This is a genomic window from Paenibacillus sp. PsM32 (assembly GCF_030433815.1).
In the GTDB taxonomy this organism is placed as follows: Bacteria; Bacillota; Bacilli; order Paenibacillales; family Paenibacillaceae; genus Saccharibacillus; species Saccharibacillus kyungheensis.
Genome location: NZ_JARUWY010000014.1, coordinates 1 through 57,671 on the forward strand (window position 1 = coordinate 1; position 57,671 = coordinate 57,671).

Annotated in this window: 45 protein-coding genes and 1 other RNA gene (1 of these 46 running past the window's edge); all 46 read left to right on the top strand. The window is 40.1% G+C overall.

Translation table 11 applies throughout. From position 1 onward, the window contains the following. Positions 1-298: 298 nt before the first annotated feature. Positions 299-1,489: a radical SAM family heme chaperone HemW gene (hemW, locus tag QCD85_RS20365; RefSeq protein WP_274172225.1), complete on the top strand. Its 1,191-nt coding sequence runs from the start codon at positions 299-301 to the stop codon at positions 1,487-1,489. Between the two features lie 567 nt (positions 1,490-2,056). Beyond that, on the top strand, positions 2,057-2,527 hold the full coding sequence (locus QCD85_RS20370) for an N-acetyltransferase (protein WP_301263716.1): 471 nt from the start codon (positions 2,057-2,059) through the stop codon (positions 2,525-2,527). A gap of 187 nt (positions 2,528-2,714) precedes the next feature. Continuing rightward, positions 2,715-3,746, top strand: coding sequence for a heat-inducible transcriptional repressor HrcA (hrcA, locus tag QCD85_RS20375; RefSeq protein WP_301263717.1), 1,032 nt, complete (start codon positions 2,715-2,717; stop codon positions 3,744-3,746). A 64-nt stretch (positions 3,747-3,810) separates the two neighbouring features. Then, the gene (gene grpE / locus QCD85_RS20380; RefSeq protein WP_273613130.1) at positions 3,811-4,416 is read left to right on the top strand and encodes a nucleotide exchange factor GrpE; all 606 of its coding nucleotides are present in this window, start codon (positions 3,811-3,813) and stop codon (positions 4,414-4,416) included. Between the two features lie 93 nt (positions 4,417-4,509). Beyond that, on the top strand, positions 4,510-6,351 hold the full coding sequence (dnaK, locus tag QCD85_RS20385; protein WP_301263718.1) for a molecular chaperone DnaK: 1,842 nt from the start codon (positions 4,510-4,512) through the stop codon (positions 6,349-6,351). A gap of 183 nt (positions 6,352-6,534) precedes the next feature. After that, a complete protein-coding gene (dnaJ, locus tag QCD85_RS20390; RefSeq protein WP_273613128.1) occupies positions 6,535-7,656 on the top strand; it encodes a molecular chaperone DnaJ in 1,122 nt (373 codons plus the stop codon). A 152-nt stretch (positions 7,657-7,808) separates the two neighbouring features. Next, positions 7,809-8,777 carry a 50S ribosomal protein L11 methyltransferase gene (gene prmA, locus QCD85_RS20395; RefSeq protein WP_301263719.1) on the top strand — a complete coding sequence of 323 codons (969 nt, stop codon included), beginning with the start codon at positions 7,809-7,811 and terminating at the stop codon, positions 8,775-8,777. 3 nt (positions 8,778-8,780) lie between these two features. Beyond that, positions 8,781-9,464: a site-2 protease family protein gene (locus QCD85_RS20400; protein WP_301263720.1), complete on the top strand. Its 684-nt coding sequence runs from the start codon at positions 8,781-8,783 to the stop codon at positions 9,462-9,464. A gap of 148 nt (positions 9,465-9,612) precedes the next feature. Next, entirely contained in the window at positions 9,613-10,401 is a 789-nt protein-coding gene (locus QCD85_RS20405) for a 16S rRNA (uracil(1498)-N(3))-methyltransferase (protein WP_301263721.1), read from the top strand. Positions 10,402-10,447: 46 nt separating this feature from the next. Beyond that, on the top strand, positions 10,448-11,818 hold the full coding sequence (locus tag QCD85_RS20410; RefSeq protein ID WP_301263722.1) for a class I SAM-dependent rRNA methyltransferase: 1,371 nt from the start codon (positions 10,448-10,450) through the stop codon (positions 11,816-11,818). 269 nt (positions 11,819-12,087) lie between these two features. Continuing rightward, the gene (locus QCD85_RS20415) at positions 12,088-12,492 is read left to right on the top strand and encodes a hypothetical protein (protein ID WP_301263723.1); all 405 of its coding nucleotides are present in this window, start codon (positions 12,088-12,090) and stop codon (positions 12,490-12,492) included. A 192-nt stretch (positions 12,493-12,684) separates the two neighbouring features. After that, entirely contained in the window at positions 12,685-16,236 is a 3,552-nt protein-coding gene (gene addB / locus QCD85_RS20420; protein ID WP_301263724.1) for a helicase-exonuclease AddAB subunit AddB, read from the top strand. Then, a complete protein-coding gene (gene addA / locus QCD85_RS20425) occupies positions 16,233-20,396 on the top strand; it encodes a helicase-exonuclease AddAB subunit AddA (RefSeq protein WP_301263725.1) in 4,164 nt (1,387 codons plus the stop codon). Before addB ends, addA begins: the two co-directional genes overlap by 4 nt. A 120-nt stretch (positions 20,397-20,516) precedes the next feature. Beyond that, positions 20,517-21,692: an exonuclease SbcCD subunit D gene (locus tag QCD85_RS20430; protein ID WP_301263726.1), complete on the top strand. Its 1,176-nt coding sequence runs from the start codon at positions 20,517-20,519 to the stop codon at positions 21,690-21,692. Next, the gene (locus QCD85_RS20435) at positions 21,689-25,117 is read left to right on the top strand and encodes an AAA family ATPase (RefSeq protein WP_301263727.1); all 3,429 of its coding nucleotides are present in this window, start codon (positions 21,689-21,691) and stop codon (positions 25,115-25,117) included. Before QCD85_RS20430 ends, QCD85_RS20435 begins: the two co-directional genes overlap by 4 nt. 70 nt (positions 25,118-25,187) lie before the next feature. Next, positions 25,188-25,559 carry a histidine triad nucleotide-binding protein gene (locus QCD85_RS20440; RefSeq protein WP_301263728.1) on the top strand — a complete coding sequence of 124 codons (372 nt, stop codon included), beginning with the start codon at positions 25,188-25,190 and terminating at the stop codon, positions 25,557-25,559. A 195-nt stretch (positions 25,560-25,754) separates the two neighbouring features. Continuing rightward, the gene (rpsU, locus tag QCD85_RS20445; protein ID WP_005547957.1) at positions 25,755-25,928 is read left to right on the top strand and encodes a 30S ribosomal protein S21; all 174 of its coding nucleotides are present in this window, start codon (positions 25,755-25,757) and stop codon (positions 25,926-25,928) included. Between the two features lie 15 nt (positions 25,929-25,943). Beyond that, the gene (locus QCD85_RS20450; RefSeq protein WP_274172236.1) at positions 25,944-26,387 is read left to right on the top strand and encodes a GatB/YqeY domain-containing protein; all 444 of its coding nucleotides are present in this window, start codon (positions 25,944-25,946) and stop codon (positions 26,385-26,387) included. Between the two features lie 203 nt (positions 26,388-26,590). Further along, a complete protein-coding gene (locus tag QCD85_RS20455) occupies positions 26,591-28,018 on the top strand; it encodes an NfeD family protein (RefSeq protein ID WP_301263729.1) in 1,428 nt (475 codons plus the stop codon). A 245-nt stretch (positions 28,019-28,263) separates the two neighbouring features. Beyond that, positions 28,264-29,265 carry a flotillin-like protein FloA gene (gene floA, locus QCD85_RS20460; protein WP_204823233.1) on the top strand — a complete coding sequence of 334 codons (1,002 nt, stop codon included), beginning with the start codon at positions 28,264-28,266 and terminating at the stop codon, positions 29,263-29,265. Between the two features lie 16 nt (positions 29,266-29,281). Continuing rightward, the gene (locus tag QCD85_RS20465; protein ID WP_301263730.1) at positions 29,282-29,860 is read left to right on the top strand and encodes a hypothetical protein; all 579 of its coding nucleotides are present in this window, start codon (positions 29,282-29,284) and stop codon (positions 29,858-29,860) included. Positions 29,861-30,087: 227 nt separating this feature from the next. Next, positions 30,088-31,059 (top strand): PhoH family protein, encoded by a 972-nt coding sequence (locus QCD85_RS20470; protein ID WP_301263731.1) that lies wholly within the window; start codon positions 30,088-30,090, stop codon positions 31,057-31,059. A gap of 66 nt (positions 31,060-31,125) precedes the next feature. Then, positions 31,126-33,372, top strand: a complete 2,247-nt coding sequence (locus QCD85_RS20475; RefSeq protein ID WP_273613113.1) for an HD family phosphohydrolase — start codon at positions 31,126-31,128, stop codon at positions 33,370-33,372. After that, a complete protein-coding gene (gene ybeY, locus QCD85_RS20480) occupies positions 33,369-33,869 on the top strand; it encodes an rRNA maturation RNase YbeY (protein WP_204823237.1) in 501 nt (166 codons plus the stop codon). Before QCD85_RS20475 ends, ybeY begins: the two co-directional genes overlap by 4 nt. Next, on the top strand, positions 33,869-34,237 hold the full coding sequence (locus tag QCD85_RS20485) for a diacylglycerol kinase family protein (RefSeq protein ID WP_301263732.1): 369 nt from the start codon (positions 33,869-33,871) through the stop codon (positions 34,235-34,237). Before ybeY ends, QCD85_RS20485 begins: the two co-directional genes overlap by 1 nt. A gap of 193 nt (positions 34,238-34,430) precedes the next feature. Then, the gene (gene cdd / locus QCD85_RS20490) at positions 34,431-34,832 is read left to right on the top strand and encodes a cytidine deaminase (protein WP_273613111.1); all 402 of its coding nucleotides are present in this window, start codon (positions 34,431-34,433) and stop codon (positions 34,830-34,832) included. 108 nt (positions 34,833-34,940) lie between these two features. Next, positions 34,941-35,843: a GTPase Era gene (gene era / locus QCD85_RS20495; protein ID WP_204823240.1), complete on the top strand. Its 903-nt coding sequence runs from the start codon at positions 34,941-34,943 to the stop codon at positions 35,841-35,843. A gap of 133 nt (positions 35,844-35,976) precedes the next feature. After that, on the top strand, positions 35,977-36,750 hold the full coding sequence (gene recO / locus QCD85_RS20500) for a DNA repair protein RecO (protein WP_273613110.1): 774 nt from the start codon (positions 35,977-35,979) through the stop codon (positions 36,748-36,750). A gap of 340 nt (positions 36,751-37,090) precedes the next feature. Further along, positions 37,091-37,969, top strand: coding sequence for a glycine--tRNA ligase subunit alpha (glyQ, locus tag QCD85_RS20505; RefSeq protein WP_069329826.1), 879 nt, complete (start codon positions 37,091-37,093; stop codon positions 37,967-37,969). Between the two features lie 2 nt (positions 37,970-37,971). Beyond that, a complete protein-coding gene (gene glyS / locus QCD85_RS20510) occupies positions 37,972-40,047 on the top strand; it encodes a glycine--tRNA ligase subunit beta (protein ID WP_301263733.1) in 2,076 nt (691 codons plus the stop codon). Between the two features lie 155 nt (positions 40,048-40,202). Continuing rightward, positions 40,203-40,682 carry a YaiI/YqxD family protein gene (locus tag QCD85_RS20515; RefSeq protein ID WP_273613108.1) on the top strand — a complete coding sequence of 160 codons (480 nt, stop codon included), beginning with the start codon at positions 40,203-40,205 and terminating at the stop codon, positions 40,680-40,682. A gap of 46 nt (positions 40,683-40,728) precedes the next feature. Next, on the top strand, positions 40,729-42,549 hold the full coding sequence (gene dnaG / locus QCD85_RS20520) for a DNA primase (protein ID WP_273613107.1): 1,821 nt from the start codon (positions 40,729-40,731) through the stop codon (positions 42,547-42,549). Positions 42,550-42,590: 41 nt separating this feature from the next. After that, complete coding sequence (gene rpoD / locus QCD85_RS20525; RefSeq protein WP_204823245.1) at positions 42,591-43,718, top strand: RNA polymerase sigma factor RpoD; 1,128 nt, start codon at positions 42,591-42,593, stop codon at positions 43,716-43,718. A 274-nt stretch (positions 43,719-43,992) separates the two neighbouring features. After that, positions 43,993-44,817 carry a hypothetical protein gene (locus QCD85_RS20530; protein ID WP_273613106.1) on the top strand — a complete coding sequence of 275 codons (825 nt, stop codon included), beginning with the start codon at positions 43,993-43,995 and terminating at the stop codon, positions 44,815-44,817. Continuing rightward, complete coding sequence (locus tag QCD85_RS20535; protein WP_301263734.1) at positions 44,814-45,596, top strand: tRNA (adenine(22)-N(1))-methyltransferase; 783 nt, start codon at positions 44,814-44,816, stop codon at positions 45,594-45,596. Before QCD85_RS20530 ends, QCD85_RS20535 begins: the two co-directional genes overlap by 4 nt. Continuing rightward, entirely contained in the window at positions 45,572-46,687 is a 1,116-nt protein-coding gene (locus tag QCD85_RS20540) for a Nif3-like dinuclear metal center hexameric protein (protein ID WP_301263735.1), read from the top strand. The genes QCD85_RS20535 and QCD85_RS20540 overlap by 25 nt, the downstream gene beginning before the upstream one ends. 229 nt (positions 46,688-46,916) lie before the next feature. Beyond that, positions 46,917-47,330: RNase P RNA component class A (gene rnpB / locus QCD85_RS20545), an RNA gene on the top strand. A 446-nt stretch (positions 47,331-47,776) separates the two neighbouring features. Then, a complete protein-coding gene (locus QCD85_RS20550; RefSeq protein WP_204823249.1) occupies positions 47,777-48,277 on the top strand; it encodes a YpuI family protein in 501 nt (166 codons plus the stop codon). Between the two features lie 117 nt (positions 48,278-48,394). Then, on the top strand, positions 48,395-49,213 hold the full coding sequence (locus tag QCD85_RS20555) for a GNAT family N-acetyltransferase (RefSeq protein ID WP_301263736.1): 819 nt from the start codon (positions 48,395-48,397) through the stop codon (positions 49,211-49,213). 162 nt (positions 49,214-49,375) lie between these two features. Then, positions 49,376-50,233: a lytic transglycosylase domain-containing protein gene (locus tag QCD85_RS20560; protein ID WP_301263737.1), complete on the top strand. Its 858-nt coding sequence runs from the start codon at positions 49,376-49,378 to the stop codon at positions 50,231-50,233. Positions 50,234-50,449: 216 nt separating this feature from the next. After that, complete coding sequence (locus tag QCD85_RS20565; RefSeq protein ID WP_301263738.1) at positions 50,450-51,601, top strand: cysteine desulfurase family protein; 1,152 nt, start codon at positions 50,450-50,452, stop codon at positions 51,599-51,601. Positions 51,602-51,603: 2 nt separating this feature from the next. Further along, on the top strand, positions 51,604-52,827 hold the full coding sequence (gene thiI, locus QCD85_RS20570) for a tRNA uracil 4-sulfurtransferase ThiI (RefSeq protein WP_301263739.1): 1,224 nt from the start codon (positions 51,604-51,606) through the stop codon (positions 52,825-52,827). Positions 52,828-52,914: 87 nt separating this feature from the next. Next, on the top strand, positions 52,915-53,412 hold the full coding sequence (locus QCD85_RS20575; protein WP_301263740.1) for a hypothetical protein: 498 nt from the start codon (positions 52,915-52,917) through the stop codon (positions 53,410-53,412). Between the two features lie 155 nt (positions 53,413-53,567). After that, a complete protein-coding gene (typA, locus tag QCD85_RS20580; RefSeq protein WP_273613099.1) occupies positions 53,568-55,406 on the top strand; it encodes a translational GTPase TypA in 1,839 nt (612 codons plus the stop codon). A gap of 209 nt (positions 55,407-55,615) precedes the next feature. Continuing rightward, positions 55,616-56,746, top strand: a complete 1,131-nt coding sequence (locus QCD85_RS20585) for an LCP family protein (RefSeq protein WP_301263741.1) — start codon at positions 55,616-55,618, stop codon at positions 56,744-56,746. Between the two features lie 458 nt (positions 56,747-57,204). Then, positions 57,205-57,671, top strand: partial view of a PhoH family protein gene (locus tag QCD85_RS20590; protein WP_273613097.1) — the 5' portion only. It continues 877 nt past the right edge of the window; the window shows 467 of its 1,344 coding nt (coding positions 1-467); it begins with the start codon at positions 57,205-57,207; the stop codon falls past the right edge of the window.

The window sequence follows — 57,671 nt, forward strand, 5'->3', positions numbered from 1 at the left end:
CCAATCCAACAATGATTTTTGCAAAGCAAAATATCTTACGATTAGCGCTTGGCACCATAAGCGCGACTTCTTCTAATCCAATCCAACAATGATTTTTGCAAAGCAAAATATCTTACGATTAGCGCTTGGCACTATAAGTACTTCTTCTAATGTTGTACTACGATAATCGCAATACTAGGATCATTCGGGGAGAGCCGCAAGGCTTTCCCTTTTGTCCTAGCACTTGGCAGTATAAGTGCTTGTCACTATGAAACGCATTAGCAACACTACTATCCACAAACGGGGAGGAAAAAGAGTCATGAATAGCAATGTACACAGCGACGCGCCCCGTGCGATCTATATGCACATTCCTTTTTGCACGAATAAGTGCTTTTACTGCGACTTTAATTCTTATGTTCTCAAAGATCAGCCAGTAATGGATTATTTACGGGCGTTGGAACGTGAGATGGAATATACAGTACAACAGACTCCACCAGGGGTTATTGATACGATTTTTGTTGGTGGAGGTACACCAACCGTTCTCAAAAACGACGAAATGGAATACTTTTTACAAAGTATTCGCAAACATTTTCCAAATTGGTCTGAAAATATCGAATTTACAATGGAAGCGAATCCGGGTACAACCGATCTGGAAAAAATGGCGATTATGAAAGCTGGCGGAGTCAATCGTGTAAGTTTTGGCGTACAAGCATTTCAAAATGAGCTATTAACAGGGATTGGGCGTATCCATAATATTGATGACGTATATCGTAGTCTGGAAAATGCACGTAAAGTAGGTTTAAATAACTTATCGATCGATTTGATGTTTGGATTACCGAATCAGACTTTAGATATGCTGTCATACAGTATTGATCGTGCGTTAGAGTTAGATTTGCCTCATTATTCGATTTATAGTTTGAAAGTTGAAGAAAATACACTATTTCATACGATGTTCCAAAAAAATCAACTTCCGTTACCAGATGAAGATGATGAATTGAATATGTATCTTCTTCTGATGGAACGCATGAAAAAAGCAGGTTACGAGCAGTACGAGATCAGTAACTTTGCCAAACCGGGCTATAGCAGTCGTCATAATACTACCTACTGGCATAATGAAGATTATTATGGGCTTGGCGCAGGAGCGCACGGGTATGTTGGTGGGAAGCGTCATATGAATATCAAAGGTGTAAATCCTTACAATGAAGCCGCAATGAAAGGCTTACCGCGATTAGAACAGTTTGAAGTAGATCGCGAAGAAGCAATGGAAGACTTTATGATGGTAGGGTTGCGCTTGTTAGATGGCGTATCCAAAGAACGCTTTGTACGTCAATTTGATGGAGCACAGTTAGATGATATTTTCCGCCCGCAAATTGAAAAATTATTACGGTTAGCTTTAATTGAACCGACAACAGCAGGTTATAAATTAAGCGAAAAAGGGCTGTTATTCGGTAATGATGTTTTTGGAGAATTTGTAGGCAGTCTAGTGCACGAAGCAGAAACTGCTCAATAATATAACGATATAGTAAAAACCTGAAGAGTAATTCTTCAGGTTTTTGTTTGTATTTTACATAAAAATCGATAATAAACAGCTGAATAAAACTGAAATTATGCAATTACATGAATAATTAATGTGGATTTGGTTAAATGGTAACTAATATATCGCGCAATCTAAAGTGTATAACATAAAAGTGATCTATATATAAACAACCATTAACAGAAAATACCGATAGATCAGCTCATTAATATAGAGAATATGAATGTAAAGCTAAAATTTTTATGGTAAATCAAAAAAACTATAATCAAAAGCAATGTCATTATCCGATAAAAATAATATAAATTTCTTCTAAAAATCTATTGAAATATCATTCATCTTAATGTATATTTATACGTATTCACTTATAAGATTCAATATTGAAGTATATGAGGACAGTTTACAATTCCAATGATCTATTAAATAAAAAGCGAATTTTAAATAAACATTTCAAATTAAAAATACAAACATAAATGGTATACGGATTAGATCAAATGATTAAATAGTCTCAATAGATCCGCATCACCTTATGAGGAGGAAAGCAAAATGCCTGCCGTAGTGACTTGTAGAGCAGCAGTACTGGAAGATGTCGAACCACTGTATCAAATGATTTCAGGTTATGCCGAGCAAGGGATTATGCTTCCGCGTTCTCGTGAGGCGTTGCAACGTCAATTGAAACATTTTGTTGTCGCTGAGATTGATAACGAGTTGGTCGGTTGTGGATCACTTTGTCAATTAGGCAAAGACCTTGTTGAAATCCGTTCTTTGGGCATTTCAGATGGTCATAAAGGTCAGGGCATAGGTTCTAAGTTAGTAGATACACTACTTGAACATGCTGCTGCTAGAAAACTTCCTAAAGTCATGGCTTTGACGTATGAAGTTTCTTTTTTCAAAAAGAATGGATTTGAAGTCGTCGATACTAGCATTTTTCCTGAAAAAGTATGGACAGATTGCGTTCACTGCCCCAAACAACATTGTTGTGATGAAATCGCTGTTTTGAAAGTTATTGCTGTATAAATCAAAAAGTATAGCCATATAATCAAATATATATTAAAAAACAGCCAAACTAACTTGACAATAATCGAGTCAGTTTGGTATTTTTGTATTAGTCGTTAGCACTCATGTTGATTGAGTGCTAACGATAAGCAAAAGTGTTACATCAAATTCAAGATCAAACTGGATATGATTAGAAGGAGGGAACTACATGTTAACCGAGCGTCAAAAGATGATTCTAAATGCGATCGTGGATGATTATATTCGTTCGGCAGAGCCTGTCGGGTCCCGCAGTATATCCAAACGTGGCGATGTGCAATACAGCCCGGCTACGATTCGGAATGAAATGGCGGATCTAGAAGAGTTAGGTTTTCTAGAACAGCCGCATACTTCAGCTGGACGTATTCCTTCTCATAAAGGATATCGTTATTATGTGGATCATCTGACTCCTTTTCAACCGATCGGCGCTTCAGATGTAAAAGAACTCAAACAATTTTTTACAGAGAAATTAACAGCCGCAGAGCAGGTTATACAGCATGCTGCTATGGTTTTGTCGCATATGACAAACTATACTTCGATTCTATTAGGGCCTGAAGTGTTTAATACATCATTACGTCATTTTCAGTTAATCTCACTGGATGACCAGACAGCGCTAGCGATTATAGTGACGAATACCGGACAAGTAGAAAACCGTAAAATTCGTATTCCAGAAGGTGTCGCTGTTTCTGAATTGGAACAGGTAGTCAATTTACTGAATAGCAAATTGATTGGCGTTCCTCTGTATAAATTAAAATCACGTATCTTTTCAGAAATTGGAGAAGAGATGCAGCGCCATATGAATCATTATGAAGAAGTGATGAGTACACTCAATGCTGCTTTTGATCAGGATAAAGAACAGAAGATTTTTTTGAGCGGTGCTACCAATATGCTGATTCAACCGGAATTTAAAGATATGGATAAAGTGAAAAGTATTCTCGATCTACTTGAAGAAACTCCAACACTATCCAAAATAATTACCGAAGCTTCGGCACCAAATGGTATTCAAGTACGTATAGGTACAGAGAATAGACATGAGGCTTTTGAAAATTGTAGTCTAATTACAGCCACTTATGAAGTGAACGGCGAATCGTTAGGAACGATTGGTATACTGGGACCTACACGAATGGAATATGCTAAAGTAATCGGTATTCTAAATGTATTGTCTCGTGATATGACTAAAATTTTGAATCATTGGTATCGCTAGTAGATACTATTTCAATATAAATATAACAATCTGTTATTAACGTATTTTAAGGAGGTGAACAATCTTGAATAAAGAGCAATCCTTTCAAGAAAATAATCAATCGGAGCAAGAAATCCCGGTTAATCATACAGAAACTGAAGCTGTAGAGAGCGAAGTACCTGCTCCTGAAGCAACAGAAGGTTCTACAACAGCCGATACTGGATCTGATGAAATGGTATCCAAAGCTGAATTAGAACGTGTACAGGCACAACTAGAAGAGCAGACACAACGTGTTCTACGTGCTCAAGCGGATTTTGATAATTTCCGTCGTCGTACACAAAAGGAAAAAGAAAACTTGGCGAAATATGCTTCCGAGCAATTGATTACCGAGTTGATTCCGGTTGTTGATAACTTTGGACGCGCTATGGCGACTAAGCCGGAAAGCCCTGAACTAGAATCATTTAACAAAGGTATTGATATGATCTTCCGTCAGTTGGACGAAGTGCTTAAAGGAGCAGGCTTGACACAAATGGACGCTGTAGGGCAACCATTCAACCCTGAACTTCACCAGGCTGTGATGCAAGTCGAGTCTGATGAGCATGAAGAAGGTATCGTTGTTGAAGAATTGCAAAAAGGTTATGTACTGAAAGATAAAGTACTTCGCCCGGCAATGGTTAAAGTAAGTAGCTAATACAACTTTTTCTTTAAGATGTATTATTGCTGAATGTAGGATTACAACAACTTTTAAAAATATATTAAATAGATGCTAGGAGGAAGTTTTGCGATGAGTAAAGTAATTGGTATTGACTTAGGTACAACAAATTCATGTGTAGCAGTAATGGAAGGCGGCGAAGCTGTCGTTATCCCAAATCCAGAGGGTGCACGTACAACTCCTTCTGTTGTAGGTTTCAAAAAAGACGGTGAGCGTATTGTTGGTGAAACAGCAAAACGTCAATCGATCACTAACCCTGACCGTACAATTAGCTCAATCAAACGTCATATGGGTACAGATCACAAAGAATCTATCGATGATAAGAGCTACAGCCCACAAGAAATTTCAGCTATGATTTTGCAAAAATTAAAATCAGATGCAGAAGCTTACTTGGGTCAAACGGTAACTCAAGCAGTTATCACTGTTCCTGCTTACTTCAACGATAGCCAACGTCAAGCAACAAAAGATGCTGGTAAAATTGCAGGTCTTGAAGTACTACGTATTGTCAACGAACCTACAGCAGCAGCGCTTGCATATGGTTTGGAAAAATCAGAAGATCAAACGATCCTTGTATATGACCTTGGTGGTGGTACGTTTGACGTATCGATCCTTGAACTAGGCGACGGATTCTTTGAAGTAAAAGCAACCAGTGGTGACAATCACCTTGGTGGTGATGACTTTGACCAAGTGGTTATCGATTACTTGGTAAGTGAATTCAAAAAAGATCAAGGCTTGGACTTGAGTAAAGATAAAGCAGCAGTACAACGTCTTAAAGATGCAGCTGAAAAAGCGAAAAAAGAATTGTCCGGTGTATTAACAACGACGATTTCTCTTCCGTTTATCACTGTTGTAGATGGCGTACCTCAGCATTTAGAAGTAAACTTAACTCGTGCTAAATTCGAAGAATTGGCTGCTCCATTGGTTGAGCGTACACTTGGACCTACTCGTCAAGCGATCAAAGACTCCGGTTTAAGCGCTAGCGAAATCGACAAAATTGTATTGGTTGGTGGATCTACACGTATTCCAGCAGTACAAGAAGCAATCAAAAAATTAACAGGTAAAGACCCTCACAAAGGTGTTAACCCTGATGAAGTTGTAGCATTGGGTGCTGCTGTACAAGCAGGTGTCTTGACTGGTGATGTTAAAGACGTTGTCTTGCTTGACGTAACTCCATTGTCTCTTGGTATTGAAACAGCAGGTGGCGTATTTACTAAAATGATCGAGCGTAATACAACGATCCCTACAAGTAAATCACAAGTATATTCCACATATGCTGATAACCAAACAAGCGTAGAAATCCATGTACTTCAAGGTGAACGCGAAATGGCAGCAGGTAACAAAACATTAGGCCGTTTCATGTTGGGTGATATTCCTGTTGCTCCTCGTGGCGTACCACAAATCGAAGTTACTTTTGATATCGATGCGAACGGTATTGTTAATGTATCTGCTACAGATAAAGGTACAGGTAAGAGCCAAAAAATCACAATCACATCTTCTAGCGGTTTGAGTGATGATGAAGTTGAACGTATGATGAAAGATGCTGAGCTTCATGCTGACGAAGATCGTCAACGTAAAGAATTGGTTGAAGTTAAAAACAGTGGTGACCAATTGATCTACTCTGTTGAAAAAACAATCAAAGATCTTGGCGAAAAAGCAGATGCAGCTGAAGTAGAAAAAGCAAATGCAGCTAAAGAAACATTGAAAACGGCTTTGGAAGGCGACGATGTAGAAGCAATCAAATCTGCTACAGAAGTGCTAAGTGAAGTGGCTCAAGCTCTTGCTGTCAAATTGTATGAGCAAGCTGCACAAGAAGGTCAAGCAGCAGAAGGTGCTGAGGGCACAACAACTCAAAAAGATAACGTTGTTGACGCTGAGTACGAAGTGGTTGACGAAGACGAGAAAAAAGATAAATAATTAGCACCACATAAATAACATTTATGAAGTGGGAAGGTCAAAGCCGGGGCATCCCGTGCTTTGACTTTCGTTTGTTTATAAGGATACACTTGGATATTGTGTAGCTAATGTGCGACAGATTATAAAGTGTATAGGGATTTGGCGAAATAAGATATCTATATTACAAGGAGTCGAGGTGGAACGATGGCAGATAAGCGCGATTATTATGAAGTGCTGGGTGTAGGTAAAAGTGCTTCCGATGATGAAATTAAAAAAGCATATCGTGGACTAGCCCGTAAATATCATCCAGACGTAAACAAAGAAGCAGATGCAGAAACGAAATTTAAAGAAGTAAAAGAAGCATATGACGTATTAAGCGATTCTTCTAAACGTTCTCAATATGATCAATTTGGTCATATCGATCCTAATCAGGGCATGGGCGGAGGCGGATTCTCTTCAGGTGGAGGAGGATTTGGCGATATTTTCGATATGTTCTTTGGTGGTGGGGGCAGACAGCGTGATCCTAATGCTCCACAACGTGGTAATGACCTTCAATATACGATGACGATTGAATTTAAAGAAGCGGTATTCGGTAAAGAAACCGATATTACGATTAACCGTACTGAAAATTGTGATACATGTAACGGAACAGGTGCCAAAAAAGGAACTCAACCTAAAACATGTTCTGTTTGTCATGGTAGCGGTCAAGAAGAAGTGGTACAAAATACACCATTCGGTCGTATGGTTAACCGTCGCAGTTGTTCTAACTGTGGTGGATCAGGTACGATTATTGAAGAAAAATGCGGTACTTGTGGCGGTACAGGTCGTGTACAAAAACAACGCAAAATCAATGTTCGTATTCCAGCCGGGGTAGATGACGGCGCACAAATGCGAGTTAACGGTGAAGGCGAAGGTGGTTCACGTGGAGGTCCTCCAGGTGATCTATATATCGTATTCCGCGTTAAACCGCATGATTTCTTCGAGCGTGAAGATGATGATATCTATTGTGAGATTCCAATCACATTTGCTCAAGCAGCTTTGGGTGATGAGATTGAAGTCCCTACATTGAATGAAAAAGTGAAAATTAAAGTACCTGCTGGTACACAGACAGGAACGTATTTCCGTCTTAAAGGAAAAGGAGTTCCTCGTCTACGTGGCGTAGGTCAAGGGGATCAACATATCAAAGTGGTTGTTGTAACTCCAAGCAATCTAAGTGATGAGCAAAAAGATTTGCTTCGTCAATTTGGAGCCTTAAACGGTGAGCACACTCATGAAAATGAGCAATCTTTTTTTGATCGTGTAAAACGTGCTTTCCGCGGTGATTAAATCATAAAATCTCTGAGTAGAAAGCCCGGTTCTTTATGAGCCGGGCTTTTCATTCGGTTGTTAATGATGTGTGAAAGAGAATTTTGAATTTGGGCGTACAGATGTAGTACAATAAATCGTACGTATGTTTTACTATTAGGGGGAAATTAATAATGTTATGGCATGAGTTAACTATACATACAACAGAGCAAGCGGTAGAAATGATTTCTAACTTTCTGCATGAAGCTGGAGCTGGTGGTGTAGCGATTGAAGAATCAGGTACATTGAACAAACCACGCGATACTTCATATGGACAATGGTATGAACTTCCGCTTAATGATATTCCTGAAGGATTAGCAGTTGTACAAGGTTATTTTGCAGAAGAAACTGATATGAATATTCTGATGGAAGAAGTACGTGCACGTATAGCACAACTTCATGAATTCGATATTGAAGTCGGTACAGCAGAGATGTCGTTCAAAACGGTTGACGAAGAAGATTGGGCGAATGCGTGGAAACAATATTTCAAACCAATTCGTGTCTCTGAGCGTCTAACGATCAAGCCGACATGGGAAGATTACACACCTGAGAGTGATATCGAAAAGATTATTGAATTAGATCCGGGAATGGCATTTGGTACAGGGACACATCCTACAACATCTCTTTGCTTACGCACACTCGAAACGGTGATTAAAGGCGGAGAAGAAGTCATTGATGTAGGTACAGGATCGGGTATCTTGGCGATTGGAGCGATTAAATTAGGAGCTAAAAGCGTACTTGCGCTTGATCTTGATCCGGTAGCTGTATCCAGTGCCAAAGAAAACACGCATCTGAATGGATTGGAAAAAGAGATCACTGTCTTTGAAAGTGATCTGTTATCTGTGCTCAAAGCAGATGCAACAACCAAGCTGAATGTAACGTTACCGGTACAAGTGGTAGTTGCTAATATTTTAGCAGAAATTATTTTGTTATTTATTGAAGATGTATATGAAGCACTAACACCGGACGGTGTATATATCGCATCAGGCATTTATAAAAATAAAGAAGATGTTGTTCGTGAAGCTTTAGAAGCTGCCGGATTTATTATCGAAGGCGCACATCGGGATGAAGATTGGATTGCCTTTGTTGCGAGAAAGAGGTAAGTAATGGATTTTTTGAATAACTTATTATTTGTACGACTTGATGTACTGCCTTTTTACGTATTAGCATTAGTAATTGGGTTTACAGTACATGAATTTTCACATGCTTACTTTGCCAATAAGTTCGGCGATCCGACAGCTCGCTTGTTAGGGCGAGTTAGCTTGAATCCTGCGGTGCATATTGACCTGTTAGGGATTATTTTGTTACTGATTGCTGGTTTTGGATGGGCGAAGCCTGTCCCTGTAACCCGTGAAAATTTCAAAAATCCACGTCTAATGGGGATTATCGTGTCTGCGGCAGGGCCGGTTAGTAATTTATTGCTAGCCTTAATTACAGTCATTATTTATTATGGGCTTAATTATTTTGGGATTGTAGGTTCTTTTGCTAATACTCGTATTGATGAAGCAATCTTTATGTTTGTACAGTATATGGCTTTGATGAACTGTTTCTTGTTTGTATTTAATTTAATTCCTTTGCCTCCTTTAGATGGTTATCGTATATTAAGTGATTGGTTGCCGAGACGTGCTAGTGCAAAGTTACAACGTATGGAACAATGGGCAATGTTAATCTTTTTACTTATTTTATTTTTACCACCATTACGTGCGGTTACGATTACACCGCTATATACATTGGCACAGGACTTAGCATCTAGCTTTTACACATTCGCTGGCGTGATTTTCGGTGGATAAATGAAATAAAGTTTGAAATCTCAAATAAATAATCTAAGGGACAGAAGCAGGTGAACGATACATTACACCTAGCCCTGTCCCTTTAAAAGTTGTATGATATTAACTTGAGTTAGCACGTTATCAAATGCACATAGAAAGTGGATGAAGTATGCAGCGATATTTTGTACCCGCAGACCAGTTTGACGAGCAAGAAGTGCGTATTACTGGTGAAGATGCGCGTCATATTAGTCGAGTGATGCGATCCCGTATAGGCGATCAAGTGATTGCTTGTAACGGTCAATCTTTAGATGTATTGGTTGAAATTACAGAACTTGCTGAAGGCGTAGTGACTGCGTCGATCGTAGAACGATTAGAACAACATGGAGAACCGGTCGTATTTGTGACAGTTGCTCAAAGTCTGCCCAAAGCCGATAAAATGGAAAGTGTTATTCAGAAATGTACAGAAATCGGTGCATCTTCTTTTCTGCCATTTTTATCTGAGCGTACTGTTGTCCAATATGATGAGCGTAAAGAAGTGAAACGGATTCAACGCTGGAGCAAAATAGCTAAAGAAGCCGCAGAACAAAGTCATCGCAGTCGTGTACCGCAGGTCGATTCACCTGTATCGTGGAAACAATTATTGAAGCAGTTTGCAGATTATGATTTGATCTGTTTTTGTTATGAAAAAGAAAATGGGCATCAGCTTCGAGATGTTGTTCAACCTTTTGCTGAATCGTTATTGCTGACCAAAGATACGACTGCATCCAAAGCGATACGTGTGATGATTGTCGTAGGGCCTGAAGGTGGATTTAGTGAACAAGAAGTAGAAGCGGCTGAGGCGAGTGGCGCTATCGTTACAGGACTAGGACGACGTATCTTGCGTACCGAGACAGCGGCAATGACAGCATTGGCATGTATTATGTATGAAACTGGCGAAATGAACGCTAACAAAGGGTAACGATTATAAATGATTAGCAGGAACACAAAAAAGGAGTGGAACACTATTGACAAGCGTGATATTGCAGCCCAAACGTAAAAAAAGATTAGAACAAGCTCATCCATGGGTTTTTCAAAATGAGATTGCTTCGGTTGAAGGAGATCCTATTCCAGGGCAATTGGTTAGTGTACTGACTCATCAGAAGCGCTTTTTAGCTACAGGATATTATAATCCTGCTTCTCAGATTACTGTACGGGTTGTATCGTACCAACCTTTAGAAGAAATGGATACTGCTTTTTTCGTAGAGCGATTTACACGTTGTCTTAAACATCGTAATCGTTTTTTGCCTACTGAAAATGCGTATCGTTTGGTCTATGGAGAAGCTGATTTTCTACCGGGATTGATTGTTGATCGGTTTGGCGAAGTATTGGTTGTACAATTATTGACGTTAGGTATGGATGCTTGTCGTCAACATATTATTGATGCATTGGTACAGGTGATGCAGCCGCTTGGTATTTATGAGCGTAGCGATGTGTCTGTACGTAAATTAGAAGGATTAGAAGAAGTAACAGGTGTATTGTACGGAGAATGTCCTCGTCATGTGACTGTTACCGAAAATGGTCTATTGATCGAAGTGGATATTGTGGAAGGTCAGAAAACAGGATATTTCTTTGATCAGCGTGAAAATCGTGCTTCGATTGCTCCTTTGATGCTTGGCTGGGGTGATCGTAGCGGAATCGAATTGGCTGAAGTAGAAATAGATGGACATGTAACGCATAAGCCTGTGAATCGCAATGGTAAAATTGTAGATTTCCCTTACTGGGATGGAGCAAATGTGCTAGAGTGCTTTTCACATACCGGAAGCTTTACGCTACATGCGTGTCATTATGGAGCTAAAAAAGTAACTTGTCTTGATATTTCTGCACATGCGATTGAAAGTGCAAAAGAAAATGTACGCTTAAATGGATTTGAAGATCGTGTTGAATTTGTAGTGGATGATGCTTTTGATTATTTGCGCCGTAATGCCAAAGGCTTAGATGAGCGCCAATTACGTAGTAGCGCAGAGAGCAAACAAGATACATCCAAACCGATGACTGCTGCGGGTGGACGTTCTTGGGATGTAGTTATTTTGGATCCACCTGCTTTTGCCAAAACGAAAAGTGCTGTAGCAGGTGCTGTTCGTGGTTACAAAGATATCAATCTGCATGGCATGAAGTTAGTCAATGAAGGTGGATATCTAGTGACAGCCAGTTGTTCTTATCATATGCGTCCTGATCTGTTTTTGGAAACGATTCAAGATGCAGCTAAAGATGCTGGCAAAGTATTACGTCTAATTGAATGGCGTGCAGCAGGTAAAGATCACCCGCAAATTTTGGGCGTGGACGAAGGACATTATTTGAAATTCGCTATCTTTGAAGTACGTAGTAAAACGTTTTAAATCGTAATTTTAATAGAGTGTTTATAAAATTGCTAGATGACTTGAATAATCTATTCGTGATTCTGGAATGTTAAAGCTACCTCTTACATGTTAGCTGTTGATCTAGGGTCTCTGTAGTACAATAAACAGTAGACTGTATATGCTTTGAAATATATAATTAATCATTTATTTTAAGTACAACATCCACATTCACAAAAATCATGTATAAATATAAAATCGATCATGAAAGAGGAATTGCATTGTCAGAGCAAAAAAGTGAAATTGAAGCGGTGATCACGCCACTCGGTTATCTGTATGGACGTGATGCGATCTATGTGGATAAGCTTTACTATGGGCTGGGTCGCAGAATGACGTTAGCAGGTGAGTTTAATGGTGCGCTAGCAAGTAAAAGCGAGTCAGACGATTTTGTCATGTACACGCTTCGCTTTGAAGGGGTGTTCTACTTTAATATGGTAGAACTCGATTTGTATAGTGATCAGCTACCGCCAGGGCAATCGGACATTAAGTCGAACTGGTTGGAATATCGTCAGTCTCCACTTTTGGAACGAGCGCAGCAGAAGCAAGAGCTAAAGGAACTGCGTCATTTTATACTGTTTACGTATGATGATGTGTTTGAAATTGCCTGTCAGCGTTATGAGTTAGAACTACATCCGAACAAGAGCAACGCCGAATAGTCATTGTCAGATGGCTATTCTTTTTTTATAATAAAATAGAACACATATTCGCTACTTATCGGGTTAGCAGTTTCCAGGTGCGGCGTTCTACAAAAAGGAGTTTTTGCGACGTCAACATCGATTGCACCGCTCTAATAGAACAATTTTTATGCATCGTGAAGACTATACTATAATAAATAAGGGTGAACTCATATGCCATTGCATTTTTTATTAGGTCGCTCTGGAAGTGGCAAAACGACCACAATTACTAAGCGAATTATTGATCAAATTACACAACAACCTGATGGACCGCCTATATTGCTACTGGTTCCTGAACAGGGTTCTTTTCAAGCCCAATATGCACTTGTTCGTTCTCATCAATCCAAAGGAAATGTACGTGTACAAACGTATGGTTTTCGCCGTCTAGCGAATTGGGTGCTACAAGATGTTGGAGGAAGTGCCAAAACACCGATTGGTGAAGAAGGTAAAAAAATGCTTCTTTATCGACTCATTCAGCGACACCAATCGCAATTACGGATGTTTGGTACGTCTAGTGATCAGTTCGGATTTATCGGTAAATTAAGCGAATTATATAACGAGTTTAAGCGTCATACGATTACATTAGAGCAGTTAAATGAATATAGTGAACGGTTGTCGACTTCAGCTCGTTCTCCTTTATTAATTGATAAATTGCATGATTTACAACGGATTTATCAAGACTTTGAACAGGATTTGCAAGGATTATATGTCGATGGAGAAAATACACTAACTGATCTTGCTTTAGCGATTCCAGAATCACAGGTGCTTCATAATATTGATATTTGGATCGATGGATTTCATAGCTTTACCCCACAAGAATATGGTGTGATTGCAGCATTATTGCAAAAAGCCAATTCAGTGACGATTGCTTTAACATTAGATCGTCCTTATGATGGTGAACCTCCTCATGAATTGGAGCTTTTTCACCAAACAGCTACTACCTATATCAAATTAAAGCAGTATGCTAACGCTATTGATGAGTCTTTTACGATAGATGTTGAGAATCTTTCAGAGAATCCTACGGATATTCCAGTTCGGTTTCAATCTAGTCCGCAGTTAGCTCATTTAGAAAATGCGTATCGTTCTTCTCATCGCTGGCAACAAGCCCCTTATATCAAGCAAGCTGGTGAACGTCAGGATATTTATACGTATGCTGCACCTGATCGTCGTTCAGAAGTAGAAAGTGCTATTCGGGAAATGATCCGGCTTGCTCGTGAAGAAGGTGCACGCTGGCAAGAGATGGGTGTATTTGTCCGTCAGTTGTCTGATTATGAGCATATTATTGCACCGTTACTGCAAGATTATGAGATTCCTTATTTTCTAGATCAGAAGCGTAGTATATTGCAACATCCATTAGCAGAGTTTATACGTTCAGCGTTGGATATTGTGCAATATTTCTGGCGATATGAAGATGTGTTCCGTTGTATCAAAACAGGGTTATTGCTTCCAGATGATGGACGTGTAACAACAGAAGATATAGACCGTCTGGAAAATGTAGTACTGGCTTCTGGGATTCATGGATCACGCTGGACAGATGGACACCCGTGGAAAGGCATCCCTAGTCTTTCACTAGAAGCTGGTGATGATGTCAAAGAGATCAGTGAACGTGAATTAGTAGAAGGACAGCGTATGCAACAAGCCCGTCAGCTTGTAATCGATCCGTTGTACCGTTTTGAGAAAAGAATCAAAAAAGCGAAGCACGCCAAAGAAATGTGTGTCGCTCTTTATCAGTTATTAGAAGATTGCAATATTGCATTGCATTTGGAAAAAATGAGTACACATGCTACGGCACAAGGTAATCCTTTACGTGCTCGCGAACATATTCAGATCTATGGCGAAATTATTGATTTGCTGGATCAAATGGTTGATATTATGGTAGAAGATCAGATCGATCTGGGAACTTTTGCAGGTTTACTGGAAACAGGACTCAGCGGTATTCGATTAGGGATTGTACCACCAGCGATCGATCAGGTGTTAATCGGTTCTATGGATCGTACCCGCCCTATGGATATTAAATATGGATTTGTATTAGGTATGAACGAAGGCATCGTGCCTTCCCTTTTTCCAGACAGTGGTATTCTAAGTGAACCGGAACGAACCAATATGTTAGAAGGCGGATTAGAATTATCTCCGGGTAGTAAACGATTGTTGTTAAATGAGCAATTTTTGATTTATCATGCGCTAACAGTGGCAAGTTCTAAGTTATGGCTTAGTTATGCGTTAACAGATGATGAAGATAAAGGGCTTTTGCCTTCTGAAGTGATTACGAATGTGCACAAGTTATTTCCTTTTTTACAACATCAATCGGTGGTGTCTCCATTATCGGCTCAGTCTGACCATATAGCATCTTTGCAATATGTAAGCACTGCTACAACAACGTTACCGCATTTGATAGCTCAGCTACGAGAGTGGAGTCGCGGAACAACGATTGCAAACACATGGTGGCATGTATTGAATTGGTACACTACACATGAAGCATGGAGACCGCAGGTCAGTATGTTAGTACAGTCTTTATTTTATAGAAATACAGGTGATTTGTTAGATAGTGATACCAGTCGACATTTATACGGACAGACGTTACGTACCAGTGTATCTGGAATGGAACAATTTGTATCTTGTCCTTTTGCTCACTTTGCTTCACGTGGCTTGAGATTGCGAGAGCGTCAAGAATATCGCCTGAAAGCACCCGATATCGGTCAATTATTTCATGCTTCATTAACCGATCTTGCTACGATGCTCAAAGAGCAAGGACGCGCATGGGGGCAATTGACTCGTGAAGAATGTGTAGAGATTGCGTATGAAGCCGTCGATAAGCATATCCCGCGTTTGCAAGGACAGATTCTTTCTAGCTCTAAGCGCTACAATTATATTTCACGTAAATTGCGTGAGATTGTAAGTCGTGCTTCTGTGATGTTAGGAGAGCAAGCACGTCGTGGAGATTTTGAGCCGCTCTATTTAGAACTTGCATTTGGACCTAATGGAGAATGGCCACCACTTCGTTTTACACTAGAAAATGGATGTACGATGGAAATTGTAGGACGAATTGATCGGGTAGATGTAGCGGAAGGTGATAATACTTTATTGCTACGGATTATCGATTACAAGTCTAGCCAGACTGATCTCAAATTGCATGAAGTATATTACGGACTCGCTTTGCAGATGCTGACGTATCTAGATGTGCTGTTAACGCATGCAGAAGAACAATTAGGTCAATCAGCGCAACCTGCCGGCGCACTGTATTTCCATGTGCATAATCCTATGCTACAAGCAGGTAATGGACTGAGTATGCAACAATCGGAGCAAGAAATGCTGAAGCGTTTCAAAATGAAAGGATTATTGCTAGCTGATCGTGATGTAATTGGCAAAATGGACAATGAACTGGATAAAGGATATTCTGCTATTTTACCTGTAGCGGTCAAAGCAGATGGAGGATTCTATAGCAGTTCTGCGGTTGCAACAGTAGATCAATGGCAAGAATTACTGCGTAATGTACGCCAGACCGCACAGGAAATCGGCACCCAAATCACAGATGGAACTACACAGATTACTCCTTATCGTATAGAACAGGAAAAAGCATGTGATTACTGTGATTACAAATCAGTCTGTCAATTTGATGAATCTTTAAAAGAAAATCAATATAAATTACTGCAAAAACCGGGCAAAAATGAAACATGGGAACTGTTGCAAAACCGCCATGACTATCAGAAAGGAGACTCACCTTCATGATCGACAACGATAATCATAAAGATAACAATCAATATATGGATGATCTATTGGCAGACAATGATCAAGTATTGTCCGATAGACAAGAGATACCGAAGCCAGAACATAGTACGTGGACAGATGATCAATGGAAAGCAATCTCTTTAGATGGTGGCAATATGCTAGTAGCAGCAGCGGCAGGTTCTGGTAAAACAGCAGTTCTGGTTGAACGTATTATTCGTCAAGTGACTGATCCTATTCAGCCAATGGATGTAGATCGGATGTTAGTAGCTACATTTACCAAAGCAGCGGCTACCGAGATGAGACAACGGATACGGGCTGCTCTCGATAAAGAAGTATTGCGTCGTCCAGAAGATGATCATTTGCGTCAACAATTGGCTTTGTTGAGCCAAGCATCGATTACGACATTGCATTCTTTTTGCTTAGAAATTATTCAGCGTTATTATTCGATGATTCCGCTTGATCCTGGATTTCGTATTGCTACTGCGAATGAATGTGATATTTTGCGTGAAGAATTGTTGGAAGAATTATTTGAAGAGAAATATACCGAGGAAGAAGAGCGGGATAATAAGCAATTTTATCGCTTAATGAATTGGTTCGGCGGTGAGCGTAGCGATGATGCTGCTTTAGTTTTGGTGGAGCGCCTTTATCATTTTGCACGTAGTCATCCATGGCCTGAATACTGGTTAGAACGTACAGCAGCAGAATTTAATGTGACAGATGGTTCTTCGTTGCAGAATACGTCATGGGTTCAGAATATTATGACAGATATCGCTTTGACGTTACAGGGCATTGAAGCTGTACTGCATCAGGCGATAGATACAGCATTATTGCCGGGCGGCCCTTTAGCTTACGCAGATAGTTTGCGAGACGATTTAGAAGTGATTCATCATTTGCAGTCTGCGATGAGTATTCAGCCATGGGAACAGTTATATACCGTTTTCCAAAGTGCTGCTTTTGGTAAATTAAAAGCGGTACGCAAAGACGGAATCGATCCGCAATTACAAGAAACAGTAAAACAATTGCGTGAAAATGCGAAAAAATCGTTAGCTGAGATCAAAAGTTTATTTTTTGGCAGAACGCCGGATGAATTTGCACAAGAACTACGTGAAACTTTTCCACTAATGAAAGAATTAACAGAACTTGTGATTCGTTTTAGTCAAAAATATCAACAGGAAAAACAGCGTAAAGGCTGGGTCGATTTTGCGGATCTAGAACATTATGCTCTTCATATATTGCGTCATCCCAATTCTACACCTGAACATGTGATTCCTTCGCAAGTGGCTCTGGAATATCGGGAACGATTTGATCAAGTAATGTTAGATGAATATCAAGATACCAACTCTGTGCAGGAAGAATTAGTGCAATTGATTTCACGGGATACGGTCGGTAATCGCTTTATGGTTGGTGATGTGAAACAAAGTATTTATCGTTTCCGCTTGGCAGAACCAGGTCTATTCTTAGATAAATATGAAAAGTATCAAGATGATTGGCAAGGAGAAGGACGACGGATCGATCTATCTCGTAATTTCCGTAGTCGTCATCAAGTGGTCGATGCTGTTAATATGATTTTTAGACAGATTATGAATAAAACAGTTGCCGAAATTGAATATGATGAACGAGCAGAATTAGTAGCAGGTGCAAATTATCCACCTGGCGATGAATCTGCGTATGCACCGGAATGCTGGATTATTGATCGTGCAGGCAGTGGGGCAAGTTCTGATTATAATAATGCAGATGATAGCAGTGATATCGATGGATATGTAAATAAAGCTTCCGAAATGGAATCTGCTCGCTTAGAAGCCCAAGCGATTGCTGTAAGAGTACGCGAGATGGTAGAGCCAGACGGCAAGCCATTGCTTATTTATGATAAATCAGTCGATGGATTACGTCCGGCAGAATATCGAGATATGGTGATTTTGCTACGCTCTACAGCAGCGTGGGCACCACTGATACTAGAAGAGCTACAACGTGAAGGTATACCTGCTTATAGTGAACTCAATCAAGGATTTTTTGAAGCGGTTGAAGTGAAAATTATATTATCATTATTAGCTGTAATTGATAATCCGCAACAAGATATTCCACTGGCTTCTGTACTGCGTTCACCGATGGTTGGTTTAAATGAAGATCAACTGGCAACGATTCGACTATTTGGCAAAGACACTTCGTATTATCAAGCGATGATGTTAGCAGCTGAACATATGCGAGAACAACCAGAGGAATGGAGTTACAAATTACTTCATTTTCTTCAACAATTGGAGCAATGGCGATTGGCAGCACGTGAAGGTGAATTAGGCGATCTAATCTGGCGTATTTACCGTGATACTGGTTATCTAGACTGGTTAGCTGGATTGCCGGGAGGGTTACAACGTCAACATCATTTACGAATCTTATATGATCGTGCTCGTAAATTTGAAGTATCTACTTCTTCACGAGGATTGTTTCGCTTTATGCGCTTTATTCGTCGTTTGCAAGATACAGATGGTGATCTAGGGGCTACAGCTTCTGTCGATGGACAAGAAAATGCGATTCGGATTATGACGATTCATAAAAGTAAAGGTTTGGAATTTCCAGTTGTTTTCCTAGCAGGTATGTCAAAAATGTTCAATATGCAAGATTTGAATACTTCTTTTTTAATGCACAAAGAATTAGGATTTGGGCCTAAATTTGTCGATGAAGATACACGTGTCAGCTATCCAACATTGCCGAACTTAGCGATTCGTCGTCGTACTGCAACTGAATTGTTAGCAGAGGAAATGCGTGTATTGTATGTAGCGTTAACTCGTCCGCGGGATAAGCTGATTATGATTGGAACGGTCAAAGACATCGACAAAAAAATCTCGGCATGGAGTCAGGTTCAGAACTCCGATTATATGCAATTACCTGATTATGTACTAGCCAAAAGTCGTACCTATCTTGATTGGGTAGGGCCAGCATTAATGCGTCATCGTGCGGCTTCTATATTCCGTGAGCGCAATGAGATTGCCGCAGGGCCTTACTCTGCTTGCTTAGCAGATGATCCTACTCCATGGAGTATTACGATTCTAGATAGTCGTCAATTGCAATCCAAAACAGAAGATACCGAGCAATCTATTACTGCTTTGCGTGAGCATGATCCCAAGTGGATAGCTTTGCAACAAATAGCAGATGGTGAGCAGGTACAACCTGTAACAGTTGTTGAAAATGATCAAACGATTGAAGATAGTCATGCGCAGGGACAAGCTGATGATGTGGAACAAAGACTGAGCTGGCAATATCCTTATGAATTGTCTACTCATATTGCTGCCAAAACAACAATCAGTGAAATCAAGCGTCAATTGGTGTCAGAAGAATCTCCATCGGTTGATGGAATACATGAATCTCTGGATCAACGTGTTACTATTGGACGGTATACAGATCAACCACATGATCCATCGTCCATAGAGACAACTGAAACGTCAGGTGCTAATCCATTTTTGATGAGTACTATTTTACAGCGCGCAGGTATTCTTCTGGAAAATCAAGCAGAGTATCAGACACAATCAGTAGAGCAAATATCTCCTGCTGTAGAATCTGATCTTTCTTCTGATTATTCAGCTACCGCATCGACTGATATGAGCGAGTCAGTAGGTGGAAGCACACTTCAATTGCAACGTCCTAAATTTATGGAACAGCGTGGATTGAGCGGAGCAGAGCGAGGAACAGCGTATCATACAGTGATGCAACGAGTTCCTTTAGATCAAGGGCATATCGATCTTACAATCGTAGAGCAGACCAAATCTGATCTAGTTCAGCGGCAAATTTTGCGTCAGGATCAAGCTGATAGTGTACATGCAGACGAGATTGTTGCTTTTTTTGCTACACCTTTAGGTCAACAAATGTTACAAGCCACCGAGATTAGACGAGAACTGGCATTTAGTTATGGTATTCCAATCAATGATGCAGGTGACAAGATTCTATCGCAAGGGATTGTTGATTGTATTTTCCGTATAGATGATCAATGGATTATTGTTGATTACAAAACCGATCGTATATTGGATAGCCATGGAGGAGTAGAAGCGCTCAAAGAGCGTTATCGTATTCAACTTCAATTGTATGCTCAAGCTATTCAAGATTCATTGAATTGGAAAGTAGACCAATTATGGCTTTATTTTTTTGATCGTAACGAAGCGGTAGAGATTTAATTTATAAGGTGGTTTGTTACCAGAAGGTCTAGTCTTCAATAAAGCTAGCACTTTCTGGTCGCAAACCTCCTTTTATCTGTATTTATTTAAAATAAATGATCACGTAAAAAGGAGAAAACTATGCGTATTTTACATACAGCAGACTGGCATTTTGGTCGTACGTTAGAAGGCAGAAGTCGCCTTGAAGAACAAATCGCTTTTGTCGATGAACTGGTTCAGATTGCAGATGATCAACAAGCAGATCTGATTCTGATGGCAGGCGACGTATATGATTCTGTTAATCCACCTGCTGCGGCAGAACAATTATTTTATGAAGCTGCTGCAAGATTGACTGCGAACGGTCGTCCGCTTGCAGTGATTGCAGGGAATCATGATCAACCTGATCGAATAGCTTCAGCCACTCCTTTAGTCAAAGGAAGAGGGATTTATTTACTGGGGACGCCTGCTGCAAGTGCATTAACGATTCCTGTCCCTAGAACATCAGAAACAGCGATTATAGCCGCATTGCCCTATCCATCTGAAGCTAGACTGAATGAACTATTAACAATAGAAAATGATGAAGATCTGATTCGTCGTGCATATAGTGAACGGGTAGGCATGTTAATGAGACAGTTAGCGACTGATTTCCGATCGGACACCGTTAATTTAGCTATGAGTCATATCTATGCGCTAGGCGGCGTAGAATCAGACTCTGAACGCCCTATTCAAGTAGGGGGCGCTTATACAGTAGATCCGTCTGCGCTCTACACAGGCGCTCAATATACAGCATTAGGTCATCTACACCGCGCTCAAGCTGTGAAAGGAGAAGGGATTATCCGCTATAGTGGTTCTCCGCTAGCGTATAGCTTTTCTGAAGCAGGGCAAGCCAAATCGGTCACGATGCTAGATGTAGCACCTGGAGGGGTTCCACAGATCGAAGAAATCTTTTTAACTTGTGGTCGTCCTCTAGTGCGCTGGAAAGCCAAAGGTGGTCTGACTGAAGTTCATCAATGGTTAGAAGAAGGTAGAGATCGTAATGCTTTTATCGATTTAGAAATTTCACTATTAGAAGCATTATCAATGTCGGATATTCAATCGATTCGCAAAGCCTACAGCGGTATTGTGAATATTCGACCTGTGTATCCTGAGACAGAAGCACAGCAGTCTTTTGCTGAACGCGCTCAATTGCCTGTGCATGAATTGTTCCGTAAATTTTATGAACGTCAGACAGGTGGAGCAACACCTGAAGATCGATTAGTGGAGTTGTTTTTGGAATTGATCGATGAAGACGAAGTCGGAGAGGAACAGCCATCATGAAGCCAATCACACTCAAATTATCCGGTTTACAAAGTTATCGTGAGCAACAAGAAATCGATTTTGAAGCACTATGTGAAACAGGGTTATTCGGTATTTTTGGACCTACAGGTAGCGGGAAATCGACAGTATTAGATGCGATTACACTTGCGTTATACGGGAAAGTAGAACGAGCTTACAACGGTACGCAGGGCATTATGAATCACTCTGAGGATTCATTATTTGTGTCTTTTTCATTTGAATTATTATCTGCTGAAGGTGCACAGCGATATCGAGTAGAGCGACGATTCAAACGTACAGGAGATCACACTGTTAGTAACGCTATGAGCCGATTTATTGAAATGCGTGAAGATGGTGATGTCGTAGTCGCAGACAAATTAGCAGATGTTACTCGTTGTGTAGAAGATTATATCGGGCTTAAAATGGATGATTTTACACGTGCCGTTGTCCTACCACAAGGTAAATTTGCTGAATTTTTATCACTCAAAGGCAGTGATCGCAGACAGATGTTACAGCGTCTTTTTCATCTGGAACGGTATGGCGATCGCTTAATGCAAAAGCTTAGTCAACGTGTCAAAGAAACAGACAACGTACTGGGCAAATTGTACGCTGAACAGACAGGGCTAGGCGAAGCATCAGCCGAAGCGCTACAGACAGCGATAGAACGGTTAGAAACGGCTATTCAAGAAGCAGAACAACGTCGTCAAGAACTGGCAGATATGACTGCTCGCACAGAACAATGGGGCAAGATTAGAGAATATCAGCAAGAACAAGCGCGATTACAACAACGATTAGATCAACTACAACAACATGAAGCAGATATTGTTAGTAAAGAACAGCAGATTGAACAAGCAATATCTGCTCAGAATTTATTACCGTTATTAGATACATGGCGTACCCATGAGACCAAAGCCATCCAAGAACAACAACGTGTAACTGTTCTGCAACAACAATTAGAGCAAGCCGATCGGGCTGTCTCGGTCGCTGCCGAGCATGAACAGCAGGCGAAGCAACAATTAACAGAGCAAGAGCCTTCATTGTTAAAGCGGATAGAGCAACTTCAACAAGCTTTACAATTGCAAAAAGAATGTGCTGCTTTAGAACAAGATCAACAGCAGATTCAGAATCAATTGGAAGCTACACAAAAACAACTGGAAGAAGCATCCTATCAAGTACAGCGTGAACAGATGTTGTTAGACAAAGCAAGACAACGTCAAGAAGAATTGAATAAACAGTTAAAAGCTTGTGAAGTGCGCAGTCAGGATCGACGTGAGTTGCAAGAAGCTCAACAACAGTTGTCTGCTCTAGATACAGCAAGAACTCGTCTACAAGAACAACAGACAGAATATGATGGATATCATCAGGCTGCCCAACAAGCCAATCAAGCATGGCAACAGATCACCGAGCAAGAAGCACAACGATCGGTGCAGGAACAGCAATTACAGCAACAGATTTTTGCGTTATATCAAGATCATCAGCAATTAGCAAATGATCTACAAATAACAGAACAATCGGTTGAACAACTGGAAGAACAACATGCACAACAAGCCAGAGAAGCAGAATCGCATCGATTAGCAATGATGTTAGCGGCAGAACTGCAAGAAGGAGAACCTTGCTCTGTCTGCGGATCTATTCATCATCCACAACCTGCTCATATCAGCAATCATATTTCTACTTCAGCAGATGAATCAGTTTCTACCATACAGGGATCTGAGAATATCGATCAACAGACTCAGACTTTAAAACAAATAAAGCAACATCTTCAAATGCAACAGCAACAGGTACGTGGTCGTCAAATTGAGTTAGATAGCAATATGCAAGAATGGGATTGGCAGTTAGATAATGCAGAGTCGGTATCTGTTCCAAACGATCAAGCCTCTGTTTTGTCTGAAATAGAGCTACAGGCACAATTTGCTAATTTGCAAGCTCAAAATCAGCATTTAGAGCAACAAACAAGAGCATTACAACAACAATTACGCCAATGGCGACAAGATGAACGAGAATGGTCAGGCCGTCGATTAACTGCTCAATCTGAGCAACAATCATCTGGACGACTGGTGGAGCAGTCCCATACTCGTTTACAAGCCGCTACGCAGTCGTTAGAGCAATTATTACAACAGTGGCAACAGAACTTACCACATTTAACAGAACAATCAGCACGTGAGCGATTTGCCGCTCTAGCGCAGATGGATGAACAAGCTGAGAAGATTCGTGAAGGATTAGAAAAAAGCGTTCCGTATATCGAAGAGCGAGAGCAAGCTATCAAAAATGGTCATGACCATATCAACACACTGGACAAACAGCGTATTCAAGATCAGACTCGTCAAGAAGGGAATCAACAGCTTTTACAAGAAAAGAAAAATCGCCTGACCGAGTGGATAGGAGATCAATCGGCTGAGCAGTTATTAACAGACACGCAACAGCAACATCAACAATTACGCCAGCAAGCAGAGCAGACGACAGACTTGTGGCGCACAACACTACAACATCAGCAGACAGCTACACATCAAGTAGAATTGGCTGTGCAATCGCTACAATCATTACAAGAACAAGTCAATCAACATGCTGAAAAGTGGCAACAAGCATTGCAAGCTTCTCCGTTTGATAATGAACAAAGTGTCAGCCAATCGCGAATGACCGAAGAGCAGATTCAAGCGGATCGACAGCAGATTCAATCTCATCGGGAACAACAGCATGAACTTTCTGTACATTTGCGCGAAGTAGAGCATAAATTAAATGGACAAAGTGTGAGTGAAGAAGAGTGGGCACAGATTCAGCAACAATATACAGCAGCTCGGCAAGCCGATGAGGCCGCCTTAGAGCAACGTGCCAAAGCAACTCGTGATCGTGAAGACCTTGAACAACGTCATGTACGCTGGCGTGAGTTAGAAAATCAACGAGTTACCTTAGCACAAGAAGCCAAGCATTTATCCAAATTACAAGCTAGTATGCGTGGTAATGCGTTTGTTGAATACATTGCAGAAGAACAATTAATGCAGGTCAGTCTAGCCGCTTCAGAGCGATTACGCTTTTTGACCAAGCAACGGTATTCTTTAGAAGTGGATTCTGGTGGAGGATTTGTGATCTGTGATAATGGTAATGGGGGAATTCGTCGCCCGGTGTCTTCATTGTCAGGTGGAGAAACATTTTTAACTTCGTTATCATTAGCATTAGCTTTATCGGCTCAGATTCAATTACGTGGACAGTATCCTCTTCAGTTCTTTTTCTTAGATGAAGGATTTGGTACACTTGATCCCGAACTTTTGGATACAGTAGTGACTTCACTGGAAAAACTTCATAATGATCAACTTTCTGTTGGGATCATCAGTCATGTTCCTGAATTACGAATGAGATTGCCTCGTAAATTAGTTATTGTCCCTGCGGAACAAGCAGGTAGTGGTTCTAAAGTGATGTTAGAACGTATGTAAAGTATTTAGATAGTCATACACGTACGTGGAAGCAAGATACACCAAAAAGGTTAGCGAAGGGAGTCTTATTATGATCGTCAAAGAAGATTGTTTATTTTGCAAAATAGTAGCAGGAACGATTCCATCTAAAAAAGTATATGAGGATGAGCAGATATTAGCATTTCACGATATTACACCTGCTGCTCCTGTGCATGTATTGCTTATTCCCAAAAAGCATATCGATTCGATGAATGAAGTGACTCAAGAAGATTTACAGGTCATCGGTCATATCCATGGAGTAGCCATAGAGTTAGCAAAAGAGCTAGGTGTAAATGCAAGTGGATATCGTCTAATCAACAACTGTGGCCCGGATAGCGGACAAGCAGTACAACATCTGCATTATCATTTGTTAGGTGGAGCGAATCTAGGTGCTTTAACAGGCATTTCCAACTCTCACGCATAAGCGAAAATAGCGTGTAAAAGAATAATAAAAAAAGATGTTCCAATACTCTATAAAACGGGTATATAATAGAACATTAAAAAATTGCAGGCAAAACTAGCCAATCATATTGACACTTCATTCAACTTTCACCTATAATGAAAGTTGATAAACCGTGTTATTGTTCTTGGACGGTCTGGTCGGAGGGAGGGAAAACTAGTGTCTGAAACGAAAGTTCGCAAAAACGAAACAATTGATGCAGCACTTCGTCGCTTCAAACGCTCCATCGCTAAAGATGGCGTTCTGGCTGAGGTGAAAAAACGCAAACATTATGAAAAGCCGAGCGTTAAGCGTAAGAAAAAATCTGAGGCTGCTCGTAAAAGAAAGTTTTAGGAGGATTTACCCGTCATGAATCTTAGCGAACGATTAAACGAAGATATGAAGCAAGCAATGAGAGACAAGGCGAAATTCAAATTGTCTACCATACGCATGGTTCGTTCAACGATTAAAAATCTCGAAATAGATTTGAAAAGAGACTTGGACGACAATGAAGTGCTTGATATTCTTAGTCGTGAGATCAAACAGCGCAAAGATGCCCTCCAAGAATTTGAAAAAGCAGGTCGTGATGACCTGACAAGCAACCTTAAAGCGGAGATTGAGATTATTTCCGAGTACCTTCCCACACAGCTGTCTGAAGAAGAAATTAAAGTTCTTGTAAAGCAGACCATCCAGGAAACCGGTGCTTCTTCAAAAGCCGATATGGGAAAACTGATGAGCGCCCTGATGCCTAAAGTAAAAGGTCGCGCAGACGGAAAAGTTGTGAATCAAACGGTTCAACAATTTCTGCAATAAACATATGTGAAAGCACCTCATTTTTTATAAGATGAGGTGCTTTTTTCTATACTTTTTTTCGGAGAAAGGAATATAATTGAAACGTAACCATTATAAATGCGTATTACGTATAGACTACCTTTTACTATGCTTATATGTATATTGTTTAATATTATGCTGTGATATTAAACAAACACATCTGAACGGAAAGGGGCTAAGATCGTATGAATCAATCGCTTGACCAAATGGTTCGTATCAAGCGTCGATTGACTCTGTTATTGTTGGGCTCACTTATGGCGATGTTGGTTGTAGCAGGAATTTATCCGCAAACTACGCAAGCCGCATCTGCACCAGCCACCAGTAATAATGATGGTTCAGTCTACGTGATTCCAATTGATCGTCAAATTGAAAGCGGATTACAAAAGTTTTTGGCGCGAGGATTTGAAGAAGCGAAGCAAGCGAAAGCATCGTGGATCGTGTTGGAAATGAATACGCCCGGTGGAGAACTACAAGCCGCGGGTGATATTGGAGCGATGGTACGTAATAGTGATGTTCCTGTAGCTGTTTTTGTACAAGACAAAGCCGCATCAGCAGGTAGTTATATTGCCTTAAATGCAGATAAGATTTTTATGCAACCTGGAAGTACCATTGGTGCAGCTGCTATCGTTGATGGTCAAGGCAACCCGATTGATAATCCCAAGCAGGTCGCTTATTGGAAAAGTGAAATGAGAGCTGCTGCTCAGCTTCATAATCGGAATGCAGATATCGCAGATGGGATGACAGATGTGAATATGGTAGTCCCAATGCCAGAGATTAACAAGACCAAAGAAAAAGGTCAGATTATTTCTCTTTCCAGTAATGAAGCGTTGAAAGTAGGATTTGCAGACGATATTTTGGCTTCTACCAATGCTGTTGTAGCTGAGTTGGGACATTCACCAGAAGACATCGTCCAAGTACAACCAAGCGCAGGCGAAAATATCGCACGTGTGCTAACTAACCCGATCGTAACAACACTGTTATTGTTTATCGGGATCGCTGGAATCGCAATAGAGATTATTATACCTGGATTCGGTATACCGGGTATTGTTGGAATTGTCGCATTTGCATTGTACTTCTTCGGTAGTTATGCCGCTGGATTTTCAGGTTCAACGACATGGTTACTCTTTTTAGGAGGACTTATTTTACTGGTACTCGAGTTGTTTATTCCAAGCTTTGGGATATTGGGTATTTTGGGTTCAGCCAGTCTGATAACAGGTGTAGTGAAAGCCGCATATGATACAAGCGATGCTTTATTATCTCTAGGTATCGCATTTGCTTCGGCTGCTGTAGTCGTAACACTGATCGCTATTTTGCTCAAAGAACGAGGCGTTTGGAATCGATTTATTCTCAAAGAACAATTGTCTTCAGAACAAAGCTTTATGTCTCGCTTAACCAGAGAACAATTTTTAGGCAAAGAAGGAACCAGTGTAACACCTCTTCGTCCATCAGGTACGGTTATGATCGAAGGCGAACGAATTGACGTAGTGACACAGGGGAATTTTATTGCAAATGATCGTCCGATTCGAGTGAAACAAGTCGATGGCAGTCGTATTATTGTGGAAGAAATTGTAGAAGAACCTTCTTCTTTAGATGCTCATCTGATCAAAGAATAATGGATACCAGTAGAATGAATAACGTTGGATAAAGTCAGGTATGGATGACTACCTCTGTAAATTATTCATACCTTGATAACGTACAAATGATATTGCTTCGTCTTCATTATGGATTCATATTCACATATGTAGACAAAAGGGGTCATGTTCGTTTACATATTTAGCAGTACATTTTCAAATGAATCCGATCGAACAGGCAATAAGTAAGCAGGTTGAACTATAAAAATTGGAGTGTGATGTGAATAATGAGTACAAGCGTATTGAGTATACTCTTTATCGTTGTGGTCGCTATTATTATTTTAAGTGTGTTTTTCAGTTTCTTCCCGGTTATGCTCTGGATCTCAGCAGTAGCTTCCGGTGTACGTGTAAGTATTATTACGCTTGTAGCGATGCGTCTACGTCGTGTAACCCCTTCACGTATTGTGAATCCACAGATCAAAGCGCACAAAGCAGGTCTTGGACTTGATATGAACCAATTGGAAAGTCATTATCTTGCAGGTGGTAATGTAGACCGTGTTGTAAATGCACTGATTGCGGCGCAACGTGCAGAGATTCCGTTGGAATTTGAACGTGCAGCAGCGATTGACCTTGCAGGTCGTGATGTATTACAAGCTGTACAAATGAGTGTTAACCCTAAAGTAATTGAAACGCCTGTCGTTGCTGCTATGGCACGTAACGGTATCGAAGTTAAAGTTAAAGCTCGTGTAACCGTACGTGCGAATATCGACCGCTTGGTCGGTGGTGCAGGTGAAGAGACGATCATTGCTCGTGTAGGTGAAGGTATTGTTACTACCGTAGGTTCTAGTGATTCTCACAAACAAGTACTAGAGAATCCAGATATGATCTCTCGTACGGTATTGCAAAAAGGTCTGGATGCAGGAACCGCTTTTGAAATTCTATCGATCGATATTGCGGATGTCGATGTAGGTAAAAATATCGGTGCTATGCTACAGACAGAACAAGCAGAAGCAGACAAACGTATCGCTCAAGCCAAAGCAGAAGAAAGACGCGCGATGGCTGTCGCTCAAGAACAAGAGATGAAAGCGCGCGTTGTTGAGATGAGAGCACGTGTAGTTCAATCCGAATCCGATGTACCACTGGCTATGGCAGAAGCTCTTCGTCAAGGTCAACTTGGAGTTATGGATTATATGAATTTCAAAAATATCGAAGCAGACACTCAAATGAGAGGTTCAATCGGTAAATCAGAAGATTCTGGCAGTAGCCCGGATAATAAGTCAAATAAATAAAGGTGTGCGATAATTAATGTTTGAATTCCTTATGGGTAATTTATATTTTGTCGCCATTATTGCGTTTGCTATCTTTTCTTTTGTCAGAACGCGTTCAGCTAAAAAGAAGTCAGGCGGGCAACCTTCAGGTATGCCAACGTTTGGCGGAAATGGTGATACCAAAAGAAAATGGTTTAATGAACCTGAGCGCACCTCGGCTGAACCGGAATCATTAGATGATGTACAGCGTCGATATCATGAAGCAGGGCAACGCTATGATGAGTTAGATACATCGGAGAATGCATCCGGCTATGAAGATTCAGCGACTAGATCAACTTTATCTTCACCAGAGCCTTATATACCGCAAAAAGCCATTTCCAATCAAAGTGAAGTAGAAAAACGTCTTGATGAAATGCACAGAGATATTCAAGCCCGTTCGATGCATTTGAATGCAGGCAGTAGAGTAAGAATCGAAGAATTGGATTCAGAGACTACTTCTAAAAATGCTATCGGCTCTGAAGAGCTTCGCAAAGGCGTGATTTGGGCAGAAATTCTAGGCGAGCCTCGTGCCAAACGTCCTTTTAATCATCGCAAATATGCAGTAGACAAAAAATAGTTAGCTATTAACCGATCTCTATAGTGGAGATCGGTTTCTTTTTAATCTGTAGTGATTTTGTTTCTATTTTGATTGATGTATGGTAATGATAAATAATGTGCAAAAAATTTTGCATGACAAACCATACAATGGTAAAGTTTAGGGTAAAGAGATTGTACCCAAGTTTTGTAGTATACGTGCACAAAAGCAGTTTTATATTATTTTATAAATGAGGAGATTGAGGCTATTTGTTAGAGCAAACGCAAAGCACCAGAATTCCCCTGCTAAATGCAGAAGAAGGATTGTCCCTGTTCGGACCACAGGACAGCTTCTTAAAATTAATTGAACGCGATACGGAAGCCAAAATTGGTAGCCGTGAAGCAGAGATTTCGATTCATGGTCCTGCACAAGCAGTAGAGCAAATGACTCAGCTTTTTGAAGTATTATTAGAACTGGTTCGTAAAGGATATGTACTTACAGAGCGTGATATTTTGTATGCAATAGAACTTGCCAAAGAGCTCAGAGCAGACCAACTGCTTGACTTATATAAAGGTGAAATTACTCAGACGTATCGTGGTAAACCGATTCGTGTCAAAACGATCGGTCAGAAGCACTATGTATCTACGATCAAAAAATTAGATATTGTTTTTGGGATTGGCCCCGCAGGTACAGGTAAAACGTATTTAGCAGTTGTACTCGCTGTGGCTGCGCTCAAAGAGGGCAAAGTCAAACGAATTATTTTGACTCGTCCAGCTGTTGAAGCAGGCGAAAGCTTAGGTTTTTTACCAGGTGATTTGCAGGAGAAAGTCGATCCATATTTGCGCCCGTTATATGATGCTCTTTACGACGTTATGGGGCCAGAACAGACCGCCAAAGCATTAGAGCGTGGCTTGATTGAAATCGCTCCGCTTGCTTATATGCGTGGACGTACATTGGATGATGCTTTTATTATTCTAGATGAAGCGCAAAATAGTACAGCAGAACAAATGAAAATGTTTTTAACTCGTTTAGGATTTGGTTCCAAAATGGTTATTACAGGCGACGTGACCCAGATCGATTTACCACGTGGTAAAAAGTCAGGGTTGGTAGAAGCTCGAATGATTTTGGATGGAATCAAAGAAATTGGATTTGTGATTTTTCAACAACAAGATGTAGTTCGTCATTCATTAGTACAAAAAATTATTGTCGCTTATGATAAAGCTTCAGAAAATCTGGAGTAGTCGGCGGTCAGCGGAGAAAACAGAAACCGCACATTTTGAATATTCAGAAGTGAGAGGGCTGTATGTATGACTTCCAAAAAACCGTCTACACGTAATTTACTTGATTCTATGATAGCGGGTTGGAAAAATAGCCGGATGACACGTTACGCTATGTTTGTACTGCTATTTGTAGTGCTTTACGTTAGTCTGGCGCCTAACCTGCTTCCACAGCGTTTTGATATTCAGGTCGGTACGGTTAGCGATAGTGATATTATCGCTCCGATGCAGATTCCGAATAACAAATCTACGCTCCAAGCGCAAGAAGCTGCTGCTGAACAAGTAGAATCCGTATACGCGATTGTATCTATGCGTAGAGAAACGGTTATTTCGCAAATGTTAGATCGAATTGAGTCTCTGAATCAAGATGATCAGATTACCAATGCAGATAAAGCACAGATTTATAGCGAAGAAATTCCGCAACGTGCGCAAAACTCTATCGCTAACTTTATTCGCAATAACCGTGAAGCAGGAAAATATTCAGACAAAATGTTAGATGAAATGCAAAAAACGATCGGTGAGCAAACGTACAGTATTCCTGAAGAAACGTTTCTCAAAATTCCACGTTTATCTACAGATGAAATACAAGATATGCGTCAAGTGGCAACATCGATTATGTCTCGGTTAATGAGCGATCAGATTACAGATGCACAGTCTGCACGTGCCAAAGTAGCTGAATTGGTTAGTACAAGCTCACTGAATAGCCGTACAGCTCGTGAGGTGGTACAGGAGCTTGTTCGAGCTACCTTAACCGCTAATAAGTTCTACGATGAAGAAGCGACCCGAGCGGCGAAAGTAGAAGCTCGTGAGAACACACCAACAGTTTATATTCAGCAAGGTGAAGTACTTGTTCCAAAAGGTGAGAAGATCACGCAGGAAATGTATACTTTATTGGATGAAAATGATCTGCTCAAAAACGATGTAAATTATTGGCCTCAACTGGGATTAGTGCTATTTGCCTTTTTGATCACTTTAGGGCTGTACATGTATCTGCGTCAGTCTATTCATCAAGGTAGAAGTTATAACAATTCGCAATTGTTGATGTTGATTGTTATTTTCGTTATCGGTGTGATCTGTCTCCATCTGGTGCGTATTTTGCAGATTGGTAATTCACCGTACTTTGGATTCCTTGTACCAGCAGCGATTGTGGTGATGCTGATTACATTGTTGCTTGATATTCAGCTTGCTTATATTTCATCGATTATTATGAGTATTTTGGCAAGTATTATTTTGAATATGAGTCAACATGAATTATTTGATTATCAGTTTGGCTTTTTCACACTGGTTGTTTCGTTTACAGCGATTCAATGTATTCATCGTGCCAGTCAGCGCTCGACTATTCTCAAAGCTGGAATTATGAGTTGTTTTTTTGGGGCGATTGCAGTGTTAACTTTAGTACTGCTCAATGATGGAGAATGGACACGTATGTCGATGATGTACGCTGTTGGTTTTGCTTGTATTGGGGGACTAATTACCACTGTACTGGTACTTGGATTAATGCCATTTTTTGAGACAACATTTGGAATTTTGTCTGCTCTCAAATTGGTAGAATTATCGAATCCTAACCATCCATTATTGCGTAAATTATTAATTGAGACCCCCGGAACTTATCACCATAGCGTAATGGTAGGTAATCTGTCTGAAGCCGCCGCTGAAGCGATTGGTGCAGATGGATTGTTATGTCGGGTAGGTTCGTATTATCATGATATTGGAAAGACCAAGCGTCCTGGGTATTTTATCGAAAATCAGAACAATATTGGCAATCCGCATGATAGTATAGATCCTAAGTTAAGTAAATCAATTATTATTGCACATGCTCGTGATGGCGTAGAAATGCAAAAAGAATATAAATTGCCCAAACCGATTCGTGATATTGCAGAACAGCATCATGGAACAACGTTTTTGCATTACTTTTATCACAAAGCTTTGAAGCTAGCGGAAGAGCAAGAGATCGAACCTGATTTCACCGAAAATGATTTCCGTTATCCAGGGCCCAAAGCTCAGACGAAAGAAGCTGCTGTGGTGGGTATTGCAGATAGTGTAGAAGCCGCTGTACGTTCACTTAGCAAGCCTACAGTAGAGCAAGTCGAGACGATGATTGAGAAAATTATCAAAGGTCGTGTCGATGATAATCAATTCAATGAATGTGATCTAACGATGAAAGAACTAGATGTGGTTGCCAGAACGCTTAAAGAAGCGGTCATGGGTATATTCCACTCTCGTATTGAATATCCGGAAGACATCAAGAAGCCGGATCAGAAGGAGAATAAAGCATGAGTTTACAGCTTGCATGGGAAAATGAACAAAATAAATATGAGATTACAGATGAGCTAATCACTACACTTGAACTGATTCTGCAAAAAGCAGGAGAACAAGAACAAGTGAATGATGGTGAAGTTGCTCTTACTTTTGTGGATGATGAAGCGATTCATGAGCTGAACAAAGAGTATCGTGGTATCGATCGTCCAACAGATGTGTTATCTTTTGCCATGCATGAATCGCTTGATGATGAATTAGATATTGTCTATGATCCTGCATTGACTGGACAAGACACACCACTTCCAGGCGATATGCTAGGCGATATTATTATTTCGGTTCCACGTGCGATTGCTCAGAGCGAAGATTACGGGCATTCGGTGGAACGAGAACTTGGTTTTTTGTTTGTCCATGGATTTCTGCATTTATTAGGTTATGATCATCAAGATGATGAGACCGAAGCAGAAATGATGGGTAAACAAGAAGCGGTATTACAACAAGCGGGATTGACACGCTGATGAAAAAAAGAACGTGGAGAGCCGTATTTTTTTCTGCGGCAGAAGGAATTGCAGACACTTTTCGGACAGAACGTAATTTTCGTATTCATGTATTGATTACATGTATTATCATTATCGCCGGAATCATCTGTCATGTATCTGCTGTAGATTGGATGCTGCTAACGCTAGCGATAGGTATGGTGCTCGGAGCGGAATTGATGAATACCGGTGTTGAAGCTGCTGTAGACCTAAGCTCTCCTGATTGGCATCCTTTTGCCAAAAAAGCAAAAGACGCCGCCGCAGGAGCCGTTCTTATTTCATCTATTGTTGCCATTGTTATTGGTATCATCGTGTTTGCAGAACCGATTGTATTGTGGTTTATAAAGTGAACGATTATACAAAGCACTAAAATCCCCTCTAATGACTTGAATGGGAGAGTCAGGAGGGGATTTTATCGTTTTTTACACAAAGAATAATAGAATGCGGTGTAGATTAGTGGGCGTAACCGTCTAAATCGTGTAATATATAAGAATAGGCAGTGTATGGAAACGATCAATACGATACATGTTCAGGGGGATTACAATGGAATCGTCACAATTATTACAAGAAGCTATTCTTGCTCGCGCTAAAGCATATGTACCTTACTCTAACTTTGCTGTCGGTGCAGCATTGCTTGATCGTAATGGACAAGTGCATCACGGTTGTAATATTGAAAATGCAGGGTATACTCCTTGTAATTGTGCAGAACGTACAGCAATGTTCAGTGCGATTGCTCAAGGACAACAACCTGGTTCTTTTCAAATGATGGCTGTAGTTGGAGATACCGATGAACCGATTGCTCCTTGTGGTGTGTGCCGTCAGGTGATGGTAGAATTGTGTCATCCTGATATGCCGATATTGCTGGGAAATATGAAGGGCGATACGCGGATGACCACTATTTCCGAGTTGTTGCCACATGCGTTTGGACCGTGGAATTTAAAATAAATAAGCGGAATCGTTGAGAACTTTATATACACAGACTTGTATGACCAACAGCATGACAAATATGAACAGGAGTTATACAGAATGGTAACTCTTGGAACGGAGAATGATATGTCGAAAAAGAATTTTAAATCAGGTTTTGTTGCGATTGTCGGCAGACCAAATGTAGGGAAATCCACGTTAATGAATCAGGTTATTGGACAAAAGATAGCGATTATGTCTGACAAACCACAGACTACACGTAACAAGATTCATGGCGTATTTACAAGAGACGATAAGCAAATCGTATTTTTGGATACACCAGGGGTGCATAAGCGTCAGTCTAAATTAGGTGACTTTATGAACCAGACGGCATTGAACACATTAAGTGAAGTCGAAGCTGTTCTTTTTCTAGTGGATGCAGCAGAAGGATTAGGTGGCGGAGATCGCTTTATTATTGAGCATCTCAAAAAAGTAAAAACACCTGTTTTTCTAGTAATCAACAAAATTGATCAGGTCGTTCCAGAGCAGTTGTTGCCGATTATAGACCAATATCGCAAACTGCATGAATTTGCTGAAATTATTCCGATCTCTGCTAAGCTCGGCAATAACGTAGACACATTGATGGAGCAAATTGGTAAGTATTTACCAGAAGGACCACAATACTATCCAGACGATCAAATCACAGATCATCCAGAGCAATTTGTATGTGCTGAATTGATTCGTGAGAAAATTCTAAATCAAACACGCGAAGAAATTCCTCACTCTATTGCTGTAACGATTGAAGCGATGAGTGTAGAACCTAACGGTGTAGTAAATATTTCAGCAGTGATCTTTGTCGAACGTGATTCTCAAAAAGGAATCGTTATCGGTAAACAGGGAGCATTATTGAAAGAAGTTGGTAGACAAGCACGTATGGATATTCAGAATTTGCTTGGTTCGAAGATTTTCTTAGAACTATGGGTAAAAGTGAAAAAAGATTGGCGTAATCAAGATAGCGTATTGAAAGATCTTGGTTTCCATCGTAATGCTTAATAAGCAAGTAAATATGTTTAATAAATAAAGATAACAGTAATTCAGATCAACGATAGCAGAGCATAGAAATTAATGCTCTGCTTCTTTTAAATTTGGAGTGGAATATATTCATAATCAGATAGGGAGATGAGACATGCTATACAGGGTGGAAGGGATTATCATCCGCAGCATGGATTATGGCGAAGGGAATAAAATTGTTACTTTGTGTACAGAGACACATGGCAAGATTGGTATTTTTGTACGGGGAGCCAAAAAGCCCAAAAGCCGTCATGGTGCAATGATACAACCGTTTACGTATGGTGAATATTCCTTTATTCGCAATGGAACAGGTCTGGGTACTCTGAATCAAGGTGAGATTATCGAATCCAATCATAAGTTACGTGAAGATGTATTTTTAGCAGCTTATGCGGCATATGGATGTGAGATGGTCGACAAAGCACTGCAAGAAAATGAAACAGGACGTTTTTGGTTTGATCAGCTCAAAGCATTTCTTTCTTTTCTAGGGGAAGGTAGAGATCCTGTTGTGCTAACGACTCTGTTTGAAATGAAAATTTTGCAAGCGACTGGGTATGCACCTCAAGTGGATGCTTGTATTTTTTCAGGCGAAACAGAAGGCAAGTTTTTTCTAAGTCCGGGCTTGGGCGGTATACTGTCAGAGCGTGAACGTCGTCAAGATCCAGCTGCGTTTGCTATCTCGCCAGGAACACTCAAATTACTGCGTTTATTTTCAAGATTAGATATTCGTCGTCTAGGCAATATTGATGTCAAAGATTCAACCAAAGCAGAATTGAAAAAGATTATGGATGCTTTTATGGAAGTCCAATTAGGGCTCAAATTAAAATCTCGTCGCTTTCTGGATCAATTGGATAAGTATGAAACTTCACTTCAAAACCATGTTGACGAATAGGGTAAAGTCAGATATGATCTAGGTTATAACTTGTGTCTTATCGACACGCATGATGCGTTGACCGGATTAGTAAGCAGATGATAATCGTCTTTAGATAGCGAGTCAGGGATGGTGTGAGCCTGATGACGAGCATGTGCCCAATGGCATCCGCGAGCATATGAGCTGAATAGAAAAGTGGATGACATGCAAATGTCTTCAAATAGGGTGGAACCGCGGGAATACAACTCTCGTCCCTATGTCTGTACATCAGGCGTAGGAACGGGAGTTTTTTGCGTGCGATGCAGATTATACATATTCAGCGGAACGATTAATTAACTATGAAGATAAAGGAGTAATGTCAATGAATTTCCAGCAAATGATTTTGACACTGCAAAATTTCTGGGCAGCCCAGAACTGTATTATTGTACAGCCTTATGATACTGAAAAAGGTGCAGGAACAATGAATCCGATGACATTCCTACGTTCAATCGGACCTGAGCCGTGGAATGTAGCGTATGTAGAACCTTCCCGTCGTCCTTCAGATGGTCGGTACGGTGAGAATCCTAACCGTTTATACCAGCATCATCAATTCCAAGTGATTATCAAGCCTTCACCGGATAATATTCAAGAATTGTATCTGGATAGTCTCAAAGAATTAGGCATCAATCCGTTAGACCATGATATCCGTTTTGTAGAAGATAACTGGGAAAATCCATCACTAGGCTGTGCAGGTCTAGGTTGGGAAGTATGGCTAGATGGTATGGAAATTACTCAATTTACGTATTTCCAACAAGTTGGTGGTATTGAAACAAATCCAGTTGCTGTCGAAATCACTTATGGTATGGAACGTCTGGCTTCGTATATTCAAGATAAAGAAAATGTATTTGATCTTGAATGGGTAAATGGCATTACGTATGGTGATGTATTCCATCAACCTGAAGTAGAACATTCTACGTATACGTTTGAAGTTTCAGATGTAGCGATGTTGCTTAATCTGTTCAGTACGTATGAGCAAGAAGCGAAGCGTGCGATGGATCAGAATTTGGTATTCCCTGCTTATGATTATGTATTGAAATGTTCACATACATTCAACTTATTAGATGCTCGCGGAGCGATCAGTGTAACTGAACGTACTGGATATCTGACTCGTGTTCGTAACCTGGCACGTCAAGTCGCAGCGACGTATCTAGAAGAGCGTGAGAAGTTAGGCTTCCCGATGTTGAAGAAAGGAGATGCATAATCATGGCAAAAGACATATTGCTTGAGATTGGACTAGAAGAAGTACCGGCACGCTTTTTACGTGCAGCGATGAATCAGTTGTTGGATAAAACAGTAAAATGGTTGGACGATTCCAGATTGACTCATGGAGAAGCCAAAGCATTTGCAACACCGCGTCGCCTTGCTGTCTGGATCAAAGATGTCGCTGAAAAGCAAGAAGATATCAACGAAGAAGTGAAAGGCCCTTCTCGCAAAATTGCTCAAGATGAGACAGGCGCTTGGAGTAAAGCAGCACTTGGATTTGCACGTAGTCAAGGCGTAGATCCCGAAACATTCACATTCCGTGAATTAAGTGGTGTTGAATATATTTATGCTCAAAAAAGCAGTATCGGTATTAGCACAGAAAGTATTGTAGCTGAAGCGTTACGCAATATTATTACAACGATGACTTTCCCTAAAAATATGCGTTGGGGTACTCATGATTTCAAATTTGTACGTCCGATTAAATGGATCGTTGCACTATGGGGACATGATATCATTGACTTTGAAATTACAGGTGTACACACAGGACGCATCACACGTGGTCACCGTTTCTTAGGTAGCGAGACTGAAATTACTGAGCCGACGTTATACTTGGAAGCTCTTCGCCAGCAACATGTTATTGCTGATATCGAAGAACGTGAAGCGATGATCAGTGCACAGATCGCTCATTTAGCCAGTGAAAAAAATTGGCATATCGATGTCAAAGAAGATTTGCTAGAAGAAGTTCTTTTCCTTGTAGAAACACCAACTGTATTGTACGGATCATTTGATCCTGCATTTTTGAATATTCCGCAAGAGGTATTGATTACTTCGATGCGTGAACACCAACGTTATTTCCCTGTGCTGGATGAAGCAGGTCAATTGTTGCCTTATTTTGTGACTGTACGTAGTGGTGATAATCGCTCTCTAGACATTATCGCTAAAGGAAATGAAAAAGTACTACGTGCTCGTCTATCTGATGCTAAATTCTTTTATGAAGAAGATCAGAAGTTACAGATCGATACAGCACTTGCCAAGTTAGAAAATATTGTGTTCCATGAAGAGATCGGAACAGTAGGCGATAAAGTACGTCGCATTCGTCAAATTGCAGATCAATTAGCGCTACAACTTCATGTGACGCCTGAGCAAGCAACAGCGGTTAGCCGGGCAGCAGATATTTGTAAATTCGATCTGGTTACTCAAATGGTCTATGAATTCCCTGAATTGCAAGGGGTTATGGGTGAAGATTATGCACGCAAAGCTGGGGAAAGTGAAGAAGTATCGCGCGCGATCTTTGAACATTATCAACCACGTTTTGCAGGCGAAGCTTCTCCAGCATCATTAACCGGAGCACTTGTCAGTATTGCCGATAAGCTAGATACGATTGTAGGTTGTTTCTCGATCGGTATTATTCCTACCGGTTCACAAGATCCATATGCACTTCGTCGTCAAGCAGCAGGAATCGTGCAAATCTTACTTGAGCACCAATTATCACTAACTTTAGAGCAATTATTTGATATTGCGTTAAATATTCATCAAAATTTAAGGAATATGAAACGTTCTTGCGATATAATACGTATAGAACTATATGACTTCTTCGGACTTCGTGTAAAAAAACTGTTGTCTGAAGATCTTCGTTATGATGTGGTTGATGCAGTGATCGCATCAGGATTTAATCATATTGGTTCTGTTGTTGCTCGTGGTCATGATTTAATGAAAGTAGTTCAACATACGCCAGACTTCAAGTTGACGATCGAGTCTTTTGGACGTGTATCTAATCTTGCAGCTAAATCTTCTGGTGTTGCTGTACAACCTGCATTGTTTGTAGAGCCAGCAGAACGTGAATTATACGCTTCATGGCAAGCTGCAACAACAGAGTATCGTACACTGCTAACAGCGAATCGTACAGCAGAAGCATTAGCGTTATTATCTTCTTTACGTCCAGCAATCACTGCCTTTTTTGATCAGGTGATGGTTATGGCTGAAGATGAAGCAGTACGAGAAAATCGTCTTGCTTTATTAGCAGCAGTAGATCAAGATATTCGTAGTTATGCAGACTTCTCGAAGCTGGTTAAATAAAAGAAAGACAACGTGCACTCTGGATATAACTTTAAATGAACGACTAAATACAGCTATACGGAACGACGGCATTTATGTCTTGTCGTTCCGTATTTTCTACTTTTATAAACGAACGTATGCTCCACATGAAGTCCCAATGAGAGGGGGGATGGACATTGGAAAGTAACAAGCCATTCCACCCGCGTACGATAGTGGTGGATGGAGATGCTTGTCCTGTCAAAGCAGAAATTGCTGAGACTGCACGAATGTTTCATACACCTGTATTGATGGTGTCTTCCTTTGATCATAAGATATATGCCGAAGAAGGCGTATCTGTGGTGCAAGTGGATCGTAGTGATCAGAGTGCTGATCTCTATATTGTGAATCATGTACGTCCAGGAGATATTGTGATTACGCAAGATTATGGTTTGGCGACGATTGCACTTGCCAAGCAATGTCGTATCCTTTCTTTTCGCGGAATGGAATTTGATAAAGACAATATAGAATTTCTGTTAGCACGTCGTCATGCACAAGCCAAAGCACGTCGTAGTGGTAAGTATGGTAAGGGTCCTAAGCCTTTAACAACAGAAGATAAGAAAAATTTTCAGATGCAATTAACAAAACTTTTAACAAATTTGCAGGAGATCGACTCCTAGTTATCGAATATTATGTATCGTGTGAAAAGAGATGAAGGTGGTAGCAATGAGCACCGGACATAATGGTGGTATTCCTGACGAGGTTATTGAAGCTGTACTTCAGCACAATGACATTGTTGATACGGTAGGCAAATATGTTCATTTGACCAAACAGGGGAAATATATGAAAGGCCTCTGTCCATTTCATTCCGAAAAGACGCCTTCGTTTACAGTGACACCTGATCGACAGATCTTTTATTGTTATGGTTGTGGCGCAGGTGGCAATGCAATCAAGTTCAGAATGGAAATTGACGGGCTTTCATTTCCAGAAGCTGTGAAGTTGATGGCAGAAGAGTCACATATTCCTTTCCAGGATGGTAAAGGCGGTGGCGTGGCTCCTCGTGATCAAGAACTTGAGCGTTTATTACAAGCTCATGAATGGACAGCGAAGTTGTTTCATTACCTTTTGAAAAATACGGAACATGGCAAACCAGCAATGGAATATTTACGTGCCCGTGGATTCGGGGATAAGCTGATTGATCAATTTCAAATTGGCTATGCGCCTGATCGTTGGGATACGCTAGTTCAATTTTTTGAAAAGCGCTCTTTTGATCTCAAAGAAATGGAAAAAGGCGGGTTGCTTTCTTCCAAACAAGATGGCTCTGGATATGTAGATCGGTTTCGCGGGCGAGTCATGTTTCCAATTATGAACCGCAGTGGCAGGATTATTGCATTTGCAGGTAGAATCTTGGGAGAAGGGCAACCCAAGTATCTCAATTCACCGGAGAGTCGTTTATTTAACAAAAGTCGAACTCTCTATAATCTCAATCTTGCCAAGTCAGCTATTCGCAAGCAAGGGCAACTGGTATTGATGGAAGGTTTCGGTGATGTGATTGCATCATGGGATGCGGGGGTACAACATAGTGTAGCGACAATGGGCACAGCGCTTACTGAAAATCATGCTTCGTTGATGAGAACACTCACAGAAGAAGTAGTGATTTGCTATGACGGTGATAATGCCGGGCAAGCAGCAGCACTCAAAAGTATTCCTATTTTGGAAGAAGCAGGCATGCGCGTCAAGATCGCTTTATTGCAAAATGGGCTTGATCCAGATGAGTATATCAAAACATATGGGGCGGAACGTTTTGCAAGCCAAGTGATTGATGGAGCGGTGTCGACAACCAAATTCAGGCTTATTTATGTAAAACGAAATTACAACTTGTTAGAAGAAGATGGCAAAGCGTCCTATGCTCAAGAAGCATTAAAAGTGATTGCTCAGCTTTCTTCACCGACAGAGCGAGAAGTATACCTTAGAGAGTTATCTACCGAGGTAGGCGTATCGCTTGAAAGTCTTAAGCAAGATTGTAACTTAATGCGCCAAACCCTGAATAGGACTCGTCCGCAAGGACAAAATGGAAATCGTAGTTCTACAGGCGGTAACTCAAGAAAAGCTCAGGGCACGCCTACTCTGTTACCGGCTTATCATGCGGCAGAGCGTCGTCTGATTGCGATGATGCTACAAGATGCTGAAGCAGCAACTTATGTATCAGAACATTTGGGAGATGCTTTTAATATTGCTGATCATGCTGCGATTGCTTCCTATATTTATGCTTATTATGCACAAGGTAAGCCACCCGATGTAAGCCGATTTATTTCGTCGCTTCAGGATGATCGGTTAGAAAAAACAGCGACTTCAATCCTGATGATGGATACACCTCATGGTGACAGTACGCAGGTTTTGCAAGACTGTATTCAACAGATCAAAAAGTTTCCACAACAGAAACAATTAGAGCAAAAAAGAGAAGAAATGCTACGCGTTGAAAAATCAGGTGATTTTTTACGTGCTGCACAAATTGCAAGTGAGATTATCGCCCTAGAAAGACAGTAATTGTCTTGTACGGATAGTTCTAGGGAGGAGGGAGTCGAAAGATGGCGAACGATCAGCATACTGAATTAGAAACTGAATTAACATTAGACCAGGTAAAAGAACAACTAATAGAGGTCGGCAAAAAAAGATCCTCTCTGAATTACAAAGATATTATGGAAAGACTGGCTCCATTTGACCAGGATTCCGAGCAAATTGATGAGTTTTACGAACAATTAGGTGATATGGGCATCGAGGTTGTCAATGAAGGCGACGAAGAAATTACGATGCGTTCGAATACAGATCGTGAAAGTTCTGATAGCGAATTTAATTTCGACGATGATCTTGCTCTTCCACCAGGAATCAAGATTAATGATCCTGTTCGTATGTATTTGAAAGAAATCGGTCGTGTTCCTCTATTATCAGCAGATAATGAAGTGGAATTGGCTAAACGTATTGAAGATGGCGATGAAGAAGCAAAACGTAGATTGGCTGAAGCTAACTTACGTCTCGTAGTAAGTATCGCTAAGCGTTATGTAGGACGTGGAATGCTGTTTCTTGATTTGATCCAAGAAGGAAATATGGGTCTGATCAAAGCAGTTGAAAAGTTCGATCATACCAAAGGATATAAATTCAGTACGTATGCAACATGGTGGATTCGTCAAGCGATTACACGCGCGATTGCCGATCAGGCAAGAACGATTCGTATTCCTGTGCATATGGTAGAAACGATCAACAAATTAATCCGGGTATCCCGTCAATTGCTACAAGAATTAGGACGCGAACCTACACCGGAAGAAATCGCTGCTGAAATGGAACTAAGTGTCGAAAAAGTTCGTGAGATTATGAAAATTGCTCAAGAACCTGTTTCTTTAGAGACGCCTATCGGTGAAGAAGATGATTCTCACTTGGGAGACTTTATTGAAGACCAAGATGCTTTGGCTCCAGCAGATGCTGCTGCTTATGAATTGTTAAAAGAACAGTTGGAAGATGTATTGGATACTTTAACAGAGCGTGAAGAAAATGTTCTTCGTCTACGTTTTGGTCTAGACGATGGACGTACAAGAACGCTTGAAGAAGTAGGTAAAGTATTTGGTGTTACGCGTGAACGGATTCGTCAGATTGAAGCAAAAGCACTTCGTAAGCTTCGTCATCCAAGCCGTAGCAAACGTCTGAAAGACTTCTTAGAATAGAATGATAGTAAGAGACCTTCTGCTTATAGCGGTAAGGTCTCTTTTTTTATATAATAGTGTCATTCTTTTTTATAGTAGCACGCTTTCTTTTTTACATATGTATGATGTATGGGGTTTACTTTTGGCTTCAATTAAGCGATATATAACTATAGAAGAACAGAACACGCTATAATAAAAAATATAGCTGTATACAAATATCCAATAAACGGTTTCAATCGGCTGGCAGAGCGTGGATCAAGCAATTGCCTAGTGATGAATAGGGAGTGGGAAAGTCGTGGATCGGGGGAAACGGGAAGTTATTTTAGATGAAATTGAATACTGGCGTGAAAATCGCTTACTTCCAGGGCATTATTGCGATTTTTTAATGAATTTGTATGATGTGGATCAAGAACGTGGCGACAAAAAAGTGCTATCGATGAACTCGTTAAAACAAGGAAATATTCGGACATGGATTTTTACATTTATTGTAGTCTGTTTTATTTGTTTAACTATTCTGTATTTTGCTACGTTTCCATTTTTAGTGCAGTTGGTATGTATCCCGTTATTTACTGCTTTATGTTATACTGGCGGAATTCGTTTACGCACACGCAATTCGCTGGCATCAGCCTTTTTACTAGCGATAGGTAGTCTGTTGATGCTAGGGTTAGGCATCTTTTTAATTCGTGAGCATGGTATGGATGAACGTGTATTTATAACGCTATTGGTTTTGGGTTGTGCGCTCATTTGGTGTATACTCGGTTATATTATTTCGAGCCCTGTGTTATTGTATATAGGGTTTGGTGCCTTTGTATTACTGTACGCAGGTTTCTTTGCTCAGGTTAAACCTGTAGCTTCATGGTTGATGTTACAAGGGCTGTGGTTACCTATTAGTTTGTTATTAATGTGGTTTTGCTGGCTTGTGCATCATCGTGGCAAAAAATTGGCGGCTGTTTATTTTACAACCAGTCTGGCTGTCTGGTTTATGCCTGAAATTGATGAAGTGTTTCTGCGTGGACAGATGCCAGAAGCTTTTGCATTATTTTGTATGGTCAAAGTAGCTTTAATATGTATTATTTTATTTGTACTTCGAAAAAAATGGATAGCGTGGGTGGCTGCATGAAATTATCAATACGATTAACAAAAATTGCAGAGCAAATTCCGACAGGAAGCCGGTTGGCGGATATTGGTTCCGATCATGCCCTTTTGCCGGTTTTTGCTATGCGTAAAGGAATGATTACAGAAGCAATCGCAGGGGAAGTCAATGTAGGTCCTCGCGATGCGGCTCAGCGTCAGGTTAATGAAGCAGGGCTGAAAGAAAAGATCAATGTAAGATTAGGCAATGGACTTGCTGTGATCCAGCCAGGTGAAGTAGATGTAGTAACTATTGCCGGTATGGGTGGCGTATTGATCGTCTCTATTTTATCTGAAGGACTGGATAAGTTAGAAGGAGTACAGCGCCTTATTCTTCAACCTAATGTCGGCGAAGAAAATGTACGTCGCTGGTTGTTAGAACATAATTGGTATTTGAGTCATGAGCAAATTTTAGAAGAAGACGGACGTATTTATGAGATTTTGACAGCAGATCGTTTACCTGATGCGGTAGAACTGAATCAACAATTGTATAAAGGCATAACTTTAACTTCTCATAGTGAGACCAATCAGGCACATGGTTATGATGTGGATCGAGATAGTTTGTTGCGTTTTGGACCGTATTTGATCCAAGAAGGGTCTTCCATTTTTCAATATAAATGGTCTCAAGAAATCCATAAGCTTGAAAAAGTAGCTGCTTCAACAGGTAAATCTGAAAATGAAGAAGCACAAGCTAAATCGGCTGTGTTTCGGCAACAGTTACAAACGGTGAAGGAGGTTCTATTATGCTTGCAAAAGGACAAACTGTAATTCAATATATGGAGCAATTTGCACCTAAAAGTATTGCTGTACCTGATGATCGTATCGGTCTGCAATTAGGAACACTTCAAAAAGATATTCGTAATATTCTGGTTGCTCTTGATGTGACTGATGAAGTCGTAGATGAAGCGATTGCGCTTGATGTAGATTTGATTATTGCGCATCATGCCATCATTTTCCGTGCGCTCAAAAGTATTAATACCAGTACACCGATGGGCAAATTATATGAGAAGCTTATCAAGCATGATATTGCTGTTTATATTAGTCATACCAATCTGGATATTGCAGAAGGCGGAGTCAATGATTGGATGGCTGATGCTCTAGGGCTTCGTCATACAGTTCCTATCGAACAGACGTCTACTGATTCATTATTCAAATTAGTAACATTTGTGCCAGCTTCTCATGTAGAAGGGATACGCCATGCGATAACTGCTGCGGGTGGCGGTCATATTGGGGATTACAGCCATTGCACGTTCACTTCAGAAGGGACAGGTACTTTTCAACCAGAAGAAGGCAGTGAGCCTTACATAGGCACTACAGGTAAATTAGAATCTGTCTCTGAAGTCCGATTAGAAACAGTTGTTCCTTCCAGTCTACGGAATAAAATTGTTCAAGCACTGATTAAGTCTCATCCGTATGACGAAGTAGCATATGATCTATATCCTTTGGCAGATAGCGGTAAAGTCTATGGATTAGGTCGTGTCGGTAAATTAGATGCTCCATTGAGTCTTGCTCAATTCGTAGATACAGTCAAACAAGGATTAGATGTACCGATTGTACGTGTAACAGGTGATCTTAAACGCACGATCAAAAAGGCAGCTGTGCTTGGAGGATCAGGTAGTCGCTATGTCAATCAAGCGTTGTTCAAAGGCGCAGATGTGATTGTCACTGGAGATATCGATTATCATACGGCTCAGGATGCACTGATGGCTGGAATAGCGATTATTGATCCGGGTCATAATACAGAGAAGATTATGAAGTCAGGACTTGCTGAAGTGATTCGCAAGCGTTTGGAAGCAGATAAATACGATACCAAAGTACATGCGTCTACCATCAACACCGAACCTTTTCAGTTTGTATAAAAGGTAATGGGGTACAAAAGCTATATCAATCTTTGTATTTAAAGATTTGAGACCGTATCCCTTTATGTTAATTATCTTGTGCTTTACAACATGTACTGTACAAAATACATCGAAATAGCTAGAGAATACAATCAAATCTGCATTTTTGTAATGTGAACTTTTAAAAAGTGTAATGTATGCTTTACACTCTTATAGAATAATTATATAATGTGAAGTGTTGCGTTCGCGGAAAGCTAAACAGACAATCGCCGGTGACTTATCGTCACGGGAGGAAAGTCCGGGCTCCACAGGGCAGGGTGCTGGATAACATCCAGTCAGCGCGAGTTGAAGGATAGTGCCACAGAAATGGACCGCCGATGGCTGATTTCTTTGGAAATTATGCACAGGTAAGGATGGAACCGGGGTGTAAGAGACCCCGAGGAACGCTGGTGACTTCGTTCCTGGTAAACCCCATCTGGAGCAAGACCTAAAGAGATACAGCTTTTCTTCGGAAAAGCAGCCTTTGCCCGAGGTGTATCGAGGTTGGTCGCTGGAGCCAAACAGTAATGTTTGGCCTAGATAGATGATTGTCGCCTAAAGTGGGAGGGTAGTTCCCGTCTGAACCACAAAAGGCACAGAACCCGGCTTACGAGAAGCTTTCCCCACTAACGCTACTTTTTTTGTATATCTGACAGAATACCATTCATAAGCATTTATCATAATCCGATATAGAGAGATAGACACTCTGTACCGGTTGTATATCCGCTGGAAGAAGGCGGTGTGTCTTTCCATCTTTGGAGAGCACGCCGCTTTTTGATGCGATCAAATGTTGCTTAATTGTAACAAACTTGCTTCTTTGTAAAAATCGAAGTAATGTATATGATAATAAACCATTCATGGATGGGAATATTAATGAGATTCCGTTTCACAAGCCAACGTTTTTAATATTTAAAAAGTGGTTAAAATGAAGTTAAGAAGATTTTGTACACATCAGAGATACCATAAGTATTATTTTTGTGGTAGGATTGTAATTAAAAATCAGGGTAATGTTGTCTTTCTCAAGACACATCCCAGTCTCTAAGGAACCAATTTTAAGGGGGAGCTACAGACATGTTAGCAGCGAATGTCCAAAAGTTAAGTGAAAGCACTAGGGAAAAATTGAAACCAGCAATTGAGAAGATGGAAGAGTTCTTAAACGAATACTCTTTACAAGCATTGACAGCTGAAAATGGTGTCGATAGTGTTGCTTTCTACAAAGGATTTTTGTCCGATTTACGTCATTTGCTTGTGTTTTCCGAAGTTTCTTACGAAAAATTAGGTGTAGTGATCCGTCGTGCGAATTTCGATATGGATTTTGCAGAAAAAGCACTTTATAATGCGTATCACCATTGTATCAATAGCTTTTTTTATCCCAAAAATGAGTGCTACTCTGAAGATGGACGTTATGCTTATACAGGTCAGGAAGCGATTCGTTTCCGTCAGACTCCTGTCAAACCGGTTAGAGACATTATTTTAGAAATTACAAAAATTTACGAAGAATTACGCGATGATCTAGCTTATTACGAAAGTGATTATTTAACTCAACGTCGTATGAACCAACGTCACGCTTAATTTTTATTAGATACGAAATGATAAAAAAAGATGTCCTTGAAGGGCATCTTTTTATTTGTGTACATATATAATATAACGATAAATGATATAAAATATTACATATAAAAGGTGGAAATCATGAAGCAATATAATGATCCATTATCTATTCAAAAGATTAATAATGTTCCTACTTTTGTTCATTCTATTGCTACAGGGGTACTTTCAGGAGAAATCTACACTGATGATATCAATCAGCAACAATACAATATGTTAAAAGATATAGATACAGATAAAAAAATACAATCTTTACCTTTATGGGTAGAATCCGAAAAAAGATTTTGTTATGTACGTGGTCATCTGGATACAACATCAGATGCATTTTGCAATTTTGTCAAAATAAGATGTCAGCAACGTTTAGAGCAAGCTGGAAGATTTATCGTATTTTCAGATTGTAATGATTGGGATCAATTTCTGAATACTCATTTTACAAATAGTATTCAAAAAACGACTAGAAAATCTTTGCTATATAAAAGAACTCAGCCTCCTTACATCTATAAAACATTGCCTCCAGGATATTCACTACAAAAAATTAATGAAGCTGTTATTCACAAAAGTCGCTTATTTGACGAAAAGTATTATAGAGAGTATTGGAATTCTATTTCTAATTATGTGACGAACGGTTTTGGTTACGCAATAATATACAAAGATGAGGTTGTGTGTGAATGTACTTCGATCTTTGCTAATAAGTGGTCAGTAGAAATAGATATTCAGACCGATACCAATCATCGTGGTCTTGGATTAGCTTCTATTGCAGCAAAAGCATTTATTGAACATGGATTAAATCAAGAACAAAAAGTGATTTGGGATTGTACTCTATCGAATACAGTCTCATATCAATTAGCTCTGCAATTAGGATTTGAGCATGTTCATACGTATAACTTATGGAATCGTTCATAATTACCAAGACAAAAGGAGATTGTTCCTATTTTGCTAGGAAGAGGCAGTTATGAGTATTGTTTCTTATAGAATAGGCGTTCTTTTACAACTATAATCAATAGTATAGATAGCATATAGATAACGGCGATGGAATACATTATATAGATGGGAGTCACGAGCAGAATGCAAATTGATGCAAAAGTGGCAAAACAGTTAATAGAACTAAAATATTTGAATACTTCTGGTGTAGGTAGTGCAGACCAATTGACAGCCAATACCGATGATAGTAGCAAATTATTTGATATGATGTTGCAACAAAATATAGGAACAACGGCTGAAACAAAAGGTTCAAATATAAATCCAGTGAGTCTTGCCAGTGTGTTGCCTTCTGCTGCAAGTGTCGGAGATGTAGATTCAAGTTCTGTTACAGGCAATACGTATGCAACAAGTGGTGCAGGACAAAGTGATCCGTGGTATCAATTTGATCAACTGGCTCCTGTCGATCCTAGTACATCTACAACAACGGCTAAAGTGAATACACCACTTCCATCTACAGACACAGCAGGTATTGGAGGAGCAGATCCTTCTTCTGCTATTGCAGCAACAGGTACAGGTGCGAGTAAACCAACAGCTTATAACGATTTAATCAGTGCAGCTAGTAGCAAATACGGTATTTCTGAATCATTGATCAAAGCTGTTATTGATACCGAATCTTCTTTTAATCCCAATGCAGGTTCTTCCGCAGGAGCCAAAGGATTAATGCAATTAATGGATGGAACAGCTGCTGGTCTGGGAGTAAGCAACTCTTTTGATCCGGCGCAAAATATAGATGGCGGTACCAAATATTTGTCTTATCAGATCAAGCGTTATGATGGTAATGTGAAAACAGCCCTTGCTGCGTACAATGCAGGCCCAGGTCGATTACAACGTTTGGGTATCTCAAATGATGAAGAATTAATGGCGAAATTAAGCCAATTGCCAAAAGAAACACAGCGCTATATTGGTAAGATTGAAAATGCTCAAGCCAAATACGAATTATAATCATAATTAACGTTCATAGTACCTAAGTACATGGTATAATAGTACACGAACGTTTTAGCGATATAGAGATTTGATCATCATATATGAGTACGATATATCAATATGAGATAGATCAAAAAGCGGAGCGTAGGTTCCGTTTTTTGATCTTTTTTTGATAGAACGATAGTTGGATAGCTACACATTAAGCCAATAGTATAGGAACGGGAGGAACAAATAATGAAATATTTTGATTATGCCGCTACGACTCCTCCTTATCCTGAAGTGATACGATCGATGGCTGAGATTATGGAAAAGCATTTTGGCAATCCATCTTCTTTGCATCAATATGGAGAAGAAGCAGACCGACTGGTTCGACATGCCAAAGAAGTCACCGCTCAACTACTTGGAGTCAAACCAAACGAGATCATTTGGACATCAGGCGCTACAGAAAGTAATAACTTTGCTCTGAAAGGAGCAGCGATGCGTGGCGGACGTACACAGGGACATATTATTACTACGAGTATTGAGCATCCTTCTGTGTATGAGTGTTGTCGTCAATTGGAGCAGATAGGATTTGAAATTAGTTATATCGATCCTGCACCTGACGGCATTGTATTATTGGAAGATATTCAGAATGCTTTACGAGCAGATACAATTATAGTCAGTATGATGCATGTGAATAATGAGACAGGCGCTGTTCAACCTGTGCAACAAGTATCAGAATGGCTGAAAAAAGTACAACCTCGTACACTGATGCATGTCGATGGTGTACAGGGATTCGGCAAATTGCCTGTAGAATTAGCAAAATGGAATATCGATCTATATAGCTTATCTGCTCACAAAATAAGAGGCCCCAAAGGAACTGGATTATTATATATCAAACAAGGCACTGAACTTTTTCCATTACTTGCAGGTGGTGGACAAGAAAATGGCTATCGCTCGGGTACAGAAAATGTAGCCGGTATCGTAGGCATGACCAAAGCGCTACGTCTAGCAGCAACAGAACAATATGCACTAGCAGAACGATTAACTGCTTTTAGCCAATTGTTAAAAACAGAAATTCAAGCGATAGATGGACTAGTGTTAACGAATCCTGCTATAGCATCACCGCATATTATTCATTTCTGTTATCCCGGTATGAAATCGGAAGTAATATTGCATAGTCTAGAACAGCAAGGTTGTATCGTATCTACACAGTCTGCTTGTTCTTCCCGTAAAGCTGAACCAAGTCGTGTATTAGTAGCGATGGGGATCACGCGAGAACATGCTGCAAGTGGAATACGGATCAGCTTGGGCGATCAACATACAAAGCAAGATATTGAACATTTAATCACAGCACTTCGTCAGACTGTTACACAGCTTCGCCCATTGGAGAGGAGAACCCGTTAAGTATGCAAAATATAGATCGTTTGATTTTAAGATTAGGTGAAATTACACTCAAAGGTAAAAATAGATCCAGATTTGAAAAAACAATTTCAGAACATGTACGTGCGGTTTTACGTCCTTACCCTAAAGCACATGTTCGTCGTGAGTACGGTAGAATGTATGTGGAAACAGGTGGAGAATCGGTAGAAGCATTAATTCAAGTGTTAAAAAATGTATTTGGCATTATGGATATTATTCCAGTCAAGCAGACATTACCTCAATTAGATGACATTATTGCAGCTGCTATTGAATTAATCGGAGAGCAACATATTGACCAACTTACTACATTCAAAGTATCTGTGAAGCGAGTCTGGAAAGAGTTTCCTCATTCATCGCAAGAAATGAATCATTTGGTAGGTTCACCTGTATTACGTGCATATCCATTACTCAAAGTTGACGTAAGACAACCACAGATTGAATTACGAGTAGAGATTCGAGATGGAGCGGCTTATATTTATAGTGAATTGATTCCAGCAGTAGGTGGATTCCCGCGCGGAAGTAATGGTAAAGCAATGTTGCTTCTTTCTGGAGGGATCGATAGCCCTGTCGCAGGATGGCAATCGATGCGCCGCGGACTTGAAGTGGAATGTATTCATTTTCATAGTTACCCGTTTACCAGTGAACGTGCTAAAGAAAAAGTCGTTGATCTTACGCGTGTATTAGCAGGATATGCAGGAGTCGTCAAATTGCATGTAGTACCTTTTACAGAGATCCAGACTGCTTTTACGACTACAGGACAAGATAATTTAATGATTACTTTGATGCGTCGGGCGATGTTACGGATTGCGACTAAGATCGCTGAACAGCAAAAAGGATTAGCTTTGATCACCGGGGAAAGCTTGGGTCAGGTAGCTAGTCAGACATTATCTAGTATGAACGCTATCGAACGTGCTACAGAGTTACCGATTTTGCGTCCGTTAGTCATGACAGGTAAAGATGAGATTATTCAAATTGCCAAAGAAATCGGCACATATGATTTATCGATTTTGCCATATGAAGATTGCTGTACACTATTTATCCCGAAATCACCGACAACCAATCCTAATTTGAGAATTATTGAAAAAGTAGAATCGTTTTTGGAACTGGAGCCGATGATTGAACGTGCTGTAGAGCAGACAGAAGTGTTAACGATCGAAGCAGGAAGCCCTTTACAGCTTGCTTCTACTGTTATAAATGAAGATTGGTTTTAAAGAAGATTAGATTACCTTTTATATCTTCATGATGCCAAAATGAAAACCGATATAAATAGGGACAGATCGATGAAGGAGGAAGCTGGAATGACCAATCGTAATCAAGGGTTAATCGGACTGTTTATTGTATGTGCAGGTTTGATTATCCTACTTGGCAAATTGGGCGTATTCAGTTTTATTGGTCATATTTTCTGGCCACTGGCGATTCTTTTGCCAGGGATTATATTACAATTACTGTATTTTAGCCGTAGTGCACCTGCTATTATATTGATTCCGGCTGGAATACTTACAGTATATGGAGCCTTATTCTTCCTTTGCAATACTTGGGGATGGTGGCTCATGGGATATCTATGGCCTGTGCTTATTTTGGGAGTCGCTATAGGAATGTATGAGTATTATGTATGTGCAGCCTCACCAGTATCACGCAACGTTGGTTTTGCTTCAATTGCACTTACTTGGTTATCAGTAATTCTGCTTATTTTTAGTTTATTAGGAAATTTTGCTTTTTATTTTATTGCGCTACTGTTGATCTTATCTGGATTATGGATACTAGCTAGCCGGAGTAATTCAAAAACAGGTTGGTAATAAAATGCGAATTTGCTTGATTTATAGCAACAATGACGTATAATTATAATAAGCAAGATTATGGATGCCGATTTTTTGAACACTGTGTTAACAAATAGTAGAGCGTCGGCTTAGTTGACCGACGCTCCTTTTATGGAGAGGATTTGGAGAAATTTATGCAATCAAGAGAACAAATTCGCAATATCGCAATCATTGCCCACGTTGACCATGGTAAAACAACGCTAGTGGACAAATTGTTGCAACAGTCAGGTATTTTCCGGGATCACGAGACTTTACAGGAGCGTGCGATGGATTCCAATGATCTGGAGCGTGAACGCGGTATTACGATTCTTGCAAAAAATACAGCTATTACGTATAAAGACTATTTAATCAATATCGTGGATACACCGGGTCACGCCGACTTTGGTGGTGAAGTAGAACGTATCATGAAAATGGTAGACGGAGTACTTCTTATTGTTGATGCTTATGAAGGTTGTATGCCTCAGACTAAATTTGTATTGCGTAAAGCATTGGAGCAAAATTTGACTCCTACTGTTGTCGTAAACAAAATTGACCGTCCTGCTGCTCGTCCTACAGAAGTTATTGATGAAGTATTGGATCTATTTATTGAACTTGGTGCAAGTGACGAGCAATTGGAATTCCCGGTTGTTTACGCTTCTGCTTTGAATGGTACGTCTAGTCTTGATCCAGAAAAACAAGACGAAACAATGCAAGCTATGTACGAAACAATTATCGAACATATCCCTTCACCAAAAGAGAAAATCGATGAGCCATTGCAATTCTTGGTTACATTGATGGACTATAACGAATATTTGGGTCGTATTGCGGTAGGTCGTGTTAACCGTGGTGTTATCCGTCAAGGTCAATCGGTAACAGTTATTAACCGTGAAGGCCAAAAGAAAACAGCTCGTATTGAGAAATTGTTTGGTTTCCAAGGTCTAAAACGTATTGAGATCGAAGAAGCTGGTGCTGGTGATATTATTGCTATCGCTGGTATTAAAGACATCAATATCGGTGAAACAATTGCTGATCCACAAAACCCAGAAGCATTGCCGGTTCTTAAAATTGATGAGCCTACATTGCAAATGACTTTCCTTGTAAACAACAGTCCATTTGCTGGACGCGAAGGAAAATGGGTAACTTCTCGCCGTCTTCGTGACCGTTTGTTCAAAGAATTAGAAACAGACGTAAGTCTACGTGTAGACGAAACAGATAGCCCTGATGCTTATATCGTATCTGGTCGTGGTGAACTTCACCTTGGTATCTTGATCGAAAATATGCGTCGTGAAGGTTATGAATTGCAAGTATCCAAACCAGAAGTTATCGTACGTGAAATCGATGGTAAACGTATGGAGCCTATCGAGCATCTACTAATTGATTTGCCTGAAGAAAGCATGGGCGCAGTTATGGAGAGCTTGGGTTCACGTAAAGCTGAGATGGTAAATATGATTAACAACGGTAGTGGTCAAGTTCGTTTAGAATTCTTGATTCCTGCTCGTGGTTTGATCGGATACGGAACATACTTCTTAACATTGACTAAAGGTTACGGAATTATGAACCATTCATTCGATAGCTATGGTCCAGTTGCTGCTGGTCAAGTAGGCGGACGTCATGAAGGCGTATTGGTTTCAAGTGAAAGTGGTTCTTCAACTTTGTACGGTATCTTGTCTGTTGAAGATCGCGGTACTTTGTTCCTTGAGCCAGGTGCTGAAATTTACGAAGGTATGATCGTTGGTGAGCATACTCGTGATAACGATATCGTTGTTAACATTTGTAAAGAAAAACAATTAACTAACGTTCGTTCTGCAACAAAAGACGATACAGTTAAAATGAAAACTCCTCGTAGCTTCTCTCTAGAGCAAGCTTTGGAATATTTGAACGAAGATGAGTATTGTGAAATCACTCCAAAATCAATTCGTATGCGTAAAAAGATTTTGAATAAGAGTGAGCGCGAACGTGCGGAAAAACAACGTAAATCTGCAATGCAATCGTAATATCATATATTGTTGGATAGACCACTGCGCTTAAGTACCTGTTTCAACAGGTTAAATACTGTTTGGATATCCGGTCAATCTCGTATTGACCGGATGACAACAGTACATGCCACTACATACTAAGATGCATAAGCTGAACGTATGATAAGGCAACATAATTGAAGACTATAACTTCATTATCTAAAATGATGGAACAGGTGTTGAGAGCAATGAGTACGACAACAGGTGGGCTTCCGCCGCGTGCAGGAACCAAATCCAAAACACAAAAATCCGGTAATCCTAATCCCAAAAAAAAGCAAAAGAAAAAGGCCAGTGGCTTTAAACGATTTATGCAGATTTTGCTGATTGTTGTTCTTTTGGCAATTGTAGGGGTTATGGCTTATGCAGGATATTTATATTATCAGGTTCAAGGTATGTTTAATGGTGTAGGTCCAAAAGATAGTGGCGGTACTGTTATTAGTCAACCTGTCGCTCCTGAAAAATCAGCAAAAGTAAAACCGATTACGATGGCACTTTTGGGAACTGATTATCGTCAAGAAACAGGAACACGATTAACAGACGTTGTTATGGTAGCTACACTGAATCCAGATACCAAATCAGCCACGATTGTTTCTTTGCCGCGTGATACGTACCTACAACTCGAAGGTTATATTCCCAATAAACTGAACTCTTATTATCCGAAGTTTTATGCGAAAGATAAAAAAGATGGTACAGATCTAGCGATGAGTGAAATGAAAACATTGCTTGGTAAATATTTGGGTGTAGATGTAGAGTATACAACTGTGTTGAACTTCCAGGGTTTCCGGGATGTTGTCGATTCAGTAGGTGGTATTGATATCAATGTAGATATGAAAATGTGTTATGTAGATAAAGCAGATGGTACGAATATTAATTTGTCTACCGGTCAACAACATCTAAATGGTGCAAACTCTCTAGATTATGTACGTTACCGTAAATCAAATTGTAGTCCTCGTACACAAGGATCAGACGACTTTAGCCGTAACCAACGCCAAAATCAAGTATTGAATGCTGTTGTAGACAAAATTCAATCGTTTAGCGGTGTGACTAAATTGGGCTCTATTATCGAATCTGTAGATAAAAATATGGAAACCGATATTGAAGGCGAACAATTTAAAAACTTACTGACAACCTATTGGGATATTCCGAAACAGAATATCAAATACATGCCAGTAACAGGTGATTGGAAAAGTCCTTATGTCTACATTAATGAAACAGAGTTAGCGAATGCTAAAAAAGCACTACAAGATGAATTAGCAGGTACAGCTACGCATACGGATCAATTTGATCAGCCAGCAAGTACAAGCAAACAGAGTCAATAATATTCATTTTGTAATAAATAAAGTGAACTATAATGTAGAAATAAATGATAGAGTTTTCGTTCAGGCGAAGGCTCTTTTTTTTGCATATGGACAGCGAATAAGGGTCAGCAGATTATAGATTTGAAATGAATTTGACCTATGCTATAATGAAGAAACACCAGTATATTCATGCCAGTGATTGGAGGTCTCGATGATGCAGGAATCCATGTTGCTTGATCGTATGCTATATGTTGAACGTATGTGCCGGAGAGGCTCTATACTGTTATGTACCCTGGTGTCTGATGGAGTATGTCTATACGTGTATGATCTTATAAAAAAACCGGATGCTATGTAGCGTCTGGTTTTTGTGTATTAAGAGGAGGGTGAGGCTTGGCTGATCAAGAAGGGATAAGCATAGTTATCCATAAAGTAAATGGCATCAGAGATCATAAGACTTTCTACTCAAGGGGGAACTCTCGATGAAAAAGATTTTTGTACTGGATACCAATGTGCTTCTTCATGATCCAAATGCCATTTTTGCTTTCGAAGAAAATGATGTTATTATACCCGCAGTCGTACTCGAAGAAATTGATTCTAAAAAGCGAAATGCAGATGAAATTGGACGGAATGCCCGCAGTATTTCACGTTCTCTTGATTCATTAAGAGAATCCGGATATTTACATGACGGAGTCCACTTAGAAAATGGTGGTACGTTACGCGTAGAATTAAATCATCGTAGCTTTGCTAAAGTACAAGATATGTTTGGAGAAATTTCGAACGATAATCGTATTTTGGCAGTAGCTTTGAATTATGAATTAGAAGAACAGGAAAAAGAAGCAAGTCAACTGTCTCGCTCGCAAGTCGTGCTGGTGAGTAAAGACGTATTGGTTAGAGTCAAAGCAGATGTATTGGGTGTTAATACAGAAGATTATCTTTCTGATCGAGC

Excerpts from the sequence above, each read along its gene's own strand:
- QCD85_RS20540 (WP_301263735.1), top strand. The coding sequence starts at position 45,572 with ATGCTTGCAAAAGGACAAACTGTAATTCAATATATGGAGCAATTTGCA.
- QCD85_RS20485 (WP_301263732.1), top strand. The coding sequence starts at position 33,869 with ATGAAAAAAAGAACGTGGAGAGCCGTATTTTTTTCTGCGGCAGAAGGA.
- QCD85_RS20550 (WP_204823249.1), top strand. The coding sequence starts at position 47,777 with ATGTTAGCAGCGAATGTCCAAAAGTTAAGTGAAAGCACTAGGGAAAAA.
- era (WP_204823240.1), top strand. The coding sequence starts at position 34,941 with ATGTCGAAAAAGAATTTTAAATCAGGTTTTGTTGCGATTGTCGGCAGA.
- QCD85_RS20405 (WP_301263721.1), top strand. The coding sequence starts at position 9,613 with ATGCAGCGATATTTTGTACCCGCAGACCAGTTTGACGAGCAAGAAGTG.
- QCD85_RS20435 (WP_301263727.1), top strand. The coding sequence starts at position 21,689 with ATGAAGCCAATCACACTCAAATTATCCGGTTTACAAAGTTATCGTGAG.
- floA (WP_204823233.1), top strand. The coding sequence starts at position 28,264 with ATGAGTACAAGCGTATTGAGTATACTCTTTATCGTTGTGGTCGCTATT.
- QCD85_RS20430 (WP_301263726.1), top strand. The coding sequence starts at position 20,517 with ATGCGTATTTTACATACAGCAGACTGGCATTTTGGTCGTACGTTAGAA.
- typA (WP_273613099.1), top strand. The coding sequence starts at position 53,568 with ATGCAATCAAGAGAACAAATTCGCAATATCGCAATCATTGCCCACGTT.
- ybeY (WP_204823237.1), top strand. The coding sequence starts at position 33,369 with ATGAGTTTACAGCTTGCATGGGAAAATGAACAAAATAAATATGAGATT.
- QCD85_RS20560 (WP_301263737.1), top strand. The coding sequence starts at position 49,376 with ATGCAAATTGATGCAAAAGTGGCAAAACAGTTAATAGAACTAAAATAT.
- QCD85_RS20535 (WP_301263734.1), top strand. The coding sequence starts at position 44,814 with ATGAAATTATCAATACGATTAACAAAAATTGCAGAGCAAATTCCGACA.
- recO (WP_273613110.1), top strand. The coding sequence starts at position 35,977 with ATGCTATACAGGGTGGAAGGGATTATCATCCGCAGCATGGATTATGGC.
- glyS (WP_301263733.1), top strand. The coding sequence starts at position 37,972 with ATGGCAAAAGACATATTGCTTGAGATTGGACTAGAAGAAGTACCGGCA.
- prmA (WP_301263719.1), top strand. The coding sequence starts at position 7,809 with ATGTTATGGCATGAGTTAACTATACATACAACAGAGCAAGCGGTAGAA.
- QCD85_RS20575 (WP_301263740.1), top strand. The coding sequence starts at position 52,915 with ATGACCAATCGTAATCAAGGGTTAATCGGACTGTTTATTGTATGTGCA.
- thiI (WP_301263739.1), top strand. The coding sequence starts at position 51,604 with ATGCAAAATATAGATCGTTTGATTTTAAGATTAGGTGAAATTACACTC.
- glyQ (WP_069329826.1), top strand. The coding sequence starts at position 37,091 with ATGAATTTCCAGCAAATGATTTTGACACTGCAAAATTTCTGGGCAGCC.
- rpoD (WP_204823245.1), top strand. The coding sequence starts at position 42,591 with ATGGCGAACGATCAGCATACTGAATTAGAAACTGAATTAACATTAGAC.
- dnaG (WP_273613107.1), top strand. The coding sequence starts at position 40,729 with ATGAGCACCGGACATAATGGTGGTATTCCTGACGAGGTTATTGAAGCT.
- addB (WP_301263724.1), top strand. The coding sequence starts at position 12,685 with ATGCCATTGCATTTTTTATTAGGTCGCTCTGGAAGTGGCAAAACGACC.
- hrcA (WP_301263717.1), top strand. The coding sequence starts at position 2,715 with ATGTTAACCGAGCGTCAAAAGATGATTCTAAATGCGATCGTGGATGAT.
- QCD85_RS20400 (WP_301263720.1), top strand. The coding sequence starts at position 8,781 with ATGGATTTTTTGAATAACTTATTATTTGTACGACTTGATGTACTGCCT.
- hemW (WP_274172225.1), top strand. The coding sequence starts at position 299 with ATGAATAGCAATGTACACAGCGACGCGCCCCGTGCGATCTATATGCAC.
- dnaK (WP_301263718.1), top strand. The coding sequence starts at position 4,510 with ATGAGTAAAGTAATTGGTATTGACTTAGGTACAACAAATTCATGTGTA.
- dnaJ (WP_273613128.1), top strand. The coding sequence starts at position 6,535 with ATGGCAGATAAGCGCGATTATTATGAAGTGCTGGGTGTAGGTAAAAGT.
- cdd (WP_273613111.1), top strand. The coding sequence starts at position 34,431 with ATGGAATCGTCACAATTATTACAAGAAGCTATTCTTGCTCGCGCTAAA.
- QCD85_RS20440 (WP_301263728.1), top strand. The coding sequence starts at position 25,188 with ATGATCGTCAAAGAAGATTGTTTATTTTGCAAAATAGTAGCAGGAACG.
- QCD85_RS20555 (WP_301263736.1), top strand. The coding sequence starts at position 48,395 with ATGAAGCAATATAATGATCCATTATCTATTCAAAAGATTAATAATGTT.
- QCD85_RS20475 (WP_273613113.1), top strand. The coding sequence starts at position 31,126 with ATGACTTCCAAAAAACCGTCTACACGTAATTTACTTGATTCTATGATA.
- QCD85_RS20585 (WP_301263741.1), top strand. The coding sequence starts at position 55,616 with ATGAGTACGACAACAGGTGGGCTTCCGCCGCGTGCAGGAACCAAATCC.
- QCD85_RS20565 (WP_301263738.1), top strand. The coding sequence starts at position 50,450 with ATGAAATATTTTGATTATGCCGCTACGACTCCTCCTTATCCTGAAGTG.
- addA (WP_301263725.1), top strand. The coding sequence starts at position 16,233 with ATGATCGACAACGATAATCATAAAGATAACAATCAATATATGGATGAT.
- QCD85_RS20465 (WP_301263730.1), top strand. The coding sequence starts at position 29,282 with ATGTTTGAATTCCTTATGGGTAATTTATATTTTGTCGCCATTATTGCG.
- QCD85_RS20450 (WP_274172236.1), top strand. The coding sequence starts at position 25,944 with ATGAATCTTAGCGAACGATTAAACGAAGATATGAAGCAAGCAATGAGA.
- QCD85_RS20370 (WP_301263716.1), top strand. The coding sequence starts at position 2,057 with ATGCCTGCCGTAGTGACTTGTAGAGCAGCAGTACTGGAAGATGTCGAA.
- QCD85_RS20455 (WP_301263729.1), top strand. The coding sequence starts at position 26,591 with ATGAATCAATCGCTTGACCAAATGGTTCGTATCAAGCGTCGATTGACT.